Consider the following 57,254-nt stretch of genomic DNA (forward strand, 5'->3'; position numbering starts at 1 on the left):
ACGGACTCCAGGGCGGCGGCGCTGACCGTGAGGGCCTCGTCCAGGACGGCGGCGTCGTCCGTGCGCTCGTACAGCATCCGCAGCGAGTCGGCGTGCCCGGTGAGGGCGAGGTAGCGCTTGTCCCCGGCCACGGCCCGGTCCTGGTGGGCGACGACCTCCCGCCCGATGGTGACGGCCTCGCGGAGGTGGTCGATGCCGCCGGTCCGCCCGGACAGGACGCGCAGCGCGTCGGCCAGGTTGTGCAGGGCCATCGTCCGGTCCCCGCTCTCCGGGGGCGCGTGCGCCGCGGCACTGCGGGCGACCGAGACCGCCTGTTCCAGCGCGGCCGTCTCACCGGTCTGCTCGAACAGGCGCTGCCACGCGATGCCGAGGACGCGCAGGCGTCCGGACAGCCGGGCGGGGTCGCCGAGCGCGTCGGCCACCGCGTTGCGGCCGGCGGCGACCGCGAGCCGGGCGGTGTGCGCGTCCGTCCCCTCCTCCAGCCGCAGGCCCAGGGCCTCCAGAAGGTCCTCCCAGGCGGGTTCGCCGCCCCGGATCATCAGATGCGCCGGGAACACCGGCACCTGGTCGGGGAGCGGCAGACCGGTCCCGGCCCGGCTCACCAGGACCAGCAGCGCCATGGCGGTCCGGATCTCGGGCAGCGACCGCTCGTCGGCGAGGGCCGTCGCACGGTGCCAGTGCAGCATCCCCGCGAGGTGACAGGTCTCGACGATGTCGTACGTCTCCGTGGTCGCGGCGAAGAGTTCCACCGCCTCGGTCAGGGCGCCCGGGTCGAGGAGACCGTAGGGCCCTCCGGAACCGGCGATCCTGGACCGCAGTGCCCTCGTCCACCGCTCCCGCATGCACGGCTCCCCTCACCGATCACCCGGCCAACAACCCCTGCACACACCTAAGCTGATCTTATGTCAGCTACCGCTTTCCTCTTTGACAGCCTTCTCGATGTCAGCGACACGCTGCTGCGCGACCACGGGATGTGCCTCCCGCCGCAGGTACACATGGTGGCCGAGGACATGGACAAGCCGTACGTGGGTTTCGTCTCCTGCCGGCCCTTCTACCGGGGCGCCGACGCCGTCACGGCGATCACGGACCTCGGGCAGTTCCCGTCGGTGCTCATGGCGACACACCTCCTCGTCGCCTGGGAGGACTGCGACATGCGCACCGCGCTGGAGCTGCCGGGCGACCACTTCGCGACCGGCATCGCCCTGCTCGACGCGGACTTCGAGCAGCACACGCTGCGCTGGCACCCGTACGACATCGAATGGGGCCCCGCCGGCGAGTCCGGCGCGCCCACCGTCATCCCGCACTGGGGCACCCCGGCCCACTACGAGAACCCGCCGCTCCTCGCCCCGTTCCAGGCCCTGCTCGACACCTGGCGCGAACTGCGGAACGACGACATCCAGCAGACGGCCGTCCGGCTCCAGCAGGCGGGCTACGAGCTGAACATGATCAAGCACTGACCGGACCCGGCCACGCGCCGGCCGGCGGGACCTACGCGTCGGAGCCCTCCGGCGCCGGCGGGTCCGGCCGCGCGGACGGGCCCGCCGCGCCGGACGGCGGAGCGGCGGGCTCCCCGGACGCATCGCCCGCCGCCTTGGGCTGATAGCCGCGCGGATCCGAACCGCCTTCGAGGAAGTCCCGCTCCCACGGCGTCAGTTCGTCATCCGGTGCCGTCATGACCGCTCCCTTCGGGGGCATTGACCAGTTCCACCACGTCAACGTCCGCCATCCGCAGATAGATCCCGTCCGTGCCCTCGACCCGTGGCCCGAACGAGCCGTCCGCCCCCATCCGGTAGGACGACTGGAGGTAGAGGTCCGCCTCGCTCGGATAGCCGGAGGCATAGGACCTCTCCCCGAACCAGCCGCCGACCCAGGTCCCGTCCTTCAGCCGCGCACGCACATAGCGCGGCCCGCTGTCGGCCCGGACACCGAAGGCGTAGTCCCACGCGCTCGGCACCGGCCGGTACACGGAACGGGCCCGCCGCCGCTCCCCGCACGACACGGCCGCCGCCGCTGCCGCCGGTACGAGCAGGAAGAGCAGCAGGGCGAACAGCCCCGCCGTCCGGGGCCGTTCGGCCACCAGACCGCTCAGCCCCGCGCGCTCCACCCTCCGCCACGCGCCGACGAGCGCGGGCCCGGCGATCACGGCGTACACACCGTTCAGCGCCACGCCCGCCGTGACGGCCCGCAGGATCCGCGTCCCGAGTTCCGCCTCGCCGGGCACCGGGCCGCGCCATCGCTCGCGCAGGAACTGATACGTCATCCCCGGCACGAGGAACAGTACGAGCCCCAGCAGTTGGTTCACCGTGGACGGTGCCTGCACATCGTCTCCTCCCCCGCGCCCGGCCGGGCCGCCCGGTGCCGGGTCGGCGCGGACTCCACCGTGGGCGGCCGGAGTCGCCGGTCCATTCTGGCCGGACGCGCGGCCAGGTGCCCGCCGGGGTGGTCGAGCCGGTCCGTCTCAGGCGGCGGGGTCCAGGTCGAGGGTGGCGACCGCGCCCCCGTCCGGGGCGTTCGCGAAGGTGAGCCGGGCCCCGAGGACCCCCGCCTGCCCCTGCGCGACGGTCAGTCCGAGACCGTGGCCGTACCCGCGTTCGCTCGCGCCGGTACGGAAGCGCTGCGGGCCCCGGTCGAGCAGCGCGGCGGGGAAACCCGGTCCGTGGTCGCGCACGACGACGCTCGCGCCGGTGACGGTGACCTCGACGGGCGCGGCACCGTGCCGGTGGGCGTTGGTGACGAGGTTGACCACGACACGCTCCACCCGGCGCGGGTCGGTCTCCACCACCCGGGCCTCCCCGGCGGTGACCCGGGTGTCCGTCGCCGTGCGGCGCACCACGTCGGCGACCAGTTCGCCCAGTGGCACCGGGTCGAGCCGGGCGCGCTCGGCACCCGCGTCGAGGCGGGAGATCTCCAGCAGGTCCTCGATCAGCCCGTGCAGCGCCCGCACCCGGTCCCGTACCAGCTCGGTCGCCTCGTCGTCCTCCGGGAGCAGTCCGGCGGCGGTGACCAGGCCCATCAGCGGGGTGCGCAGCTCGTGCGCGACATCGGCGGTGAAGCGCTGCTCGTTCTCCAGCCTGCGTTGCAGGGCCCCGGCCATCCCGTCGACGGCCGCCGACATCTCGGTGATCTCGTCACGGGTCCGTCCGGTGCGGCCGATGCGGGCGTCGAGGTCGCCGTCGGCGATCAGCCGAGCGGTGCGTGCGCCGTGCCGCAGGCGCCGGTTGACCGGTTCGGCCGCCAGGGCGGCGAGCGGGACGACGACGGCGAGGGCGGCGAGTACGGACGTGAGGATGCTGCGGTCCAGGAGCTGGAGGCCGCGCACCTCGGCGCTCATGTCCGTCCGTACGACCAGCACCTCGTCCCCGACGGCCACGGCCCCCCACATCCAGTACCAGTCGGGGTCCTCGACGTCGTACCAGATGCCGTAGGTCCCGCCCTCCCGCGCCTGAGCGGCCAGGTCCCGCGCCAGCGGCGCGGGCAGCGCGTCCGGCGCCATGAGGTCGGCGCTGGGCGGTCGCTTCCCCGTCCGGGTGTACTCCCCCTCCGCGGCGGCCAGCGCGGCCGAGACCCGTTCCCGCCCCACCCGCAGCCCCCGCTCCCGGGTCTCGTCGTGGACGAGCAGGCCGATCACGGCGGCGACCGCGCAGCAGGCGGCGGCGGTCAGCGCGGCGATCTTCCAGCGCAGGGAGAGGGGGTTGACGAAGCGCACCGCGGTCAGCCGCGGACGAGTTTGTAGCCGAAGCCGCGGACGGTCTCGATCCGGGCGCCGCCGATCTTCTTGCGCAGGCGCAGCACACACAGGTCCACGACGCGGGTGTCGCCCTCCCAGCCGTAGTCCCACACTTCGCGCAGCAGATGACGGCGGTCCAGCACCGTGCCGGGGGCGGCGGCGAACTCCAGCAGCAGACGCAGTTCGGTGGGGGCCAGCGGTACGGTCTCGCCCGCCCGGCGCACCACCATGCCGAGGGTGTCCACGCTGAGGTCGCCGAAGACCAGCAGCCCGTCGGGGACCCGGGCGCCGCCGCCCCCGGGCCGGTCCGGGCCCCCGGCGGGCGGCTCGAAGGTGGCGCGGCGCAGCAGCGCGCGGATCCGGGCGACCAGGACGGCGGTGTCGACGGGCTTGATCACATAGTCGTCGGCGCCCGCCTCCAGACCGGCGACCACGTCGAGGGCGTCGCCGCGCGCCGACATCATCAGGACCGGGACGAGGCTCGCCTCCCGGATCCGGTAGCACAGGCCGATCCCGTCGAGCTCGGGCAGCATCACATCGAGGATCAGCAGATCGTGCCCGCCCGCGCGGAAGGCCTCCAGCCCGCTGAGCCCGTCGGCGGCCACCGTGACCCGGTAGCCGTAGCGTTCCAGGGCGAGCTGGACGGCCCGGCGGATGGTGGCGTCGTCCTCGACGAGGAGCACGCTGACTGGGTCCGGGACCCGGGCTTCCGACACCGCACCTACCTGGCCGTCATGGGTCATTTGTCGCTCGCATCGTAGTCAGTCGGAGGTCCGGGGCGCGGGGTCCGGGGCGCGGGGCACGGGGCGGTGTCCGCCGCCCCCGGCCGGTGCGGGGCGCGGGGCGTCACAGGCGCAGGGAGGCCGCCACGGGGAGGTGGTCGCTGCCGGTGGCGGGCAGGTTCCAGGAGGAGACCGGCTCCATCCCCCTCACCAGGATGTCGTCGATGCGGACCACCGGGAACGCGGCGGGCCAGCTGAAGCCGAACCCGTCACCGGCCTCCCGCTGCGCGGAGCGCAGCCGCGAGGTCACCGGGGCCAGCGCCCGGTCCTGGAACGTGCCGTTGAAGTCGCCCACCACCACGACACGGGGCGAGCGTTCCGCCCGCAGCGCCGCGGCCAGCTTCCGGGCCGCCTCGTCGCGCCTGCCCGCGGTGAACCCGGCCACCGGGTGGACCCGTACCGACGCGAGATGGGCGGCGTAGACGGCGACGGATCCCTTCGGCGTCAGGGCCGTGGCCCGGATCGCGCGGGTCCACGGCATGATCGGCACCGCCGCCACGTCCTTGAGCGGGTACTTGCTCCACAGGCCGACCCCGCCGATCACCGCGTGGTGCGGGTAGCCGGGGGCCAGCTCGCGCCGGTAGACGTCCGCGGCCTCCTGCGACAGCTCCTCCAGTGCCAGCAGGTCGGCGTCCGCGGCGGCGAGGCCGCGGGCGGTCCCCACCGGGTCCGTGTTGCCCTCGTCCACGTTGTGGCTGACCACGGTCAGGTCCCCGCCGGCGGAGCCCTTGTCGGTGAGCATGCCGCCGAAGAGCGTCACCCACACCGCCGCGGGCGCGAGCACCGCCGCGGCCGCGAGCCGGGAGCGGCGGAGGGCCGCCGCCACCAGCAGGACGAGAACGCTCAGCCCGGTCCAGGGCAGCAGCGTCTGGAAGAGGCTGCCGAGATGGCCGATGGTGTTCGGGATCTGCCCGTGCAGCGCCATCAGCGCCGCGCACAGCAGCGCGGTGGCGGCGAGCAGTACGCCGTCCCGCCGGATGCCGGTGGTGCGGCGGCCGGTGGTGCGGCGGCCGGTGGTCGCGGACCCGGCATCCGCGACGGGCGCGGCATCCGCGGCGGGCGCGGGTTCCGCGGCGGGCGCGGAAGCGTCCGGAGAACTCAGCACGGCATGTGCCTCCCAACCTCTCGTACTCCGGGGGTCGGGTACGTCCCCCAGCCTCCGTGAGGCGCGCTTCCGGCCGGTCAGGGGCAGGCTTCGGGCATCGCGCGGCTGTGTATCAGGTGGGTATCGGCGTACGTCCCGCGCGGGGCGGCCCGTCCGGAGCCGGGGCCCGTCCGGAGCCGGGCGGGCCGGGGACGCCCTCCGGACGCGCCCCCGGACCGCCGGTCCCTCACGCCGTCCGGTAGGCGTCGATGATCGTCTGGGTGAGCGTGTTCCCCCGGGTATCGGTCAGCTCGGCACGCAGCGAGACGCCCTTGCCCGCACGCGGATTGCGGATCGTGACCGCGCCGCGCTCGACCGGCACCCGGGTCCAGGTGGTGCCGCCGTCCACGGAGACCGATACCGCCGGAGTGCTGACGTACCCGCCGGCCCCGGCACCCTGCACGGCGACCGGAACACGCAGGGCCGCGTTGGCCGGCGCCGTGCCGGCCGGGTCGAGCGCGGGCGAGAACCGCACGGCGCTCACCGGGACCGGGACCGGTCCGGCCGTCGTGCGCGAGGTGAACGTCCACACGGCGGTCACCCGCGTGGCGGTGCCGGGCGCGCCCTCGCGGTCCACCGTGCTGGTGAGGCGGTACGCCGCGTTCCCCGGCGGCACGGTGAACGCGGCCCTTCCGGGTGCGTCCGTCCGGGAGCCGACACGCACGCCGTTGCGGTGGAGCGTGGTGCGGGCCGATCCGTACGACGGTGCCGAGGGCACATGGCCGTCGCCGTCGGCGAGCAGCGGGACATCGACGGTGAGGCGGTCGCCCTGGCGTACGACACCGGGGCGGCCGGTGAGGTCGGGGCCGAAGACGGCGTTGTCGAAGGTGTGGGTGGTCGTGCGCCCGGCGTGTACGGCGATGCCGTCGGCGGCGTAGCGGTTCGGCCGCGCGCCGGGCGCACCCGGGGCGGTGTAGGCGAGGTCCCAGGTGCCGCGTTCCGGTGTCACGTAGTACGTGGCCGTGCCGGGGGCCGCCACCCGCCGGGAGAGCCCGACGGTCGGACCGGCGCTCGGCTGCAGGTCGAGGGAGGCGGCTCCGTCCGTATCCGGCCGGGCCGCGCCGCGCGCCCGCAGAGTGGCCAGGTCCCCCCGCGCGGGGTGCCGGGTGAGCCCGGTCAGGGCACGGGCGCCGGTGAAGGTGTAGCCGAGCGCGTAGTCGGCGGTGCCGGCGCTCCAGTACGCGTCGAACCACTGCCGGACCGAGCCGGGTTCGCCGTCGGGACCCAGGTGCGCGACGCGCAGGTCCGGCGTGGAGTTGATCAGGTTGGCGTCCCGGGTGACACCGTCGTGGGTGACCCGGACGAACATCGCGCTGTGCAGGAAGCGCGCCGAGCGGTCGGGCGGCCGTACGTCGACGGGGGCGGTGGTCCGCGCGTCGACGGTGACCGCGGTGTCGCGGTCGAGGTCCAGGCGCGGCTGCACGATCCAGTCCGTACCGTCTCCCTCCTTCCCCGTGGTCAGGGAGCTGTCCAGCAGGTACCGGCCCCGGGGCAGCCGCACGGTGGTCGTGCCGGAGGCGTCGTAGGGATGGACCGTCTCCTCGGCACCCGGACCGGAGATTCCGGTGACGTTGGTGGCGTAGTCCGCCGTTCGGGCGCCGGTGCGGTCGAGGTGGGTGATCGTGAGGGTGTACGTCGCCGGCTCCGCGGCGGACGCGGCGGCGGAGGCGGTGGCTTCCCACAGCGGGGCGGCGCCGGCGGTCAGGGCGACCGCGACGGCCAGGGTCCGCAGGGCGCCCCGGCGGGATACGGATGAACTGTTCATGCTCTGCACTGCACCGCCGGGCCCCGGAGTTCCTGTGAGCCGCGCCACACCACCGGCCGGGTCCACGACGCCAGTTCCGGCCCCTGTGGTCCACGTCACGGGAACTCCCGCAACGCGGGTGGCAGTGCAGAGTGTGGAATCACTCATGAGGAACCGTTTCCGCCGCGGGGACCGCGACGCCCTGGCAGAGCTGTACGACGAGCACGCCCAGGTGCTGTACCGCTATGCCCTGCGGGTGACCGGCGACTGGGCGGAAGCCGAGGACGTCGTCTCGGCGACCTTCCTGGAGGCATGGCGCGGACGGGAGAAACTCCGCCCCGACGGGGACGGTCTGCGCCCCTGGCTGCTGGGAATCGCCACCAACATCATGCGCCGCGGCGCACGCACACGGCGGCGCCGCGAGATGGCGCTCGCCCGCGCCCCGGAGCGCGACGCGGTCCCGGACTTCGCCGACGATCTCGTCACGCAGCTCGCCGACACCGAGCAACTGCGCGCCGCGCACGCCGCGCTCGCCCGCCTGCGGCGCCGTGACCGGGAGGTCTTCACCCTCGTGGTGTGGGCCGGTCTGGACTACGCGGCAGCCGCCGACGCGCTCGGCGTACCGGTCGGCACCGTCCGCTCACGGCTGTCCCGCGCCCGGACCCGGCTGCGTGAACTCGCCGCCGAGGAGACCCGCGCCGCCAGGTCCGGGGCCCGCGCCGCCGGACCCGGAGCCGACCGGCCGCCCGCGGCAGGGGGCAGAGCCCCCTCCGCCGCCCCCGACAGGCCCGGACCGGGCCGCTTCCCGGCCGTCCCGCCGTTGACCCAGGAGAACCTCGGATGAACACCCCCTCGCGGCCCCGTCCGGACCACCGGACCGAGGAGGCCGAACGCCTCGGCCTCACCGCCCTGCTCCCCGCGCCGCCGGTCCCCGGCCTGCGCGCCGACCGTGAACTGATGCTGAAGGAAGCCATGCTGCGCGAGACCGCCCGTACCGAAGAGTCCTCCACCGTCGCCGCCGCCCGCGCCCCGCGCCCGCGCCGGCGTACGGTCCGGTTCCTGGTACCGGCCATCGCCTGCGCGCTGGCGGTCGGCGGCGTCGTGGCGGTGAACCTCACGGACACCCCCGGGCGCGGCACCCCCGACGTCGTGAGCGCCACCCCCGCCACCCCGGAGGCGGCCCGGCTCCTCGACCGCATCGCGCTCGCCGCCGGCGGGGAGAAGCGGCAGGCCGTCGCCGACGACCGGTTCGTGTACATCGAGAGCAAGGTCGCGTACGCCGGACAGAGCGCGGGCGGCGGCCCCGTGACCCTGCCTCCCGCGCACTCCCGGCAGGTGTGGCTGTCCGCCGACGGCAGCCGCCCCGGGCTGCTGCGCGAGGAGGGCGAGCCCGACAGCCGGCTCGGCGCCGAGGCCGGCACACCGGTCTACTCCCTCGAAGGCCCCGGAGCGAAGCCCCGGCCGAGCACACTGTCCGGGAGCGGGCCGTCGGTCGGCGACCCGACCCACGCGTACGTCGCGTCGCTGCCCACCGACCCCGACGCCCTGCTGAAGCTGATCCGCGAGGAGACCGGCGGATCGGGCCAGGACCCCGACCAGCGGGCGTTCACCGCGATCGGTGACCTGCTGGCCGAGACCTGGGCGCCGCCGCGGGTCGGCGCCGCGCTCTATACGGCCGCCGGGAAGATCCCCGGGGTCACGGTGGTCGGCAGGGCCACCGACGCCGCGGGCCGCGAGGGCGTCGCCGTCGCCCGTACCTCGCACGGGCAGCAGACACAGTGGATCTTCGACCGGACCACGTACGCGTTCCTCGGTGAGCGCACCGTCCTCACCGAGGCGGGCGATGCCGGACCGGCCGGGACCGTGGTCGGCTCCTCCGCCGTCCTGACCAGGGCCGCGGTCGACCGCGCCGGTGAGACCCCGGCGCCGACGACGGCGTAGGGGCCCAGCAGCGCGGGAGGCCGGGGGCCCCGGCGGTCATGGGGCGTTCCCGGCGTCCCCGCCCGGACAGTTCGGCCGGGCGGCCGGGCCGGGGTCCGACGCCCGCGCGTCCCCCGGGTTCAGCGGCCGGAAGTAGTGGGCCAGCGCCCAGCCGCCGATACGGTCGCCGACCCGGCATCCGGTGATGTCCGAGGTACGGAAGTGGATCCCGCCGAACACACGGGCGTCGATCATGTCCTCGTTGAACTGGTCGGCGTACTCGTAGTGCCGTGTGGTGCCGGTGATCTCGGAGGGGACGTCGAGGTCGACCCGTGAGGTGCCGAGGACTCCGGTGACCGCCCGCATCACCGCGCCCGCGACCGTCGCGTGGCCGCTGACGTACTCGGGGTGCGGGGGCGTGACGAGCAGCGGCTCCCACTGCGGGTCGGCCTCCGTCGCGGGGTTGCCGTCGGTCCCGGCGAGCTGGATCGCGGTGACCGGACGCCAGAAGCCGTACTGGAGCTTGGAGTCCCACGCGGTGATGGCGGCATCGGTCGCCGCGGTGTTCGCCGCGGCGAACAGCCGCGCCGTCTCCGCGATGCCGAGGCGGTGCCGGGCGGCATGGTCGCGCAGGGCCGACTGGACCTGGACCAGCAGATTGCCCCCGAAGAAGAGGGCGGTCCCGGTCTGGTGCGCCGTTCGGCCCGAGCCGGTCTTCGCTCCCATGCTCTTCGCCTCGTTCACGTCCCGCGCGTAGCGGGCCGAGGGCAGGGCGGGCGGCGGTCCGGGGCGGAACTGGTCGGGCGAGGTGAGCAGGAGCGGCCGGAGCCTGCCGAGCCAGGTGTCGATGAAGGGCAGGCGGGCGGGTGCGGTGGGGCGCCAGACGCCGGGGGCGGGCGGCATCGTGAAGGGCACGTCCGCGAACCGGCCGTCGTCCTCGCGCAGTTCCATGAGGTGGGCGGCGGCCCGTTCCCCGAAGGCCACGCCCCGGTCCTTCGCCGGACCTGCGGGAATCCTGTCCAGGGAGGCGGCGTACGCGGTGTCGAGGCTCGCCCGCGAGGCCGGGAAGCAGGTGAGCAGGACGTGGTGCGCGGCGGTCACGGCCGCCGCTTCGGGGGACGCCCAGGCAGGGCCGCGCTCCCTCCACTTGTACGGGGCGTAGCTGCCCTCGATGCCGACCACGGCGTTGTAGACGGCGGCGGAGACGAACCCGTGCCAGAGCGCCACCTGCCCGGAGGGGCGGGTGGCGCCGAGGTTGGCGCTGATCGTCTCGGTGGCGATGGCGTTCCAGTCACGGATCGCCGCGGGGTCCGCCGCGACGGGCGGACGGTGTCCTCCGGCGGCGGCCGGACCCGCCTGCACGGGGACGGCGAGGACCGCGAGGACCGCGAGGCCGCCGATGGCGGACCGTAGCCGCGCACGGACGGAACGCGGTGCACGGGGGAAAAGGCGGGACGAAAGGAGGTGAAGTTGGCGCACGGCGCTCTCCCTTGATTCGGTAGGGCCGAAGTAGCACCGCCGGGAGCGCGGGATCAAGATCAACCGCCGTGGTCCGGACTCCATGAGCCGAACGCCGCAGCGCGTCCCTCCCCTGTCCGCGCCCCTCCCGTTCGCGCCCCTGCGCGACCGTGTGCGGCCGTTCGCACCGGTAACGCGTCCACCGGCCTCGCCGCAGGGCACCGGAACGGGGAGGAACACGGCCATTCCGCCACGGGCACGATCCGGCATTAAGGACGCGTAAAGATTGCCGGACTCCGGCAATGCGAACAATCGTGCCCCTTTGCCAGGATGGTCGCGGGGAGCGCGAGGGACAGTCCCACTGCCGGAACGCGGAAGTGGTGACCTCCCGGAGCGGGGCCGTACCGGTGTCCCCGCCGACGGGAGTCACGGACGTAGGGGGCGGAACAGTGAGCGAATTCCTTGATGCCGCGTTCGGATTTCCCGCCTCACTCTTCAGCGCCGCGCTCGTCGTGGTCGTGGCCTTCTGGCTGCTGGTCCTGTTCGGTGCCGCCGAGCACGACAGCTTCGAGGGGGACCTGCCCGGCACCGCGCTGGGCATCGCCGACGGGGTGCCGGTCACGGTCGGGGCCTCCCTGATGACCGGCATCGCCTGGTTCACCGGTCTGGCCGGGACTCTGGCCCTGCATCGCGCCGGGCTCGCCGGACCGGTCCACGCCGCCCTCGCCGCCGGGGTCCTCCTCGGCTCGCTGCTCCTGTCCTGGTGGCTCACCCGGCAGCTCGTACGACCACTGGCCAGGCTCTTCCCCGATGAACCCGGGCCGTCCCGGGAAGACTTCATCGGGCGGACCTGCACCATCCGCACGGGACGGGTGGATGGTGCGTTCGGCCAGGCGGAGGTCGCCGCGACGGACGGCTCCACCGCCCTGGTCCAGGTCCGCCGCCTCGGCGAGGACCTCGCGGCCACGCTGACGCGGGGCAGTACGGGGCTGTTGTACGCCTACGACGACGACGGCGAGTTCTTCTGGGTCGCGCCCTACGACGCGGCGCTCGATCCACGTACCGCCGCCTGAGCCTTGGCCCGGACCGCACCGGAACACCGCGGACCGCACCGGAGCACCGCGGACCGCCCGGACCCCGGCGCCTTCTCCCACTTCCGGCGACCTTCGCCGCACCTCCACCGCTAGGACTTCACCATGGATGCCATCTCCTTGGGCGTCGGCGTGCTCATCGCCGTTGTCCTGCTCATCGCCGTCGCCCTGCTCCTCGTCGTCAGCCGGCTCTTCCGGAAGGTCGAGCAGGGCAAGGCGCTGATCGTCTCCAAGATGCGGAAGGTCGACGTCACCTTCACCGGGCAGGTCGTACTGCCCGTGCTGCACAAGGCCGAGACGATGGACATCGCGGTCAAGACCATCGACATCAGCCGGACCGGACGCGACGGGCTGATCTGCCGCGACAACATCCGTGCCGACATCCGGATCTCGTTCTTCGTCCGCGTCAACAAGACCGTCGAGGACGTCATCAAGGTCGCCCAGGCCATCGGCACGGCGCGGGCGAGCGACAAGGAGACGCTCCAGGAGCTGTTCAACGCCAAGTTCTCCGAGGCGCTCAAGACCGTGGGCAAGCAGCTCGACTTCACGGATCTGTACACCAAGCGCGACGAGTTCAGGGACCGGATCATCCAGGTCATCGGCACCGATCTGAACGGCTACAGCCTGGAGGACGCGGCCATCGACTACCTGGAGCAGACACCGCTCCAGCAGCTGGACGCCACCAACATCCTGGACGCCCAGGGCATCCGCAAGATCACCGAGCTGACGGCGATCGAGCATGTGCGCACCAACGAGTTCCAGCGCACCGAGGAGAAGGAGATCACCCGGCAGAACGTCGACGCCCGGGAGGCCATCCTGGAGCTGGAGCGGCGTCAGGCCGATGCCGAGATCAAGCAGCGCCGTGAGATCGAGACCGTCCGGGCCCGCGAGGAGGCCGAGACCTCGCAGGTGCAGGAGGAGCAGCGGCTGCGGGCGCAGGCCGCCTTCCTCAAGACCGAGGAGCAGCTCGGTATCCAGCGGGAGAACCAGGCCCGTGAGGTCGCGGTCGCCGAGAAGAACCGCGAGCGGGTCATCGCCATCGAGAGCGAGCGCATCGAGAAGGACCGGCTGCTGGAGGTCATCGCCCGGGAGCGGGAGACGCAGCTGAGCCGTATCTCCGCCGAGAAGGAGGTCGAGGCGGAGCGCCGGGACATCGCCGAGGTGATCCGGGAGCGGGTCGCCGTGGACCGTACGGTCGCCGAGCAGGAGGAGTCGATCAAGAAGCTGCGGGCCGTGGAGGAGGCCGAGCGCAACCGCCAGGCGATCGTCATCGCCGCCGAGGCCGAGGCGCAGGAACTGCTGGTCAAGGACATCAAGGCGGCGGAAGCGGCGGAGCAGGCGGCCGTGCACCGGGCCGCCGAGGAGCTCACCCTCGCCGAGGCCCGGGTGAAGTCGGCCGAACTCGACGCGCGGGCCAAGCTGCGGCTGGCCGAGGGCACCCAGGCCGAGGCGGCGGCCCCCGGACTCGCCGCCATACAGGTACGCGAGAAGGAGGCCGACGTCATCGAGAAGGCGGGCCTCGCGGAGGCCGAGGCCACGTCCGCCCGGCTGCGGGCCGAGGCCGAGGGGTCCAGGCTCAAGGCGCTGGCGGTCGCCGAGGGCACACTGGCGCAGGCGGCGGCCGACGCGGCGGTCATCGGCGAGAAGCTGAAGGCCGAGGCGGCGGGGCTCACCGAGAAGGCGGCAGCGATGGCGGCGCTGGACGAGGCCTCGCGCGGTCACGAGGAGTACCGGCTGCGGCTGGACGCGGAGAAGGAGATCCGGCTGGCCGGGCTCGACACCCAGCGCCAGGTCGCCGAGGCGCAGGCCACGGTGATCGCGACCGGCCTGGAGAGCGCCGACATCAGCATCGTCGGCGGCGAGTCCGTCTTCTTCGACCGGCTCGTCTCCTCCATCTCGCTCGGCAGGAGCGTCGACGCCTTCGTCCAGAACTCCGACACCGCGCAGGCACTGGGGAAGAACTGGCTGGACGGCACGTCCGACTTCACCGAGGACATGACCCGTGTGCTCGGCTCCGTGTCCACCGCCGACGTACGGAACCTGACGGTGTCGGCCCTGCTGATGAAGCTGATGAAGTCCGGTGGCGCCCAGTCCGGGCCGCTGCGTGAGCTGCTGGAGAAGGCCGGGCAACTGGGTCTCGCCGATGTACCGCTGGCGGAGCTGGGGGTCGGCCTCAACGGGGCCGGGACCGCGGCGGGGGCCAAGGGGATCTGAGGCCGGGGGGCCGGCCCGCCCGGCCACCGCGGCCGGGGGTCCGGCCCGCACGGCCACAGCGGCCGGGCGGCCACCGCGGCCCCTCACGCCCCGTCATGTCCGGTGCGGCCGAACCTCACGGGAACCGGCCGCCCCGCCCCGCCCCGCCCCGGTCCGACCGTCCGGGCACCGTACGTATCCGCAGGGAGCCATCACCATGAACAGCACGTCCGCCCTGGACGCGGGCACCTACGAGGTGCTGCGGGACCGGCTCGGCGCGCAGGCCGGCGAGCTGGCCCGCCGGGCCGAGGCGCTCAACGCCCGCCGCACCGAGGAGTTCGGCTCCACCGAGCTGACCCTGGCGGGCACCGAGAACCTGCGCACCGGGCAGCCGTCCGTGCCCCGGGACATCGTCGCCGTGGGGGACCGGCTGCTCCTCGGCCACAACGTGTCCCCGGGGCCGCGGCCGGGGACGGCGGTGGGCGATGTCTTCGCCCTGCACGACCGCGATCTGGAGCGGCTCCCCGAGGACGCCGTTCCCGGTCTGCTCGACGACCCCGCGTTCCGGCGGGAGTTCACCGCCCTGTACCGCTACTTCCGCGAGGCCCGGCTCCTTCGGCTCCGGCACATCGACGGGAAACTCCTCGCCGTCTTCCGGACCGGGGACAAGAGCGACGACATCCGCGTCCTGCGGTGGACCCTGGACGCGGACGGCAGGGCCGCGTTCCTGGACGCCCGCGGTGAGCGGGACCACGTCCTGCCCCCGTCGCACGACGTCGAGTGGACCGCCGCCACCCGTGAGGACCACGTCCTGGGCCGCCACCCGCATGTGTCCATCGGCGGCGAGGTGTTCGTCGCCACGGTCGGCGGCACGCTCACCGTGAAGGCCGTCGACGACACCGGGACGGGCGAGGGGATCCACTCGGAGCCGGTCGACGATCCCCTCCAGTCGCTCGCCGACGCCGAGATCGACTACGCGCGGGTGGGGCCGCTGGTCCTGCTGCGCGTGCGCCCGTACAAGGAGGAGCGGCGGCGCCACCTCGTCTTCAACGGCGTCACCGGGACCGTGACGCGGCTCGACGGCATCGGCCAGGCCTGCCGTCGTCTCCCCGAGGACCAGGGGGTCGTCTTCCCCGGCGGCTACTACCTCACCTCCGGCGAGGCGAAGACGTTCGACACCGGGGCCCACGCCGACGACGCGTCCGGCGACGAGGCCATGGAGTTCGAGCGGACGGTGCGCTCGCCGAACGGCGAGGACGTGCTGTACGAGTTCCGCGCCCGGCTCGCGGGCCGCAGCCTTCTCCTCCCGTACAACATCATCCGCAAGGCCGTCGCCACACCGGTGTCCTGCCAGGGCCACGCGCTCTTCGACGACGGCACGCTCCTGGTGCTGCGCGGCGGGGCCGACGAGCCGTCCCGGGTGCACCCCGTCCAGCGGTGGCGGACCCCGTACGTCTCCGACACCCACGCCGCCGCGCGGGCCCCCGGCACCGGCGCCCTGTCCCGCATCGGCAACGCGGACCTGGTGCGGGGCATCTCCGACTGCCTCTCGATCGCCCGCGGCGTGTCCGGGACGGAACCCACCACCGGGGTGTACAGGACGCTCGTCGCCGCCTGTGTCCGGGCCGGGGACCGCTACCACTGGCTCGGTGACCCGGAGGCCGGTGATCTGCGCACGCCGCTGGACCGGGTACGGGCCACGGCCGAGCAGGTGCTGTCCGAGTTCGAGACCGTGACGGCGCTGACCCGCCGGGCCGCCGAGGCGCTGGAGGAGTCCGCCGGGGCCCTCGCGTCGCTGGTGCGCCGCGTACGCGGGGAGGTGCCCGACGGCGCCGCCGGCTGGGTGGACCGGCTGACCGCGCTGCGGCGGGCGCAGGGACAGCTGCTCACGCTGAAGGAGATGCGGTACGCGGACACCGGGCGCATCGACGAACTGGCCGCCGCGGCCGACGCCGACATCGCGTCCTTCGCCCGGCGCGCCGTCGCGTTCCTGGAGCGCGAGGACGCCTTCGCCGACGTGCACGAGGACATCGGCCGGCTCGCCGAGGAGGCCGGGGCCATCGGCACCGTCGCCGGGGCGGAGCCGATCGCCGCCCAGCTGGACGAACGGGCCGAGGGACTGCGGACCGTCACCGAGGTGGTGGCCGGGCTCGACATCGGCGATGCCACCCTGCGCACCTCCATCCTGGAGCGGATCGCCGAAGTGCTCGGCGGGGTCAACCGGTCCCGCGCCCTGCTCGACGCCCGCCGCCGGGAACTCCGCGTCCATGAGGGACGGGCCGAATTCGCCGCGGAACGCGGCCTGTTCGCCCAGTCCGTGACCGGTGCGCTCGCCGCCGCGGACACCCCCGACGAATGCGAGCGGCAGCTCGCCGGGCTGCTGCTCCAGCTGGAGAACCTGGAGTCGCGGTTCGCGGACTCCGATGCCTTCCTCACCGAACTCGGTGCCCAGCGCACCGAGGTGTACGAGGCGTTCTCCTCGCGCGCGCAGACCCTTCGGGACGACCGCTCCCGCCGCGCCGAGCGGCTGGCGACCTCGGCGGTCCGGGTGCTGGAGACCGTCACCCGCCGGGCGGCGACACTGGCCGATGCCGACGCGGTCAGCACCTACTTCGCCTCCGACCCCATGACCGCGCGGATCCGCCGGATCGCCGAGGAACTGCGCGGGCTGGGCGAGGAGGTGCGGGCGGGGGAGCTCGAAGGCCGGCTCAAGGCGGCCCGGCAGGAGGCCGCCCGCGCGCTGCGCGACCGCACCGAGCTGTACACGGACGGCGGCCGTTCCGTGCGCCTGGGCCGGCACCGGTTCGCCGTCAACGCCCAGTCCCTGGAACTCACCCTGGTCCCGCAGGACGACGGGCTCGCCTTCGCCCTCACCGGCACCGACTACCGCTCCCCCGTCACCGACCCGGAGTTCGCGGCCACCCGCCCCTACTGGGGCCGGTCGCTGCCGTCCGAGAACGCCGATGTCTACCGCGCCGAATACCTCGCCGTACGCCTGCTCACCGAGCACGGGCCCGAGGCCCTGACCGGGGCCGACCTGCCCGCCCTCGTGCGGAGCGCCGCCGAGGCCGCCTACGACGAGGGCTACGAGCGGGGTGTCCACGACCACGACGCCACCGCGATCCTCGGCGCGCTGCTGCGCCTGCACGAGGGCGCCGGTCTGCTGCGCTACCCGCCCTCGGCGCGCGCCGAGGCCCAGCTGTTCTGGGCGCACGGCACGACGGAGCCGGCCCGCGCGGCCTGGCTGCGGCGCATGACCTCACTGGCCCGCGCCCGCGCCGCGTTCGGGCCCTCCCCCGCCATCGCCGGGCTGCGGGCCGAGCTGGCCGCCGCGATGGGCGGTCCCGCCATGGACCTCGCCGCCGAGTACCTCTTCGAGGAGCTGACCCGCGGGCCGGACGGCTTCGCCACGAGCACGGCCGCCCGCACCCTGCTCGACGCGTTCCGCCGTGCGGCGGGCGGCGCCTACGACGAGGACCTGGCGGCGCTGGACTCCCTGGCAGACCGGCGTCAGCTCGTCGAGGCGTGGCTGGCCTCGTTCACCGCCGCGGCCGGCGGGCCCGCCGCGCCCGAGGACCTCGCGGAGGCGGTGGCCCTCGAACTCTGCCCGGGGCTCGGCCGGTACGAGACCGGGGCGCCCCTGTCCGAGACGGTCGACGGGCTGCTCGGCACCCACCCGAACGTCATCGACCGCGGGCTCACCCTCCGTATCGACGAAGTGCTGGCCCGGACACGGGACTTCACCACCCGGGACGCGGCCGGATTCCGTGACTACCAGCGACGGCGCGCCGCGCTCGTCGCCGCCGAGCACGCCCGTCTGCGCCTGGACGAGTACCGCCCCCGGGTGATGTCCGCCTTCGTCCGCAACCGTCTCCTCGACGAGGTCTTCCTCCCCCTCATCGGCGACAACCTCGCCAAGCAGCTCGGCACCACCGGCGAGAGCAGGCGGACCGACAACCACGGACTGCTGCTGCTCATCTCACCGCCCGGCTACGGCAAGACGACGCTCATGGAGTACGTCGCCGACCGGCTCGGGCTGGTCCTGGTCACGGTCAACGGTCCGGCCCTCGGGCACACGGTGACCTCGCTGGACCCGGCCGAGGCCCCCAACGCCACCGCCCGCCGGGAGGTCGAGAAGATCAACTTCGCGCTGGAGACCGGCAACAACACCCTGCTCCACATCGACGACATCCAGCACACCTCGCCCGAACTCCTCCAGAAGTTCATCTCGTTGTGCGACACCACCCGCCGGATGGAAGGCGTCCGCGAGGGCCGAAGCCGCACCTACGACCTGCGGGGCAAGCGCTTCGCCGTCTGTATGGCGGGCAACCCCTACACCGAGGCCGGCCGGCGCTTCCGTATCCCCGACATGCTCGCCAACCGGGCCGACGTCTGGAATCTCGGCGACGTCCTCACCGGGAAGGAGGACGCCTTCGCGTTCAGCTTCATCGAGAACGCCCTGACCTCCAACGCCGTCCTCGCTCCGCTCGCCGGGCGGGACCGCGCCGACCTCGACCTGTTCGTACGCCTCGCGCAGGGCGATCCCACCGCACGCGCCGACCGGCTCGGCCACCCGGGCACCCCGGCCGAGCGGGAGCGGGTCCTCGCCGTGCTGCGGCACCTGCTCACCGCGCGGGCCACCGTCCTGGCGGTCAACGCGGCCTACATCGCCTCCGCCGCGCAGCCCGACGCCACCCGCGCCGAGCCCCCGTTCCAGCTCCAGGGCTCGTACCGCAACATGAACAGGATCGCCGCACGCATCGACCCCGTGATGAACGGCGCGGAACTCGCCGCGGTGATCGATGACCACTACACCGGCGAGGCTCAGACCCTCACCACCGGCGCCGAGGCCAACCTCCTCAAGCTCGCCGAACTGCGCTCCACGCTCACCCCCGCGCAGTCCGCCCGCTGGGCCGAGGTCAAGGCCGCCCATGTGCGCGCCAGGACGCTCGGTGGCCCGGAGGGCGATCCGCTCACGCGCGCCGTCGCGGCACTCGGCCTGCTGGCCGACCGGATCGCCGCCGTCGAGTCGGCGATCGACCGGGCCGGGGACCCCCGCCACGCGCTCGCCGGCCCCGTTGCCCGGCACGCGGCACGGCCGGTGGCGACGGGCCCGGGAGCCGGCCGGCGGGCCACCGCCGGGGGTGCCCCGGGCCCTGGATCCGGCTCCGGAGATGCCCCTGTTTCCCCGTGAGAAATCGGCTGTGTCCCCGTTGTCCGCCTTGTCGGGCGCCGTGTGAACATTCCGCATGGAAGGCAACTGGCGTGGCTGTCTTGACATTTAGTCATCACCCCAGTGGTAAGATCATCTTACTTCCAGTGGGCTGATGGTGTATGGGGGCATTCCGGGAGGGATGAATTCCTCGGCCCCACGTTCGGAGGGGCCTTCCCAAGAGGTGCACACCGCGACTCGGCGAGTCCGGACCCGTGCGCCGCCTGAGGGAGTGTCACACCGTCTTCCAGCCATGGCACTTGAAGTGAGTCTCATGACATTTCCGCAGGGCCCTGTCTTCTGGGCACTGGTTGTCGTAGCACTGGTCGCTGTGGGTGCCGTTCTGCGGGCTCGCACGACCAACATCAGACTGCGCAGACACAACTCCGAACTCCGCAAGGAACGCGACACGCTGCTCCGGCAGCGCGACGAGCTCCACGTCGCCCACAACAGCCTGCTCCACCGGCACGCCTCGGAGCTCTCCGAGGTCCGCAAGGACGCCGAGGAGGAGACCAAGGCCGTCCTCAAGGCCGCCGTGCGTACCCTCCAGGGCCTCGCGGACGAGCAGCAGGTGGTCCTGGAGAAGGCCCAGCACAAGTACGGCGACGACCCGGGGATGCTCGCCGACCTGATGGCCATCGACCACGCCAACAGCCAGTTCGGGCGGCGCGCCCAGGGCATCGCCGTGCTGTGCGGCGGCTGGCTCGGCCGCCGGGAGACCGTCGCCTCGGTCTTCGACGTGGCCCGCAGCGCCCAGGGACGGATCCGGCAGTTCGACCGGGTGCGGGTCAACGGGCAGGTGAACTTCTCGGTCGTCAGCAAGGCCGTCGAGCCGGTGGCCGTGGTCCTCGCCGAGCTGCTGGCCAACGCCACCAACTACTCCGCCCCCGGCACCCCGGTGGAGATCAACATCCAGGCCGTCCCCACCGGTGTCTGCCTCATCGTGGACGACGCGGGACTCGGCATGGGCCAGGAGGAGAAGGACCGCGCGGCGGACCTCCTCTCGCCCCGGGCGGCGATCAGCGTCTCCAGCCTGGGCATCCCGCCGCAGTTCGGGTTCGCCGTCTCCGGCATGCTGGCCGCCCGCTACGGGTTCAAGATCTCGGTGGACTCCGTTTCCCCCTATGGAGGCGTACGCGCGGTGGTTCTTCTGCCCGACGAGCTTCTCACCAGCGAGGTTCCCCCGGCCCCCGACGCCCCCGCGCACGACGCGTCGGAGTTCTCCCGGCACCGGACCCCCACGCCGCCGCCCACTCCGCTGTTCCCGCCGGCCGCCCCGCTGGCGGAGGCCGCCCCGCAGTACGCGGGACCGGTCACCACCGCCGGCGGTCTGCCCAAGCGCCGTCGCAAGAGCCCCGTGTCAGCGGTGCCGTCGGCCGACTCCGGGCCGGCGCGCAGCAACGAGGAGTCCGCTTCCCGGCTGGGTGCCTTCCAGCGCGGTACGCGGTCCGGGCGTGACACGACGACGATGGAAGGACCCGAGACCCAGTGAACCCCGATCTCTCGTGGGTACTGAACGACGTACTCCAGGTACCCGGCGCACGGCACGCGATCCTCGTGTCCGCCGACGGCCTGTTGCTGGCCAACTCCAGTGAGATCGGCCGGGACGACGCGGAGACCGTCGCGGCGGCCATGAGCTCCATGCAGTCGCTCAGCCGGGCCGTCGCCCCCTTCATCGGGACCCAGTCCCCCGGGCGCTGGCGGCAGACGCTCCTGGAGTACGAGGACGGCTGGATCTTCCTGATCGCGGCGGGCGCCGGCGCCTACCTCGCGGCGACCGCCGCGGCAGACGTGGACATGGAGGCCATGTCCTTCCGTATGCAGCAGCAGGTCACCGCGCTGGGGAAGGCGATGACCACTCCTCCCCGCCAGAACGCGGGAAGCGACGTATGACGGCGCCGGGCGAGGAGCAGCAGGTCAGCAGCGGGTTCGTCCGCTCCTATGTCATCACCGGCGGGCGCGGTCTGCCCGCCCCGGAGGACCTCTCCCTCGTCACCCTGGTCACGCTGGCCCCGGAGGCGGTACCGCCGCCGAACCAGAGCCCCGAGGTCCGGGCGATCTGGGAGCTGTGCTCGGGCGGCTATCTGTCGGTGGCCGAGGTGGCGGGGCATCTGGAGCTGCCCGTCGGAGTGGCTCGCCTGCTGCTGAAGGATTTAGCGGAACAGGGGTACCTGCTCCGCCGCAAGGCCCCGCCACCGGCCCAACTCGTTGACAGGAAGATCCTCGAAGAGGTGTTGCATGGACTCCAGGTCCGGTTCGGCTGAGAACATGTATGTGCCGGACGCGGTGCAGCGTGCGGCGAAGATCCTCGTCGTCGGACACTTCGCCGTGGGCAAGACGACGCTCATCGGCACTCTCTCCGAGATCACCCCGCTGCGCACCGAGGAACGGATGACGCAGGCCGGGGCGCACATCGACGATCTCCGGGGCGCGCCCGACAAGAAGACCACCACGGTCGCGCTGGACTTCGGCAGGCTGACCCTGAGCGACGAGCTGGTGCTGTACCTGTTCGGTACGCCCGGCCAGCAGCGCTTCGTGGAGCTGTGGGAGGACATGGCGCGGGGCTCGCTCGGCGCCCTGCTCCTGGTCGACCCGGCCCGCCTGGCGGACACCTTCCCGGTCATCGACCTGGTCGAGACGTACGGCCTGGAGTACGCGGTCGCGGTCAACAGCTTCGACCAGTCCCAGCACGCCGAGGCCGAACTGCGCGAGGCCCTCGACCTGCTGCCCGACACCCCGGTCGTGTACTGCGACGCCCGGGACCGGAACTCGTCAGCACAGGCACTGATCACCCTGGTCCGGCATCTTCTCGCGCACGCGGCCTGACCTCCCTTCCGCCCGGGGCTCCGCGGAGCCCCGCGATCACACCGAGGAATCACACATGGACTCTCAGCCGGGAGCCACCCCGTACAGCGCCCCCGCTGGGTGCCCCATGCACCAGGAGGGGCAGACCTCGCTCTACGGGCCGGAGTTCGCGTCCGACCCGCACCGGGTGTACGACGTGTTCCGCGCGAACGGGCCCGCCTCGCCGATCGAGCTGGCCCCCGGGGTGGAGGCCACGCTCGTCGTGCAGCACGAGGCCGCGCTCCGGGTTCTGCAGAACCCGGCGCTCTTCCCCCGCGACTCGCGCCGGTGGGCCGCGCTGCGCGAGGGCCGGGTGCCGCTCGACAGCCCGGTGCTGCCGATGATGGCGTACCGGCCCAACTGCCTGTTCACGGACGGCGCCGAGCATCTGCGGCTGCGCAAGGCGGTGACCGAGAGCCTCGGGCGCCTGAACTCCAGTCGCCTCAGCCGGGACGTCGAGCGCATCGGCGACTACCTCATCGACCAGTTCATCGAGCGCGGCAGCGCCGACCTGCTGGGCGAGTACGCCAAGCTCCTGCCGCTGCTGCTGTTCAACCAGCTGTTCGGCTGCCCCGGTGACATCGGTGACCGGCTGACCCGCGGCATGTCCGCCATCTTCGACGGCGAGGACGTCCTGCGGGCCAACGCGGAACTGACGGAGTGCCTGATGGAACTGGTCGCGCTCAAGCGCCGCCAGCCGGGCGAGGACATCACCTCCTGGCTCATCCAGCACCCGGCGGGCCTGCGCGACGAGGAACTCAAGGACCAGCTCGTCATGCTGATGGGCGCGGGCGTGGAGCCGGAGCGCAACCTCATCGCCAACGCGCTGCTGCTCCTGCTGGCCGGGGACGCCTCCGGCCCCGGGCCGGAGCGGCGCGGTACCGGGATGCTCGTCGAGGACGCGATCGACGACGTGCTGTGGAACAACCCGCCCATCGCCAACTACGCGACGCACTACCCGATCCAGGACATCGACCTGGACGGGGTGACCCTGCGGGCCGGCACCCCGGTCCTGATCAGTTTCGCCGCCGCGAACAGCGACCCCGCCCTCACCGGCGCCCGCCAGACCCTGAGCAAGGGCGCCCATCTGGCCTGGGGCGCGGGTCCGCATGTCTGCCCGGCCAAGTCGCCCGCGCAGCTCATCGCCCTCACCGCGATCGAGAAGATCCTCAACACGGTGCCGGACCTCACCCTGGCCGTGCAGGCCTCGGGCGTCGAGTGGCGGCCGGGCCCGTTCCACCGGGCCCTGGTCTCCCTGCCGGTGCGCTTCAGCCCGACCGCCGCACGCGGCACCGCGCCCGGCGCACGGACCGCCGCGCAGCCGGCCGCCCAGCCGGCGTCCAACCCCTCCGTTCCGCATCATCACGCTGCGGAGTCGCACAGGAAGTCCAAGGGCTGGTGGAGCTCGTTCCTCGACGTCTTCCGGGTGTGAGCGGACGCCCGACGCGCAATTGAGCGCACATATGAGTGCGCGTTTGAGTAAGGGCGTACGCGGATGAGTGCGTACGCCATCGATGAGTGAGTGCCCATATCGCTATTCGCATATGACAAAGGGCATTCACGACTTTTGCATGTGACGGGGGCAACAAAGATCGAGGCTTGGCGGAGATATGCGGAGGGGTAGGTTCAGGCGGTAACCCGGAGCCTAGGTCAAGGAACTCTGCGTGAGCGCTATCAGTGGCATAGGGACGCCCCCCGCCGACCGCCGTGCCCTCATCTCGCTCCTGCGACGCCTGCACTCCCCCCAGGGCCAGGCCGATCCGTACCCGCTCCTGGGTGAACTGCGCGCCATGGGGGACGTCGTACGCGCTCCGTGGAACGGCTATTTCGTCACCGGTTTCGACGCGTGCAGCCAGGTGCTGCGCGGCCGTCACTGGCTGGCGCCCGACTTCGCCTGGCAGGAACGCCAGGACGACACCGGGCGCTGGGACGCGATCGCCACCCAGGAGATGACCAAGACCCTCTCCCGCCTCAACGCCCCCGCGCACACCTGCCAGCGCCGCAGCCTCGGCAACCTCTTCGACCGCTCGACCATCGAGCGGCTGGCCCCGCAGGTCGAGGGGCATGTCGCCCGCCTCCTCGACGAGCTGGCCGACAAGCTCCGGTGGGGCGAGGCGGACCTCGTCAGCACCGTCAGCGAACAGCTCCCGATCAGCACCATCGGCTCCTGGCTGGGCATCCCGCCCGAGGACCATCCGCACATCCTGGAGATCACCCACAACCAGGTGCACGCCCAGGAGCTGCTGCCCACCAGGAGCCAGCTCGCCGTGTCCGCCGAGGCGACGGTGCAACTGCGCGCGTACTTCACCGACCTGGTCGCGCGGCGCCGTGCCGCTCCCGGCGAAGACGTCCTGACCGGCTGGATCCACACCTGGGACGGGCTCGAACCCGACCGGGAGACGGCGGACGAGATCCTCTACCGCCTCACCATGTTCGTCACCATCGCCTCGCTGGAGACCACCGCGACCCTGCTGTCGTCCATGGTGGCGCTGCTGCTGGAGGAGCCCGGCCGGTGGGCCTGGCTGCGGGAGCACCCCGAGCACATCGACGCGGCCATCGACGAGGTCCTGCGGTACGACCCGCCCATACACATCAACAGCCGGATCGCCGCCGAGGACACCGTCCTGGCCGGAGTCCCGATCGCGAAGGACAGCATGGTCCACGTCCTGTACGGGGCCGCCAACCACGACCCCCGGCGCAACGAGGACCCCGACACCTTCGACATCCTGCGCGGCGGCGGCCACCTCACCTTCGGCGGCGGTGTGCACTACTGCCTGGGCGCGGCGCTCGCCCGCCTGGAGGCCCGTACGCTGCTGACCGCGCTGCTGGACCGCTTCCCGGCCCTGCGCGCCGCCGCGCCACCCGACTACGCCTCCCGCATGGTCTTCCGGCGGGTGACCTCGATGAGCGTGACGGCATGAGGCTCTCCCTCCCCGACTTCCTGACCCCCTACGGCCGGCCGGGCACCGTACGCACCGTGCGCGAGGGCGCCGTCCTGCGCGTGGAGCTGAACTGCCCCGCCACCGGCAACGCGGTCACCGAGGCGATGCTGGACGACCTCCTGGAGGTCCTGGCCGCACCGGACCCCGACGTACGGGTGCTGGTGCTCAGCGGTGCCGGGGACGACTTCTGTCTGGGCGGGGACCGGACCGAGTTCGCCGACTGGCTGGAGGAGGACCCGACCGGGCGCGGCATCCGGCTCGCCGGGGACAAGGCCCGCCGCGTCTGCGAGGCGCTCTCCGGGAGCCGGGCCGTCACCATCGCCCGGGTCCAGGGCAAGGCCATCGGCGCCGGGCTGGCCCTGGCCCTCGCCTGCGACCTGCGGGTCGGCGCCGACACCGCGGGATTCCGGCTGCCGGAGCTGGCCCTGGGGCTGCCCACCGCCTGGGGCGGCGTGCTGCCCCGGCTGATCCACGAGGTCGGCGCCGCCCGCGCCCGCGAGCTGATCCTCACCGGACGGGCCTTCGACGCCACCGAGGCGTACAGCCTGTCGATCCTCCAGCGCGTCGTGCCCGAGGACGCCCTCGACGAGGCCGTCAGCGCCTGGGCCAAGCCCGTCGTCCGCCGCCCCGAGGCCGCCCTGCGCGTCACCAAGGCCCTGCTCAGCTCCTACGCCTCGGCGACCCGGCTGGCCGATCCGTCCTTCCTGGACGCCGAACTCATGGCCTCCGTCGCCGCCGCGACCCGGCGCCCCCGTGACACCGGCGGGGCCGGGGCCGGGGTCGTGCCGTTGCGCTGAGGGCTTCCGCGACTCCGGTCCGGGCACCGGACCGGACACCGGACCGGACACCGGACCGGACACCGGACCGGTCCGGAGTTGCGGAACGGCCGCGAACGGGGTTGCGTCGAGGTAGGCACGTACCGCGTGGTGTGTGCGTACGGCCTCCGTCCGCCCTCGCTGGGGGTGACCCATCGTGCTGTTCACCGATCGCACGGACGCCGGACTGCGGCTCGCCCGGGTTCTGGGGCGGTGGAGGGAGGAACGTCCCGTCGTCCTTGGCCTGCCCCGCGGCGGAGTCCCGGTGGCGTACGAGGTGGCCAGGGAGCTGGACGCGCCGCTCGATGTGATCGTCGTCCGCAAGCTCGGCGTCCCGTACCACCGGGAGCTGGGATTCGGCGCCATCGGCGAGGACGGGGTACGGGTCGTCGACGAGGGCATCGTCCGCCGCGCGGGCGTCACGGAGGAGGATCTCGCCGCGGTCGAGCGCACCGAGTCGGCGGAGCTCGTACGGCGGGCGCACCGGTTCCGTGACGGCCGTCCGCGCCGGGCGCTGGAGGGCCGCACGGTGATCGTGGTCGACGACGGGATCGCCACCGGCTCCACCGCCCGTGCCGCGTGCGCGGTCGTACGGGCGCAGGGCGCGTCACGCGTCGTCCTGGCCGTTCCGGTGGCCCCGCCGGACGCCGTCGCCCGGCTGCGCGAAGGGGTGGACGAGGTGGTGTGCCTGGCGGCGCCGCAGCCGTTCTCGTCCGTCGGCGAGTGGTACCGCGACTTCTCCCAGACCTCCGACGACGAGGTCGTCGCCCTGCTGGCACGGGCGGCGGCGGACCGGCCCGTACGCCCCCGGTCCGCACGCCCGCCGGCCCCCCGTACGGAGGAGGTGCGGCTGGCCGTGGGCGGCGCGCACAGCTCGGGCGGGCCGGCCGGGACCGGCGGCATCGAGCTGACCGGGGATCTCGTCCTGCCGGACGGCGCCGGCGCGGTCGTGATGTTCGCCCACGGCTCGGGAAGCAGCCGCCACAGCCCGCGCAACAGATCGGTCGCGGCGTCCCTCAACGAAGCGGGCCTGGGCACGCTCCTGTTCGATCTGCTCACCCCCGTGGAGGCGGCCGACCACGGGCATGTCTTCGACATCGGGACCCTGGCCGGACGCCTGGCGGAGGCCACCCGCCTGCTGCGCGGCCGGGTGGCGCTGCCGATCGGCTACTTCGGGGCGAGCACCGGAGCGGCGGCGGCGCTGCGGGCCGCCTCGGAGGCGGACGCGGATGTCGGCGCGGTGGTCTCGCGGGGCGGCCGGCCCGACCTCGCCGGGAGCCGGCTCGCTGACGTACGCGCCCCGACACTCCTTGTCGTGGGCGGCCTCGACACGACGGTGCTCGCGCTCAACCAGCAGGCCCGCGAGCGGCTGACCTGCGAGAACCGGCTGGAGATCGTCCCGGGGGCGAGCCATCTCTTCGAGGAGCCGGGTGCGCTGGACCGGGTCGCGGACCTGGCCCGGGACTGGTTCACCGGGCACCTTCTCCCGGCCGCCGGGGGACGCGGCTGAGGCCCGCGACCCGCGCGCCCGCCGGTCCGCCGCCGCGCCCGCCCGCCCGGTCCGCCGTCGCGCGGGACGCGGCCCCCCGGTGCACACTCGTAGGACAGGATCCCATCCACCTCTCGCGACCGATCCGGGGTCGCCCACATGCTCGACGTACCGCTGTGGCTGTGGGGGGCGTTCGCCACGACCGTGGTCGTGTCGCTGGTGATCGACCTCCTGGCGCACCGCGACACCCATGTCATCGGCTTCAGGGAAGCGGCCCTCTGGAGCGGGCTGTGGGTGAGCCTCGCGCTCCTGTTCGGCGGGGTGGTGTTCCTGGTCCTCGGGCCGACCGCCGGAACGGAATACACCACCGCGTGGCTGCTGGAGAAGAGCCTGTCGGTCGACAACCTGTTCGTCTTCGCGCTGATCTTCGCGTACTTCCGGGTGCCCCGCGCCTATCAGCACCGTGTCCTTTTCTTCGGCGTCTTCGGCGCACTCGTATTTCGCGGGATATTCCTCTCCCTCGGTGTCGCGGTGGTCGGCCGTTTCACCGCCGTGCTCTTCGTCTTCGCGGCCATCCTTTTCTACAGCACCTATAAAATCCTCAGGGGCGAAGAAGAAAGCTTCGACCCGGGCAAGAGCCTCGCCGTACGCCTGCTGCGCAAAGTGATTCCGGTCCGGGACGAATACGCAGGTGCGAAATTCACCGTCAAGGAGGCGGGCCGGCGGGTCGGCACGCCGCTGCTCGCCGTCGTCGCCGCGATCGAGGCCGCCGACCTGGTCTTCGCCGTCGACAGCGTGCCGGCGGTGCTCGCGGTCAGCGACGACATGTTCATCGTCTACACCAGCAACGCCTTCGCCATTCTGGGACTGCGGGCCCTGTACTTCATGCTCGCGGGCCTGCTCGACAGGTTCCACTACCTGAGCCACGGGCTCGGGATCATCCTCTCCTTCATCGGCGTCAAACTGATCCTCCAGGCGTCCCACAAGATGATCAGCGAGGACATCCCGGAGATTCCCTCGCCGATCAGCCTGGCCGTCATCGTCGTGGTCCTGACGGTGTCGGTGGTTATGAGCCTGCGCCGCCCACCCAAAGGGAACTCCCATGCGAATCCAGCGCCCTGAAGGCACCCACCCGGCGGGCGAAACACATGCACCGGCAAAGACGAGGGAAAAACTTTTCAAATAATCCAGCCAGGTTTATGGTGAGGTCATGGCCAGCAATGAGCGTGAGATGCAGCGGCAGGCCGCCTTCATGTGTCCGACCTGCAAGCAGCCCGTCGCGACCGAACTGAAACGGCACAAGACCCTCGGGATCTTCGTCCCCGTCTGGGGCCCCGGCCCCTGCCACAACCCGGACTGCGCCGACCACCTCGTGGACGAGGCGCACACCGGGCACCGGACCCACCGATGAGAGGCCGGCCGGGACGGATCATCCGCCCGGCGGCCAGCACACCCCTCGTCCCGACGCACCTTCCTCGCTAGGATTGAAACGAATCAATCCCCCCGACAGAGGTGCGAGAGATCCATGCGCAGGTACGACATCGTTGTCATAGGCGGTGGCCCCTCGGGGGTCCCGGCCGCCGTCCAGGCCGCCCGCCTCGGTGCCCGCACGCTGCTGGTCGAGAAGAACGCCGGACTCGGCGGCACCACCACCTACGCGAACATCGCGTTCCCCGGGCTCTTCCACGCATGGGGAAAGCAGGTGATCGCGGGTATCGGCTGGGACCTGGTGTGCAGGGCCGTCGAGCTGAGCGGCGAGGAGCTGCCGGACTTCTCCGACGACGACCGCCCCCACTGGCAGCGCCAGGTGCGGCTGAACGCACCGCTGTACGGCGCGCTCCTCATGGAGGAGGTCCAACGCCGCGGGATCGACCTGCGCCTCCACACGATGCCCGCCTCGGTGCGGTGGACCGGCGAGCTGTGGGAACTCCAGCTGTGCGGCAAGGACGGGCTCGAACCGGTCACGGCCCGGCGGCTGGTCGACTGCTCCGGCGACGCGGACGCGATCGGCCTCGCCGGACTGCCGCGCAGGCGCAATCCGGACCGCCAGCCCGGCACCATCGACATCCGGCTGTCCGGCTACGACGTCGCCTCCCTGGACCGGGACGAGCTCGACCGCCGCTGCGAAGAGGCGATCGGGTCGGGGGCGCTGCACCCGGCGGACCTGGGCTCGCGGGGGCGGCCCCTGCTGCCGTTCCTGGAGAAGCGGGGCGAGAACGCGATCCATCTCGTCGGGATCGACGGCGCGACCAGCGGGGGCCGTACGGCCGCGGAGCTCGCGGGCGGAGCCGCGATCCTGCGGATCTACCGGTTCCTGCGCACCCTGCCGGGCCTCGAAGCCGTCCGGCTCGACTTCCGCGCGGCGGAGGTCGGTGTCCGCGAGAGCCTCACGATCGAGGCCCGGACCGAGGTGACCGGCGAGGACTACCTCACCGGCCGCAACCGGCCCGACGCGGTGTGCCACAGCTTCTACCCGATCGACATCCACCGGCCGGACGGCGACGGGGTCGACAAGACCCATCTCCGCCGCGGCGTGGTCCCGACCGTGCCGCGCGACGCGATGGTCCCGGCCGCCAACCCGTACGCCGTGGTCGCGGGGCGCTGCGTCGGGTCCGACCAGGCGGCGAACTCCGCGCTCCGCGTCCAGGCCACGGCCATGGCGACCGGGCAGGCGGCCGGCGCGCTCGCCGCCCTGTCCGCGGACCGGGGCGGCGACATCGTCTCCGTACCGATGTCCGGGCTGCGCCGGACGCTCGTGCGCTACGGGGCGATCGTGCCGCCGCCCTCCGGGAGCCCGGCTCCGTAGAGACGCGCGGACAGGCGGGCTTTGGCGGCCGGCCACTCCTCGGCGAGCAGCGAGAAGTAGACGGTGTCCCGCCAGGTCCCGTCGTGGCGCAGCCGGTGGCGGCGCAGGACCCCTTCCCGGCGGGCACCGAGGCGGGCGATGGCGGCCTGCGAGCGCTCGTTGAGGTGGTCGGTCTTCAACTGCACACGGCCCATGCCCAGTTCCTCGAAGGCATGGGTCAACAGCAGCAGCTTCGCCTCGGTGTTGACCGGCGACCGCCAGTACGCGCGCCCGTACCAGGTCCAGCCGATCTCCAGACGCTCGTGCTGCTCCTCGACATCCAGGTACGTCGTCCAGCCGATCGCCCGGCCGCTCTCGCGGTGGATGACGGCGAACGGGACATACGTACCCCGGTCCGCGGCTTCGAGCAGGTCCGCGAGTTTGGCTCCGAGCTCGCCCGGCGTCAGCGGCGTCGGACCGCCCTGCCAGCGCCACACCTCTTCGTCCCGGCCACCGGCCGCGAAGAGGTCGTCGAGGTGGTCCATCGTCAACGGCACGAGGCCGACATGGCGCCCGGTCAGGGTCACGGGCCGGGGAGTTGTCGCAGGCATGGCGAGAGTGTAGACCACTTTGAACTAGCGCCATAATTTTACGCACTAGTGCAATATTGCCGGAGAGGCTTCTCGGCGCGCGGCGGGGCGGTGGGCTGGCTAGCGTGGCAGTGCGGGGCGGGACCACCCGACCGACGGAAAAGAGTCAGAACCATGGCTGTACAACCTGAGGGAACACCGTGCTGGGCGGACGCGATGTTCGCCGATATCGAAGGTGCGAAGAGCTTCTACGGAGACGTGCTGGGCTGGACGTTCGGCGAGTCCTCGTCGGAGTACGGCAACTACACGCAGGCGTACGCCGATGGCAAGGCGGTGGCCGCCGTCGTCCCCCCGATGCCCGGCGCGGAAGGCCACTCCGCCTGGTGTCTGTACCTCGCGTCGCCGGACGCGGCGGCGACCGCCGGAAAGATCCGCGCCCAGGGGGGCGAGGTGCTGATGGAGCCGATGACGGTCGGCGACTTCGGCACGATGGTGCTGGCCCGCGACCCGAGCGGGGTCGTCTTCGGCGTGTGGCAGGCCGGTACCCACGAGGGGTTCGAGGCGACCGCCGTGCCCGGCGCCTACTGCTGGGCCGAGGTCTTCACCCGGGAGCCCGAGAAGTCGGACGCGTTCCTCACCGGCGTCTTCCCCTACCGGATGCAGCAGATGAAGGACGCCGCGATCGACTACCGGGTGTTCGACCTCGGTGCCGAGCCGGTCCTGGGGCGGATGAAGATGGGCGACGAGTTCCCGGCCGAGGAACCGCCGTACGTCAGCGTGTACTTCACCGTCGAGAACTGCGACGCGGCGGTGGCCAAGGCGACCGAGCGCGGCGGAGTGCTGCGGTTCGGGCCGATGGACAGCCCCTTCGGCCGGTTCGCCGCGCTCAGCGACCCGCAGGGCGCGACCTTCGCCGTGATCGACATCGTGACGGTCCAGGGCGAGATGCCCGAGATCACGCCCGTGACCTGACGGACGCACGGGAGGACGGCGCACCGGTGCCGGGGATTCCGGGCGCCGATCCGGGGGTTTCGCGGGGGTTCCGGACGCCGTTCCGGGGGTTTCGCGGGGGTTCCGGAGGCCGATCCGGGGGGGGTTCCGGCGGCCTCCGGGGCGGTCGGAACATCCGAGCACACCGGCCAGGGATGACGTACGGCGAGGCCGTCGGCTCCGGCGTGTCCTCGCTGCCCGGCGTGCGCTCGGGGCCCGGCGCCTCGGACTTCGTCCGTTCCGCCGACCGAACCGCATCTGCCATGGACCATCGTCCAGACAATTGTGCATGCGAGCCATATCGCCCTAGCGTGTCGCACATGCAGTCCTACACAATCGGCCAGGCGGCACGTCTGCTCGGCGTCAGCCCCGACACCGCCCGACGCTGGGCGGACGCCGGACGGGTCGCGACCCATCGCGACGAAGCGGGCCGGCGTCTGATCGACGGCCGGGATCTGGCCGCCTTCTCGATCGAGGTCGGCCAGAGCGGCAACGGCGAGGAGGAGGCCCCGTACACCTCGGCCCGCAACGCCTTTCCCGGCATCGTCACCGCCGTCAAGCTCGGCGATGTGGCGGCCCAGGTCGAGATCCAGGCCGGACCGCACCGGCTCGTCTCGCTCCTCACCCGGGAAGCCGTCGAGGAGTTGGGCCTCGAAGTCGGCATGCGGGCCACCGCCCGCGTGAAGTCGACCAGCGTGCACATCGACCGGACCTGACACCGGTACGCACCGGCCACCCCCGCACACACGCACCGCGCGCCCCTCCGTACGCACCCAAGGAGCCCGACCTCATGTCTCCCCTGTTCACCGGCCGTCGCGCCACCGTCGCCGCCGCCGCGACGGCCGCCCTGCTGCTTCCGCTGACGGCCTGCGGCAGTGACGACAGGGCCGCGGACGACAGCGCCAAGGCCACCGGTTCCGCCTCGGGCGCCCCGAAGGCCGATCTGACGGTGCTGGCCGCGTCCTCACTGACCGATGTCTTCACGACGGCGGGCGCCGCGTACGAGAAGTCCCACCCGGGCACGAAGGTCACGTTCTCCTTCGCCGGTTCCCAGGAACTGGCCGCCCAGGTCAGGCAGGGCGCCCCCGCCGACGCGCTGGTCACCGCCGACACCAGGACGATGGACACGCTGGCCTCCGACACCGGTACCCCGACCGTCATCGCCAAGAACCGCCTGGTCATCGCCACCGGCGAGGGCAACCCGGAGAAGATCGAGAACCTCAAGGACCTCGCCGACCCCGGCCTGAAGGTCGTCCTCGCCGCCCCCGAGGTGCCCGTCGGCCGGTACGGCAAGCAGATCCTGGACGCGCAGAAGATCGACGTGAAGCCGGTCTCCCAGGAGCCCAACGTCCGCGCCGTCCTCAGCAAGGTCGAGCTGGGCGAGGCCGACGCGGGGCTCGTCTACAGGACGGACGCCGCCACGGCCACCGGCAAGGTCGACGCGATCGAGATCCCCGACGAGCAGAACGCCGTCGCCTCGTACCCGGCCGCCACCCTGAAGACCTCCGAGCACACGGAGGCGGCGGCGGCGTTCGTCGCCTGGCTGTCCACGCCGGAGGCCCAGAAGATCCTCCAGGGCGCGGGCTTCCAGCAGCCGTGACCGCCGTCGCGGACCGCCCGGCCGCCGCGAGGCCGTCCCGCCGGGGATGAGGGGACAGGCTTGGGCAACGGGCGGTCCGCACCACGCACTTCGAGGACGGGACCAGGGGTCAGCCAGTCATGAAACGTCTCCCCGGCCGCGCGCCGGGCTCCCGCGCGCCGCTCGTCCTGGCCGTGCCCGCGCTGCTTGCCGTGGCCTTCCTGATGATGCCGCTGATCGGCATCCTGGCCCGCACGTCCTGGGGCGACCTCGGCGCGCACCTGACCTCCGAGGGGACCACGCAGGCGCTCAGGCTGTCGCTCCTGGTGTCGCTGTGGGCGCTCGGACTCTCGCTCGTGCTCGGGGTGCCGCTGGCGTGGCTGCTGGCCCGGGTGCCCTTCCCCGGCAAGGCGTTCGTCCGCTCGCTGGTCCTGCTGCCGATGGTCCTGCCGCCCACGGTCGGCGGGGTGGCGCTGCTCCTGGCCTTCGGCCGGCGCGGGCTGCTCGGCCCCTGGCTGGAGGACACCTTCGGCATCACCCTGCCCTTCCACACCTCGGGGGCGGTACTCGCCGCCACGTTCGTCGCGATGCCGTTCCTCGTCATCAGCCTCGAAGGCGCCCTGGGCGGTCTGCGCCCGCGCTACGAGGAGACCGCGGCGTCCCTCGGCGCCTCGCCGGTACGGGTGTTCCTCACCGTCACGCTGCCCATGGTCGCCCCCGGACTGATCGCCGGGGCCGCGCTGACCTGGGCGCGGGCGCTCGGCGAGTTCGGCGCCACCATCACGTTCGCCGGGAATCTCCCCGGCACCACACAGACGCTGCCCCTCCAGGTGTACCTGCTGCTCCAGGACTCCCCCGAGGCCGCCACCTCCGTCTCCCTGCTGCTGCTCGTCATCGCCATGGCCGTCCTCGTCGCGCTGCGCGGCCGCTGGACCGGTACCCCGGGCGGCGGCGACCGCCCGCGTCCGCCGAAGGCCGTACCCGGCACACACGATCCCGCCGGTCCGCCGCCCCGTCCCGTGCCCGGCCGGCTCCCCGCTCCGGTCCCCGCACCGCCCCCCGGACCGCGGGAGCGCTGGCCGCTCCGGGCCGAGGTCACCGGCTTCACCGGGCTGACCCTGGACGCCGGCCCGGGTACCACCATCGCGGTCGTCGGCCCCAACGGCGCGGGCAAGACCACCCTCCTGCGGGCGCTCCTCGGACTCACCCCCCGGGCCCACGCCGAACTGCGCCTGGGGGACACCGATGTCACGGCCCTGCCCCCGCACCGCCGGGGCGTCGCCTGGGTACCCCAGGACGGGGCCCTCTTCCCGCACCTGAGCGCCCTGACGAACACGGCGTACGGGCTCCGCGCCCGCGGCGTCGCCCGGAGCGAGGCCCGGCGCGAGGCCCAGGCCTGGCTCGACCGGCTCGGCGTCGGCCACCTCGCCCACCGCAAGCCCTCCCAGCTCTCCGGCGGCCAGGCCCAACGTGTCGCCCTGGCAAGGGCGTTGGCGGCTCGCCCCCGGCTGCTGCTGCTGGACGAACCACTCGCCGCCCTCGACCAGACCACCCGCGCCCAGGTACGCCACACCCTGCGCGGCCACCTCGCGGACTTCGGCGGCGTCTGCCTGATCGTCACCCACGACCCGGTCGAGGCGGTCTCGCTGGCCGACCGCGTCCTCGTCCTCGAAGAGGGCCGCGCGCTCCAGGACGAGCCGCCCGGCGAGGTGGCCCGGCACCCCCGCTCCCCGTGGGTCGCGCGCATGCTCGGCCGCAACGCCTGGCCCGGCACCGCCACCGCCGACGGCCTCGCCCTGCCCGGCGGCGGGCTCCTCGTCGTCGCCGACCCGCTCCCCGCGGGCACCGAGACGCTCGCGATCATCGCGCCGGAAGCCGTCTCCGTACACCGGGACCGGCCCGGCGGCAGCCCCCGCAACGTCTGGCCCGGCACCGTCCGTGAGATCACCGGCAGCGGCAGCCGGCTGCGCCTGCTGATCACCTCGCCCGAAGCACCGGACCTGGTCGCGGAGATCACCCCGCAGGCCGCCGCCGAACTCGGGATCGCCGACGGCACGGAGGTCTGGACGAGCGTCAAGGCGACCGAGGTGACGACCGTGACGCTGTGACGGCGCCGGTACGGCAACGGGCGCGGACACGGGTACGGACACGGGTACGGCAACGGGTGCTCGTACCGGAGGGAACCAGGACCCCCGACAAGTGCGTAATAACGTAAGAAGATCGTCCGACTCGGACACCTGAGACATACGAAGACGGGGGCCTCCATGGCACTGTTCGGCAACGCGCACACGGTCAACCAGGGCAAGGCGCAGCAGGATTACGCGCGGCTCCTGGGCCAGGGCGAGCAGGTGCACGCCGCGTATCAGCTGGTACGCGACACCATCCTGTTCACCGACCGGCGGCTCCTCCTCGTCGACAAGCAGGGGATCACCGGCAAGAAGGTGGAGTACCACTCCGTCCCGTACCGCAGCATCACGCACTTCGCGGTGGAGACGGCCGGGACGTTCGACCTGGACGCGGAGCTGAAGATCTGGATCTCGGGAAGCGCCACGCCGATCCAGAAGACGTTCACCAAGGGGGTCGACATCTACGAGGTGCAGGCGATCCTGACCCAGTTCGTGGCCCGGTAGTCACGTGCCCGGCCCTCACGCACCCGCTCTTCACGTGCCCGGCCGGCACGCACCCGCTCTTTACGTGCCCGGCCGTCAGAGCGTGGGGCGCAGCCGGGCCGTGGCGGCCTGCCGCCCGGTCTTCGCGCGCAGCTCGGCCACCTTCTCCCGCAGCACGGGCAGCAGTTCGTACAGCACCTCACCGGGACAACTGGTCCCGTAGCTGTCCCGGTGCCCCGAGATGACCGCCAGCCGGGCCACCTCGCCCTTGTCGTACAGGCTCTCGTCGTTCGTCGACACGAGTTCCACCGTCCCGCGCGGATCGATGCCGGGCCGCAGCTTCCAGGCGGCGACCTTGGCGATCCCGTCGGCGAGCGCCTTGGGCACCGTCGTCCCGGAGCCGAAACTGCCGAGGGCGGCGATGCCCACGGTGTCGGCGTTGAAGCCCTTGGTGTGCGCCCCGCGCACCGGCCGCCCGACGCCGCCCGCGCGCCCCTCGTAGATGGTTCCGCACCGGTCGACGACGAAGTTGTAGCCGATGTCGTCCCAGCCCTCGCCCCGGATGTGTTCCGCCTGTACGGCCCGGATCAGCTCCGGGGCGTCGGCGCAGTCGTACCCGTTGGAGTTCCCGGTGTGGTGGACGAACACCGCCTTCGCCGCCCCCGTGTAGCGCGGCCGGTCCTTGACCATGGCCTCGTCCGCGTGCCAGGCCGCCCGGCTCACGATCGCGGGCTGCGGCAGCCCGCGCGGCGGCACCGGGCCGATCGCGCTCTGCGCGGGCGGCACGAGCCCCGCCGGGGCGTCCCGGAACACCAGGAAGGCCAGCGGCAGGAGCAGGACGCCCGGGGCGAGTCGGCGGGACCACATGGTTTCCAGCCTGCGCCCCGGCCTCGCGCTTCGCAGGGCGGTGTGCCAACCGGGTGAGGCGCACCGCACGCCCCCGCCCCGCACCACCCGCGCACCGCACGCCCGCGCACCACCCGCCACGCTCCCCACGCCGCGCGCCGCCTCACCAGGGGTCGGCCGCCTCCGCCGCGGGGGACGGGGCGCCGGGTCCCGCGCCGGGCCTGCCCCGGCGCAGCAGCCGGAAGGCCAGCAGGGGGAACGTCAGCACGGACAGCATGGCGGCACCGACCAGCGCGGCGCCCTCGCCCGGCCCGAGCACCTTCTCGTCCAGGCCGATGGTGGTGATCGCGACGACGAGCGGCAGACAGGTCGACGCGAACAGCGCCAGGGCCGGCCGCCGGGGTCCGCCCGCCAGGTCACGCGGCGCGAGCAGATACACCGGACCGCCCCTGACCACCAGGAAGAGCAGCAGGAAGACCGGCAGGAGCAGCAGCGGACGGCCGCCGTCCAGGAGCGCCGCGAGGTCGAAGTCGATGCCGGTGACGATGTAGAAGAACGGCACGAGGAAGCCGAAGCCCATGGCCTCGATCCGGCCGAGGATCTCCGTACTGCTCTCGGGCACCGCCCCCTGGAGCACCAGCCGGGTCAGCATCCCGGCGGCGAAGGCGCCGAGCAGGGTGTCCAGGCCGAAGACATGGGACAGGCCGAGCATCCCGGCGAGCACCAGCATCACGAAGCGGACGGCGAACTGACCACTGCTGTGCAGGGTGTGGGCGATGATCCGGGCGAACCACGGCGGCCGGGGCCGCATCGCCCAGAACACCGCCCCGGCGGTGACCACGGCGAACGCGGCCAGCACCGCACCGGCCGCCCCGGGGCTCCGGCCGCTGAACAGCAGGGCCATCGCGATGATCGGGCCGAACTCGCCGACCGCGCCGAACGCCATCACCACCGTGCCGAAGCGGCCCTCCAGACGCCCCGCGTCACGCAGGATCGGCAGGACGGCGCCGAGGGCGGTGCTGGTGAGCGCGGTGCCGATGACCAGGCTCTTCGCAAGGTCCGCCCCGGACAGCGCCAGGGCGATACCGAGTCCGGCCGCGAACGAGACCACCCACGCCCACCCCGAGCGCCGCAGGGTGTCACCGCGGACGGTGCCGAACTGGATCTCGTACCCGGCCAGGAAGATCAGCATGGACAGGCCCAGGTCGGAGAGCGCGTCGATGACCGCGTCGTGATGGGCCCAGCCGAGCACATCGGGTCCGATGACGATGCCCAGCGTGATCTCGAAGATGACCATGGGGACGGCGAGCCGGCGCCCGACCGCGTAGGAGAGCAGCGGCGCGAGGACCGCCATGGCCATGATCAGGATGAGAGTCCCGGGGTGCTCCATCGCTCGTGTATAGCAAGAAAACATCCCGAATCACCCGATTGCCACCCCACCTCGCCCCGCCAACGTCCAGTCCGGTCAGGTCCCGACGGCCCCGTCCGGCCCGGTCAGGTCCCGAAGACCCCGTCCGACCGGGTCCCGCCCCGTCCGGTTCAGTTCGCGCAGTGCGTGTCCTGGGCCGGGCGCCGCCCGGTGACGAGGAATGCGCTGACCGTACGGTCCCCGCACGCGTTCCCGCCGCCCAGGTACATGCCGTGCCCGCCCTGGCCGACCGTGACCATCCTGGCCCGTTCCCCGAGCGCGCCGCGCATCTTCAGGGCGCCGCTGTACGGGGTGGCGGGGTCGCGCAGGCTCTGGATCATCAGGATGTTGGACGGGCCCTCGTCGGTGATCCGGGTGGGGCGGTCGGCCGGATCGTCCTTCCAGAACGCGCACGGTGTGATGTTCGCGGGCATCCCGGCCGTCAGCGGGTAGCTCTGCCGGTCCTCGGCCACCGCCCGCCGGTACCCCGCGACGGACCCCGGCCAGCGCACGTCGTTGCAGATCACCGCGACCATCACCGCCGCGTCCTCGTCCGGGACCACCTGGACCAGGTCCGGCGTCAGGACCGGGCTCCCCTGCGGGTCGAGCGCCGCCCCGATCATCCCGGCCAGCGGAGCGAAGGCGCCGTCGCCGAACAGGGCGCTCTGAACCGCCTGCCGCAGCCGGTTGCCGGTCAGCGGGAGGCCGGGCACATCCGACTCCCTCGGCTCCCGGTCCAGCTGCCGGGCCAGCGAGAGGACCAACGGCTGTACGTCCTCGGCCCGTTCGGCCAGCCGCAGGCCCTGCTGCTCGCGGGCCGGGTCCGAGGCCCAGGCCGCGAAGTCCGGGAAGCGGTCGGCGGCGCCCACGGCCATGTTCCGCATCCAGCCGTGCTCGACCCGCGCCGGATCCGGGTCACCGTTGCTGTCCAGGACCCAACGGTCCGTGCGGCGCGGGTACTTCTGGGCGTAGACCGCGCCGACATAGGTCCCGTACGAGCTGCCCCAGGCCGACAGTTTCTCCTCGCCCAGCGCCTGCCGGAACCGGTCGATGTCGCGGACCTCGTTCCGCGTGGAGAAGGAGCGCAGGACCTCACCCCCGTTGCGGGCACAGGCCTCGGCGACGCGCCGGGACCGGTCGACGTTCGCCGTGATGTCGCCGTCCGCCCCCGGCCAGGCCCGCAGGGTCACCAACTGGCGGTCCGCGTCCGCGGTTCCGCAGCCGGCCCGGGTGCTGCCCCCGACACCGCGCGGATCCAGGCTCACCAGGTCGTACGCCCCTTCCGTGGCCGCCCGCAACGCCTCCCCCTTCCGCGCGAGACGCTCCACGCCCGACCCGCCCGGCCCGCCGGCGATCACGAGCAGTGTCCCGCGCCGCGCCTGCGGCCGGTCGCTGCGCAGCCGGGTCACGGCGACGGTGAGCGTACGGCCGTCCGGGTCCCGGTAGTCCAGCGGCACGGGCAGCTCCGCGCACTGCTGCCCCTCGGCTCCGGTCGTACCGTCGGGCAGCTCGCACCCGTGCCAGACGAGGGAGGGCGGGGAGGAGGACGGGGAGGACCGGGGCCCGGCGTGGGCCACCGGAGTGACGGAAGCGGTCAGCGCCGAGGCGACGGCGGTGGCGGAGAGAGCCAGCAGGAGCGTCTTTCGCGTACAAGTCGTCATGCGGCAAGGGTTGTTGACGATTCCTCCGTTTCCCATGCGGCAGGCCCGACACCCGGAGTGGTGCTAACCCGTCAGGGTTCCCGTCGGGGTTCGCGTCGAAGTACCCGTCGGAGCGGCGCGTCCCCGCGGCCCCGCCCGGCGCCCGTCACCCGTTCCCCCGCACCGGGGTGCCGGATCCCGGCAGCCCGCCTTGAATACGGAGTGTCCGAAGGCACCGCGCGAGGTGCCCCTCTCCGGGAGCGGGAGCCCCCTCCATGCCGTCGACACAGGCCCCCGGCCCCCGGGCGCCGGGCCCCTCCGCCCACCGCCGCACCGGCCTACTGCGGCGGACCGGCGAATGGTGCGCCCGGCACTTCGTGATCGTCCTCATGCTGTGGCTGGCCGCCCTCGCCGGGCTCCAGGTCCTCCAGCACGCGTACGGCGGTGACTACTCCGACGACTTCTCGCTCCCCGGAACCCAGTCGCAGGACGGCCTCGACGTGCTCAGGGCGCACGCGCCCAGCGCCGGCGGCTACAGCAGCCAGGTGGTGCTGCACGACGGGACCAAGGCGCTCAGCGAGGTCGGCGACCAGGTCTCCACGGCCGTCGCCGACCTCCAGAAGCTCCCCGACGTGCTCTCGGCCGAGAATCCGCTCCCGCCGTCCGGCTCGACGCCGCCCCCACCGCCCACCGGCACACCGAACACCGGGCCGCTCTCCACCGACGGAAGGACGGCGTACATCACCGTCCGGTTCAGCGTGCAGCCGTCCACCCTCGGCCCCTCGTACCTGGACGGGGTCGACGACGCCGTCCAGCCGCTGCGGGCCGCGGGCGTCGAGGTGGAGTACGGCGGGCCGCTCGGCGAACTGGCCCGGCCCGAGGCCGACGACCGCACCAGCGAGGCCATCGGCTTCGGCGTGGCGATCCTGGTGCTCCTGATCGGCTTCGGAAGTCTGCTCGCCGCCGTGCTCCCGCTGGTGACCGCGCTGGTCTGCGCCCTGTGCGGGCTGGCCCTGCTGGGGCTGCTGGCCGCCACGGCCACCTTCGCCACCGTCTCGCCGACGCTCGCCACGATGATCGGCATCGGCGTCGGCATCGACTACGCGCTGTTCCTCGTCACCCGGCACCGGCAGAACCTCATCGACGGCGAGGACCCGGTGACCGCCGCCGGGAACGCCGCCGCCACCAGTGGCCGGGCCGTCCTGCTCTCCGGCTGCACGGTGATCATCGCCCTGTCCGGGCTGTGGGTCTCCGGCATCGGCTTCATCGGCAAGCTCGGCGTCGCCGCGGCGGTCACCGTGGTCACCGCCGTGATCGGCGCGCTCACCCTGGTGCCGGCCATCCTGGGGCTGATCGGGCGGCACATCGACCGGCTGCGGGTGCGGACCCCCGTCGCGGAGACCGACGCGGCACCCGGCGAGGAGGCGCACGGCGGCTGGCACCGGTACGCGCAGCGGGTGGAGCGGCGCCCGTGGTGGTTCCTGGGCGGCGGCGTGGTCGTCCTGGCCGTCCTCGCCTTCCCGGTCTTCTTCATCCAGCTCGGCCACATCGGGGACGGCGCCGACCCGAAGTCCTTCACCGACCGGCGCGCCTTCGACCTGATGTCCACCGCCTTCGGCCCCGGTTCGAACGGTCCGCTGACGCTGGTGATCGACCAGAGCCAGGTCCCGCAGTCCGACCGCTCCGCGCTGGCGGACCAGGCCCAGAAGGCGCTCACCGGGGTACCGGACGCCGCCGTGATCACCCCGCTCACCGCCACCTCGGACGGCGACGTGCTGACCGGCACCGCGTACTCGGTCGCCGCCCCGCAGGACGCGCGCACCACCGGCCTGGTGAACCGGCTGACCGACGACGTCCTCCCGCAGGCCGTCTCCGGCACCGGCGCGAGCACCTATGTGACCGGCACGACCGCCGCCCAGGTCGACTTCCTGGACATCGTCTCCAGCAGGCTGCCCCTGATCATCGCGGTCGTCGTCGCCCTCGCCTTCCTCGTCATCCTCGTCGTGTTCCGCGGACTGCTCGTCGCCGTCAAGGCCGCCGTGCTGAACGTCCTGTCGATCGCGGCCTCGTACGGGGTCGTGGTGGCCGTCTTCCAGTGGGGCTGGGGCGGCCCGGCGCTGGGGGTCTCGGGGGACGTCCCGATCGAGAGCTACGTACCGATGATGATGTTCGCCATCGTCTTCGGGCTCAGCATGGACTACGAGATCTTCCTGCTCTCCCGCATCCACGAGGCGTGGCTGCGCACCGGGGACCCCAGGGCGAGCGTGGCGCACGCGCTGGAGATCACCGCCCGCGTCATCACCTGCGCGGCGCTCATCATGGTCAGCGTCTTCGCGGCGTTCGTCATCAGCGACAACATCGTGGTGAAGATGCTCGGCCTCGGCCTGGCCGCCAGCGTGCTGATCGACGCCACCGTCGTCCGGCTGCTGCTGGTGCCCGCCGTGATGACCCTGCTGGGCCGGGCCGCCTGGTGGACCCCGCGCCCGCTGGACCGGATCCTGCCGCACCTGGAGGCGGAGGGGAAAGGGGAAGGGGCCCGGGACGGCCCCTGAAGGCTCTCCCGCACCCGCCGGGGATCACGGGCCGCCCCTTAGGGTGTCGGCGTGCCCTCCCTGACCTCGCAGACCTCACCGGCCCCCGAGCCGCCGCGCTCCGCCGCTCCCGGTACGGGGGCCGCGGGCGGACGTACGGACGGGCGCGACCACTTCTTCGACAACGCGAAGTACCTGGCCATCGTGCTGGTGGCGATGGGCCATGCCTGGGAGCCGCTGCCGGACAGCGGCCGGCTGGTGGAGACGGCGTACACCTTCGTCTACACCTTCCACATGCCGGTGTTCATCATGATCGCGGGCTACTTCTCCCGCGGCTTCGAGCTGCGGCCCGAGCGGGTGTGGAAGCTGGTCACCGGGATCCTCGTCCCGTACGCCGTCTTCGACATCGTCTTCGCGTACTTCCACCGCGCCGTGGGCGACCCCGCCGTGTCGGTGTTCCCGTCGCTGTTCGCCCCCTACTGGCTGCTGTGGTTCCTGCCCGCCCTGTTCTTCTGGCGCCTGTCCACACCGCTCTGGCAGGCCGTCCGCGCTCCGGTGGCCGTGGCCCTGGGGGTAGCGGCTCTGGCCTCGATGTCCGTGGGCATCGACCAGGGGATGCAGGTGCAGCGCATGCTCCAGTTCCTGCCTTTCTACGTGCTCGGCCTGCGGCTGCGGCCCCACCACTTCGACCTCGTGCGCGGCACCCGGGTGCGCGTCCTGTCCGTCCCGGTGTTCGCGCTCGCCCTGCTCGCGGCGTACTGGGCGGTGCCGCGGGTGTCGACGCTCTGGTTCTACCGGCAGTACAGCGCGCAGGAACTCGGATCGCCCGCGTGGGCGGGGCCGCTGGCGACGCTGATCCTGTTCGGCTGTGCCGTGGTGCTCGGCGCGTGCTTCCTCGCCTGGGTGCCGAACCGCCGGACCTGGATGAGCGCGCTCGGGGCATGCACCCTCTACGGCTATCTGCTGCACGGCTTCGTCATCCGCACCGCGCTCTACCGGGGCCTCTACGACGAACCGTTTCTCTCGACCCCCCTGGGTACGGTCGCGGTGACCGTCGGCGGCGCTGCGGCGGTGACCCTCCTGTGCACCCCGCCCGTCCGCCGGGTGCTGCGGCCCGTGGTGGAGCCGAGGATGAACTGGGCGCGGCAGAGGCGCGCCAGGACGGCCGGCTGACGTCCGCCCCGCGGTCTCAGTCGACGACGCTCGTGGTGCCGAGCACCGCCGCGTGCTCCAGGACGTCCTCCAGCGGATCGTCGATCTGGCCGGTGGAGATCAACGCCACCTGAGGACCATTGTGCGCGTTCGTGTGGGTCTCGTCGGCGTACGCGGTCCCGGCGGCGGGCAGCACGGCGGCGAGAACGGTCACGCCGAGCGCGGTGAGCTTGGTCTTCATGCCGCCGATCCTCCCCCGTCCGGCGGAGGCGACACCCGCGGCCCCACCCGTTCGGCGGTGCACTTGTTACACGACGTCCCTCGCCGGTGTGAGCCCCCTCCGCCGTCGCCGCCGCGTCCGGCTGTCGGCGGGCCCCGGCAGCCGGACGGGCCCCGCCGGCCGGTGGCCCGATGGCCGGTCCGGCCCGCGGGGCCCGTACGTACAGCGGCCGGGAGGACCCGGCCGGACTCACATCTGGCCGAGTCCCGGCGCGGGCTGCGGCTCCGGGAGGGGAAGCAGCGGCTCCGGTGCGGGCGCCGGCGTCCCGAGCATCGCGGACGCCGCTTCCAGCGGGGTGAGCGCGGGTGCGGGCACGGCCGCCTGGGCCGTACGGCAGGTGAATCCGAGGCGGGTCAGCGCCCTGGTCACCTCGGCGGCGGTGAAGTCACGGCGGTCCTGCCGGGTGATCACTTCCCCGACCTGCTTGACGGGGTAGACGCGGCGGCTGATGACGACGGCGTCTCCGGTGACGGGTTCGGGCTTGATGCCCTTCATCGAATCCTCCACTTCGTTCTTGAACAGATCGAAGGGGAAGCGGGCGATGACACAGCGCATGGTGCCTCAACAGGGTCGGGTCGAGAGAAACCGGACGGGGGAACTGCCAGGGGAACTGCCAGAGGGAACTGCCGGCGGGGCTGCCAACGGCGGGGAACCGCCGGTACGGGACTGCCGGTACGGGACCGCCGGTACGAGACTGCCGGTACGAGACTGCCGGTACGAGACTGCCGGTACGAGACTGCCAGGAGAAGGCAGCGGTACGAAACCCATCGCACCCGATGGCAGGAAGCCATCGGCGGGAACGGCCGGGTCCCGCCCGTCCCCGCCGGCCCGGTCCCGTACCGGCCGCGCCCTCGCCCGGCCGCCCGCGCGGCCCCGCCCGCTACGCGGCGCGGTTGTTCCGGCGCTGCGCGGCGGCGGCCCGCGCCTCCGGGGTGGGCTGGCCCGGACGGCGTCCCCGCGAGGGGGCGCCGCCGCCGCGCTTGGTGCCGCGGCCCATGAACGCGCCGCCGCCGCTCCTGGAGCGCTCCTTCGGCGGTGCGGTGATGACGACGGGGACACCCGAGGGCGCCTGCGCACCCGTGATCCGGCTCAGCTCGGCCTCACCGGAGCGGACCTGGGCCACCTGCGGGGTGATCCCGGCATCGGCCATCAGGCGCGTCATGTCGCGGCGCTGGTTCGGCAGGACGAGCGTGACGACGCTGCCCGACTCCCCGGCGCGGGCGGTACGGCCGCCGCGGTGCAGGTAGTCCTTGTGGTCGCTGGGCGGGTCGACGTTCACGACGAGGTCGAGGTTGTCGACGTGGATTCCGCGGGCGGCGACGTTCGTGGCGACCAGGACCGTGACGTGCCCGGTCTTGAACCGCTCCAGGGTGCGGGTGCGCTGCGGCTGCGACTTGCCGCCGTGCAGCGCGGCCGCCCGGACACCGCTGTGCAGCAGGTGGTCGGTCAGCTTGTCCACGGCGTGCTTGGTGTCCAGGAACATGATGACGCGGCCGTCGCGGGCCGCGATCTCCGTGGTCGTGGCGTACTTGTCGGAGCCCTGGACGTAGAGCACGTGGTGCTCCATCGTCGTCACGGCCCCGGCCGCGGGGTCCACGGAGTGGACGACCGGGTCGTGCAGGTAGCGGCGGACCAGGAGGTCGACGTTGCGGTCGAGCGTGGCCGAGAAGAGCATCCGCTGCCCCTCCGGATTCACCTGGTCGAGCAGCTCGGTGACCTGGGGCATGAAGCCCATGTCGGCCATCTGGTCGGCCTCGTCGAGAACGGTGATCGTGACCCGGTCCAGCCGGCAGTCACCGCGCTCGATGAGGTCCTTGAGCCGCCCCGGGGTGGCGACCACGACTTCCGCGCCGCCGCGCAGCGCGCTGGCCTGCCGGCCGATCGACATGCCGCCGACGACGGTGGCGAGGCGCAGCTTGAGCGAGCGGGCGTACGGGGTCAGCGCGTCGGTGACCTGCTGGGCCAGTTCCCGGGTGGGGACGAGGACCAGCGCCAGCGGGCGGCGGGCGTCGGCACGCCGGCCCTCGGTACGGGCCAGCAGGGCCAGGCCGAAGGCGAGCGTCTTGCCCGATCCGGTCCGGCCGCGGCCCAGGACGTCCCGGCCGGCCAGCGAGTTCGGCAGGGTGGCCGCCTGGATGGGGAACGGGACCGTCATGCCCTCGGCGACGAGCGCCGCCTTGAGCGCGGCCGGCATGTCCAGCTCGTCGAAGGCTGCCGCGGCGGGCAGCGCCGGGGTGATGGTGACCGGCAGGGCGAATTCCCCCTGCTTCGCGGCGGGCCGGCGGCCATAACCACCGGAACGCTTCGGTCCGCCGCCGGAACGCTGCGGCGCGCCGCCGGAGTACCTGGGCGCACCTCCCGTGCGGCTGCCGGTGGATCCGCCCGAGCGGGTCCGGGAATATCGGTCGTTCGTGCGGGGTGCACGTTCGCGGTTCATGCAGAACCTTTCCTCGATGTGGGGCACGTATCGAGGGATTCTTTTTGTGCGGGAGCCCGAAAAGAGCACCCAGAATCGCAAGAACGAGCCGATGAAATGACAAAAGAAAACGAAGCCCTGCCGCCGGGAATCACCGCACCGGACATGGCTTCGGCCGGGGACGCGCCAGGCGTACCCCGGAAACGACAACGAGCCGGGGCCCGCACCCCAAGGTGCGGGCCCCAGCTGCGCAGTACAACCTGAGTGATCAGGCGGGGGTGATGTTCTCGGCCTGCGGGCCCTTCTGGCCCTGCGTGACGTCGAAGTTCACCTTCTGGCCTTCCTGGAGCTCACGGAAGCCCTGGGCGGCGATGTTCGAGTAGTGGGCGAAGACGTCGGCGCCGCCGCCGTCCTGCTCGATGAATCCGAAGCCCTTTTCCGCGTTGAACCACTTCACGGTGCCAGTAGCCATGTCATATCTCCTTCGGGGCAGTGCCCGTGGGCCCACACTGTGCGAGCCCCACGTCGCCGCGATGATTACCCCGTCCGGAAAGCACCGGAAATACAAAAGCGCACCCACCGGTACAGAACCGGCGAGAGCACTTGAAGTTTTTGGGAACCACAACTGCAACTGAGATCAACCGTAGCACGATGCGAGGGGAAGAGGGCTGTACGTAATATCACTCCGCCGCGCGGAACATAAACCCTCCCCGCGCATTGCACAAAATCCTGTGCTCGCGAATGCAGATATGTTCAGGAGCCGGCCGGCCGCCGCAGCTCCGCGTTGAGGCGCAGCGCCTCTTCGAGCTGGTCCTCCAGGATGACGATGCGGCAGGCGGCCTCGATCGGCGTCCCGGCGTCGACCAGCTCACGGGCGCGGGCGGCGATGCGCAGCTGGTAGCGGGAGTAGCGGCGGTGGCCGCCCTCGGAACGCAGCGGGGTGATCAGGCGGGCCTCGCCGATCGCCCGCAGGAAACCCGGTGTCGCACCGATCATCTCCGCGGCGCGCCCCATGGTGTACGCGGGGTAGTCGTCGTCATCGAGCCGATCGGTGGCGTGCGAGGGGGTTTCCGGGGGCATCTGCACCTCTTCTGTCACACATGTTCTGCCGCACATGACAGGGGCCCCGGCGTCGTACGCCTCCAGGGTGTCCCACTGCCGCGTACCACTGTTTTAGCTTGACCGCACAAGAAACCCTAATCGTACGAGAACGCCATGTCTATCGCGGCCGGAACAGATTTCCCGCGCCGGGGGCGGGACGGGCGGAGGCCGGTTCAACACAGCTGACCGACCGGTCAGTTGTCGCCAGGTGAAGTAAGGGTCATAATGCACGCGTAGCCCTTCACGCATCCCCCGTCGTGAAGGGCTACACCCATGTCCGGCCGGAACAAACGGAGTTCAAGAATCCGGATATCCCGCGCCGACGCGCTTCCCGGAGAGGGAGCGCGCGTCACCGGGGCGCCGCGCCGCACTCGCCGCGCATGTGCGCCGACACCCCCGAAGAATCATGGGCAAGGGACTCCCCTCGTGGTCCCCTGCCCATGTTTTTTCGAGTTAACAGTGACGTAGAGTGTTTGCGCAAGCTCACTTCCGGCTCCGGAGTGGATTGGTCCGCTTCGTCACCCACGCTGCGGGATCCCTGTCGGGGTTGGTTACAGTACGAGCCCGTTGACCGAATCGAACACCGCGCGGCGCACGACCGAGCGCCCTGCGGCGGACGTGATCGTGGGGGCCCGGATGGCAATGGACAACGGTGAAGAGCGCACGCCGGAACTGAAGTCATTGCGCCAGAAGGTCGAATACATGATCGAGAAGACCTTCCCCGGCCAGAAGATCTCGGGCCGGGTCTTCGCGGAGCTGGTCAAGGAGCGCGGCGGGTCGCTCTCGCACAGCTACTTCTCCAACATCCTCGCCGGCAAGGTCACCCAGCCCTCCGAGGAGATCCTCAAGGCGCTCGGCCTGGGGTTCGGCGTGGACTGGCACTTCTTCAAGGAGGAGTCCGACGTCGTCGACGACGTCGTGGCCGGGCTGCAGTTCCTCGCCAAGCGGCGTACGGGGGAGATCAGCGGGCTGGCGGGACGGGGGATCGGCGACGACGGGCTCTCCCCGGAGCTGCTGCAGTTCGCGCTGTCCCTGCTGGAGGACGCCACCAGGAGCCGGGACACGGCCCCCGGCCACGGGGATACCGGTGCCGGCACCGGCGGTCCCGGTCCCGGCCCCGCAGCGTAGGCGGCGGGAGCGCCATGTCTCTGCGCGAGCTGCGCAAGGAGTGCGAGTCGGGGCTGGCCGACCTGCCCATCCCGGTCCCCTTCTCCCTGCCGCAGCTGGTGGCGAACATGGAGGCGGCGCGCGGCCGAAGCATCCGTCTGCACGAGATGCCGGACCGTCTGGCACGTGTCAACGCCGCCTGCGGACTGCGCCTGAAGGCGGGCGACACCAGCTTCGTGCTCTACCGGCGGCGGCCGTCCGCGTACCAGACCCAGCACGTCATCCTGCACGAGCTGTGCCACGAGTGGTTCGACCACGGAACCACGCTCTCCGCGGACCAGCTCCGCACGCTTCTCCCGGTCTTCGACACCTCGCTGATCGCCCGGATGGTCTCGCCCGCGGTCGCCGACGCGTTCGGGGCGGACGGCAGCACGGTCCAGGCCCGTGCCCAGTACGACACCCATGACGAGCGCATGGCCGAATTCGGTGCCTCGCTGATCCCCCGGATGGCCAGGGACATGACCACCGATGACATGGTGGGGCGGCTGGCCAACTCCCTGTCCCGCCCCGTGGCGCACCGCCGCCGCGGCCTGTTCCGACGCCCGGACGGCACATGACACCGCATCCCTGACACCAGTGACACGTGCCATCGCCGCCTGACGTCCGTGATCCCCGCGCGAGACCCCCCACGCCCGGCCCCTCGTGCCCGGCCCTCGTGCCCTGGGCACCGCCCCGAAACCCACCCCCGACCCCGAGGAACGAAGACCGCCGTGACCCCCCTCGATCTCGCCGGCTACCTGATAGCCGGCCTGATGACGGCCGTTGCCCTGTGGCGCATGCCCGCGGCCCTGTGGGGCGACGAGGAAGACAAACGCCGACGGGCCCTGTGGGGCTGCTACGCCGGATTCGCCGTCGCCCTGTGGACCAAGACCCGGGCCGTCCGCATCGGCCTCAACAACAGCGCCGTGACCGACCTCGCCGTACTCATCAAGCACTACACGGCGACCATCGCGATTCTGGCCATCCTCAGCTACATCGTCGCCATCTACGGCCGCTACCCCGACGCGGACGGCGTCCCCCGGCACGTCCGGTTCGCCCGCCTCGTCCAGCAGATCGCGGCCAAGGCGTCCGTGGCGACACTGATCCTGCTGACCGTGCTCTTCTTCACCGTCGTCGACCGCTCCGTACCCTCGGACCGCTTCGTCTCCGACCACGCGGGACAGTGGGGAGCCACGCTCTACATGAGCGTCTTCTACCTCTACCTGGGTGCCGCCTCCGCCGTGTGCGCGTACCAGTGGGCCCTGGCCACCGCCGACGCGCGGCTGCGCCATCTCCGTGTGGGCCTGGGGATGATGACCTTCGCGATGTTCATCGGCGTCGGCTACACCGTCAGCCGGACCCTGTTCCTGTGGGTCAGCGTGGTGGACCGGCCGGGCGAGGACTTCGCCCTGCGGTTCGACCAGATCACCGAGGCGGCGCAGCTGGTGCTGTTCGCGTTCTTCGCGGTCGGCGCCTCGATCCCGGCCTTCAGCAAGGGCGCGCACCGGGCGAAGCTGTGGCGGGCCCAGGTGAAACTGCACGCGCTCTGGTACGAGTTGATGGCCGCCTTCCCCGACCAGCCCTTCGACCCGCCCCGGTCGCTGGCCCGTGAGCTGACCCGGTTCGACACCCCCGCGGACCTCCGGATCGACCGGTGGGCCGCCGATATCGCGGACGCGGTAGAGAAGTTGCGGCACTACGTGCCCGACGGTCTGCTCCCGGCCGCCGCGCGGGCGGCGGCCGAGGACACCCGGGACCCGCGCCGGACGGGCCCGCTGACCGACGCCTACTGGATCAGGGCCGCGCTCGCCGCCAAGGCGTCCGGGGCGCCCGCCGGGCCCGCCGCGGCGGTGGCGGCCCAGCACACCGCCGGGCAGGACGGGGAGACGGCCACCGACCAGGACGGCGAGGTGGCCCGGCTGGTGCGGGTCGCCGACGCCTGCCGGACGGTCACCGAAGCACGTGTCCGCAGGCTCCTGCCGTCCGCGGGAGTATCGGCGAAATCCGCACCGGAGCAGGGAAAGGCAGCGAGGACAGCATGAACAGCACCACCGGGAACAGTGCCGGAACGCGGGCGACGGCCCCCTCGGACCCCACCGGCACCCCGCCGGACCCCGTCGCCCCGCCGCCCCCGGCGACCGCCTCGGCCTCCGCGGCCCGCGCCGTCACCGACGCGCTCCAGCCCCGCAACACCCTGCTGGCCGGCATGCTCGGCGTCGGGCTGGCCGCCGCGGGCGACTGGACCGGACTGCTCTGGGGCTTCCTCGGCGCGCTCTGCGCCGGGATCGTCCCCGCGGGCTACATCGAATGGGAGCGCAAGCGGGGCACCTGGGGCGACCGCCATGTCGTCGACCGCACCAAACGCGCCCCGATCTTCTTCGTCATCCTCGGCTCCATCGGCGCCGGCTCCCTGGTGATGGTGCTGGGGCACGCGCCCACGGGGATCCTCCTCGCGATGCTCGCCCTGTGGGTGATGACGGTCGTCCTGCTGACCGTCAACACCGTCTGGAAGATCTCGGTGGACGCCGCGGTCGCCTCGGCGGTGGTCGCCCTGCTCGCCGCGGTGCACTCCCCGTGGTGGCTGGCGGCCGGCCCGCTGACCGCGGCCGTGTGCTGGTCCCGGGTGGCCCTGCGGTACCACTCGGTCGCGCAGGTCGTGGCGGGCGCGGCACTGGGCGCGGCCACCGCCGCGGCCTACGCCTTCGGCTGACCGGGCCCCCTGTCCGTACCCCCTCCGGACGGGCCGTCGGCACGAGCGCTGAACGGCTCCCGGACGGGGTACGTCTGGTCCGTGCCGACTTTCGAGATCACCACCGCGAGCGCCGACGACATGACGACCCTGGCCGCGTGGGCCCATGACGAGGGCTGGAACCCGGGGCTCACCGACAGCGGGACCTTCTTCGCCGCGGACCCCTGCGGCTTCCTGACCGGACGCCTCGACGGCGCGCCCGTCTCCTCCGTCTCGGTCGTGCGCTACGGCGACGGCTTCGGCTTCCTGGGCATGTATCTGACCCGTCCCCCGCTGCGGGGACAGGGCTACGGGATCCAGGTCTGGCGGGCCGGGATGGCCCGTCTCTCCGGGCGCACGGTCGGGCTGGACGGCGTACCGGCCCAGCAGGACAACTACCGCAGGTCCGGCTTCCGTTCCTGCTGGAGCAACGCGCGCTACGAGGGCGTGCCGCCCACGGACATCCCCGCGCCGCCGGGTGTCACCCTGACCGATGCCCGCACCCTGCCCTTCGGACAACTCGCCGCGTACGACCGGCGGTTCTTCCCGGCCGCCCGGGACAGCTTCCTGGCGCCCTGGATCGCGACCGCCGGGCACGCCGCGCTGGCCGCCGTACGCGACGGGGAACTCCAGGGCCTGGCCGTCCGCCGCCCCTGCCGGGCCGCCTCCCGCATCGGCCCGCTGTACGCCGCGTCGCCGGAGGTGGCCGCCGCGCTCGTGAGCGCGCTCGCGGCCACCGCGCCGGGCACCCCCGTGGCGATCGACGTCCCCGACATCAACCCCGTGGCGATGCGGCTGGCGGAACAGCTGGGCCTGACGCCGTCGTTCGACACCGCCCGTATGTACACCGGACCGGAGCCGGTCATCGACCGGTCGGGGTTGTACGGCATCACCAGCCTGGAACTGGGCTGACCCCGGCTGCCCCTCAGTCCAGTCCGAGGCGCTCCCGCACCCGGCGGGCGAGCAGTTCGTACTCCTCGCGGAGCCGGACGAACTCGGCGGGCCTCGGGATCACCGTGCCGCCGGAGACGGTCTCGTGCGGGCCGAACTGCTCGCGGGTGAGGTCGATATCGACCCCCGCCCCGAACCGGTTCCACCAGTGGAAGTCCGTCTGCCGGCCGTCCACGTGCACCTCGCCGCGGATCAGCTCACCGCCGAGGAGGTCGTTGACCACCATGGCGGTCACCCCGCACTGGTCGCGGGCCGGGTTGTCCGGGCTCCAGGCGTCCCGGTGCGCCGGCGTCGTGGTGCCGGCGTCCCAACTGGCGCGGATGGCGGCCTCGATGTCGGCCAGGAGCAGGGGGGCGGTAGCGGCTTCCGCCGGGGGCTCCGCACGGGACTCCGCGAGGGAGTCGGTGCGCGCCCCGGCCCGGGCTTCGGTGCGTTCCTCGGTGCGGGTTTCCATGTCCCGCATCCTCGCACCGGGCACTGACAACGCCCCTTCACCGGCCCGGCAGCGCACCCTCCCGAATGCGCGAGGCGAGGACCGCGATGTCGTCCTCCGCGCCCTCCCCGAAGCGGTCCAGGACATCGTCCAGCAGGTCTTCGAGCCGCCCGCTCACCGGCAGCGTCAGCCCGGCCAGGCGCCCCACGGACACATCGATGTCCTCGCCCCGGCGCTCCACCAGACCGTCGGTGTACATGAACAGCACCGTGCCCGGCCCGCACGGCACCGATGCGGTCCGGTACCCCCCGAACCCGGTGCCGAGCGGCGGCCCCACCGGCACCCGGACCACCCGCGCCCCGGCCGCCCCCGGCTCGATGAACACCGGCGGCAGATGGCCCGCGCTGGCCACCTCGCAGTTCCCGCCCATCCGGTCGACGACCGCGAGCAGACACGTCGCCGCCCGGTCGAGGCCGGACCGTTCGACCATCACGTCGAGCTGCTCCAGAATGAGGTGCGGCGGCAGATCGTCATCGGCCAGCAGCCGCAGCAGCGAGCGGTACTGGCTCATGGCGACGGCCGCCTCCACCCCGTGGCCCATGACATCGCCCATCGCCTTCAGATGGCGCCCGTCCCGCAGCGGTACGACGTCGAACCAGTCGCCCCCCACCAGGACCCCGCGCTCGGCGGGCCGGTACCGGGTGGCGACCTCGACATGGGAGTGCGGGCCGCGGGGCTCGGAGAGCAGGGAACGCTGGAGCTCCCGGGCGACGCTGTGCTCATGGGCGTAACGGCGGGCGTGGTCGAGGTCGACGGCGGCGCGGTCCGCCAGTTCCCGCGCGACGACGAGGTCGTCGTCGCTGAAGGCGGGCGAGTCCCCGGCCCGCACCAGATTCAGGACACCCAGCGGACGGCCGCGCGCCGTGAGCGGCACGGCTGCCGCCCCGCGCAGGCCGAGCGCACGGTAGGCGGCGCGGAAGTCGTCCACCAGCAGCGCGCCGAGGAACTCGCCGGTGTCGTCCCGGTTCTCGGCCACCGGCTGACCGGTCGCCAGGCAACGGGCCACGCCCGTCTCCTCCTTGTAGTCGATGTACTCCCCCAGGTGCCCGAACCGCTCCATCTGTTCCGCGAGTTCGCCCGCCGCCGCCAGCCCGGCCCGCCGCAGCCGCAGCACCCCGGGGGCCGCGCGCCGCACCTCGTGCCCGATGTCCGGCGGGAAGACCTCCACGGCGGCGATGTCGGCCAGTGCGGGGACGACGAAGCCGGCGAGTTCGCGGCAGGTGGTGTCCATGTCCAGCGTGGTGCCGATGCTGACGGCGGCGGTGTCCAGGAGGGCCAGCCGGCGCCGGGCGTGTTCCAGCTCCTCCTGCTGCCGCATGTAGTCGGTGATCTCCAGGATGATCGCGACCAGCCCCTGGACCCGGCCGCCGTTCTCCAGCCGGTGGAACGCGGAGTGCCAGTACCGCCGCTCCAGCGGCGAGGCCGCCCAGGTGTGCCCGCTGAGGGTGGTCTCGCGGGGCCTCCCGTCGTCGAGCACGCGGTGCATCAGGTCCCCGTGCACGCCCAGCTCCGGCAGCAGTTCGGCGGGGGTCCGGCCGAGATGGGCGGCGGCGGGGAGGCCGTTGATCCGTTCGAGTGCCGGATTGACGTAGAGGTAGCGCAGTCCGGGGTCGAGAACGCCCACCCCGGCCGCACTGCCACCGAACAGGGCGGCGAGCGGCGTGGGGTCCAAGGGCACCGGCACGTCGTCGTCGTACGGTTCGGCCTGCAAGAGGGCCTCCTGCCGTCGTCGGCCACCGGTCTTTCATCGTCGGCCGCCGCCTCCCGTCCCGCATCCCCAGCCCCAGCCGCAGCCGCAATCACTGCCGCAGCCGCAGTCACTGCCGCAGACACGGCCACGGCCACGGCCCTCAGTGCACGTGCGGCCCGCCGGCCGACTGCGGCTTCCCGCGCGGTACGAGCACCAGCGCCACCAGCGCGCTCGCAGCCGCCGCCACGGCGCAGACGGTGAACGCGTCACCGAACGAGGCCGCCGCACCCCCGTCGACACGTGCCGCCCCGATGCCGGCCGCCGCGACCGTCGAGACGACCGCCACCCCGATCGAACCGCCCATCTCGTGGAAGGTGTTCACGACCCCGGAAGCGAGCCCCGCCTCGTGATGCCCGACCATCGCCAGCGCGGTGGTGGTGGCGGTGACGAACACCGCCCCGATCCCGAGCGAGGCCACGACGAGCCCCGGCAGCAGTGCCCCGTACACGCTGCCGCCCTGGCCGAGCCCCGTCAGCGGTACGGAACCGGCTGCGGCGATCACCATGCCGCCCACGGCCGTCGCCCGGCTGCCGATCCGCCCCACGAGCCGGGAGCCCAGATGGGCGCCGATGCCCACGGCGACGGCCACCGGCAGAAAGACCAGCCCGGTCCGCATCGGGCCCAGACCCCGCACATGCTGGAGGTACACCGAGCCCAGGAAGAAGTACGAGATCAGCAGCCCCGTGGCGATCAGCATCAGGAACGCCCCCGCCAGGACCGGCCGCCGGGTGAACATCCGCAGGTCCATCAGGGGAGCCTTCGCCACCCGCTCGACCAGCGCGAACCCCGCGTACAGCGACACCGCGCCGAGCAACGGCAGCAGCGCGGCGGCCGAACCCCACCCCGTGTCCCCCGCCTTGACCAGACCGTAGATCAGCGAACCCGTACCGGCGGTGACCAGCAGCGCCCCGGGCACATCGAGCCGGGCACCGGCCCGCGGCACACCCGGCGGCACGATCAGGGGCACGGCGACCAGCAGGACCAGTCCGACCGGGACATTGACGAAGAACACCCAGCTCCACCCCGGACCGGCGGTCAGCGCCCCGCCGAGCAGGACGCCCAGCGCCGAACCGGTCCCGCCGATCGCCGCCCACACCCCCAGCGCCCTGTTCCGCTCCTCGCCGCGGAAGGTGGTGGTGACCAGGGACAGCGCGGCGGGGGACAGCAGCGCCGCCCCCACCCCCTGGGCGATCCGCCCGCCGATCAGCACGGAGGCGTTCTGGGCGAGACCGGCGGCGAGCGACGCCGCGGTGAAGACGGCCAGCCCGGCGAGCAGGGTGCGCCGGGCACCGAGCGCGTCGGTGAGCCGGCCGCCGAGCAGCATCAGCCCGCCGAGGCAGAGCGTGTACGCGGTGACCACCCAGGTCAGTGTGGTGCGGCCGAGGTGCAGGTCGGCGGCCATGTCGGGCAGCGCGACGTTCACCACGGTGACATCGAGCACCAGCATGAACTGACCGGCGCAGACGAGCGCGAGCAGCACCCAGCGGCGCGGATCGAGGCGGTCGGGCGGACGGTCCTCCCGGGAACCGGCAGGGGCACGGTCCGGTACGGGGGCGTGGACGGGTACGGGTGGATCGGCTCCGTGGGGACTCATGAACTGAACTGTACAGTTCGGTACACATGAACTCAACTGTTCAGTTCACTCCGCTGTTAGCCTGACCCCATGAACGCGAAGCAGCCCCCCGGCGGCCCCCGCGCCGAGGCCAAGCGGCAGGCCATCGTGAGCGCGGCCCGCACCGCCTTCCTCCGCGAGGGGTTCGGCGTCGGCATGGACACCATCGCCGCCGAGGCGGGTGTGTCGAAGGTGACGGTCTACAACCACTTCGGCAGCAAGGAAGCGCTGTTCACGGCCGTCATCGCGGGCGCCCTGGACGAGCCGCTCGGCGGTACGTCCACGGCGGCGCTCGCCGGACTGGCCGACGCCGATGACCTCCGCCCGGCCCTCGTCGACGTGGCCCGCACCTGGGTCGCCGCCGTCCGCGGCGACTCCGACGTCACCGCCCTGCGCAACCTCGTCGCCGCCGAGCTGCACCGCTTCCCCGAGCTGGCCGGCGCCTGGCAGGGCCACGGCCCCGCGGGGCACCACCCGGCCGTCGCCGAGTCCCTGCGCACCCTGGCGGACCGGGGCCGCCTGGACATCCCCGACCTGGAGACGGCGGTCATCCAGCTCTACGCGCTCCTGGTCTTCCCGCACCTGGTCTTCGGCTCGTACGGCACGGAGATCGACGACGCCGCGACGGACCGGCTGATCACGAGCGGCGTCGACATGTTCCTGGGCCACTACACCCGCAGGCCGTGATCCGGAGGGCCGGGGAGCCAGGGGTCCGGGGGGCCGCTGGTCCCGGGTCCGGGGGTGCGGCAGGTCTCAGCGCCGGGGCCTCGCGGCGGCCGGGCGCGCACGGCCCGCCCGGAGCGTGTCGAGGTCGAGGGTCCCCTCGGTGGCCTCGGCGTGCAGCGGCAGCCCCAGCGCCGTCGTGACCGGGCCCGGGAGCGGCGCCAGGCCCAGCAGGCCGGTGACCAGCGCCGTCGTCAGGTGGTGCCAGGCCGGGGCCCGGCGGATCATCGCGTGATCGCCGCCCCGGACGGTGATCATGCACGTACGGGCGCCCGCGCGGCGGGCGCGGGCCGTGAGCGACTGGGTGGCCTGGGGGCTCGTGACACGGTCCCGGGTGCTGTGCAGCAGGACGACGTCACGGCCCGCGAGCTGGGTGACCGGATCGCCCGGCGGGCACCACGGCGCGAGGCCGACCACGGCCCGGACCAGGGAGTGATCGGCGGCGCGGAGGGCCGCGCGGGCCCCCATGGAGTGGCCGAGGAGAACCACCGGGAGGTCACCGGCCTCCCGCCGCAGCGCGTCCAGGGCGCTCACGGCGTCATGGAGCGGGTCCTCGCGGTTGC

General features: G+C 72.8%; 51 protein-coding genes (2 of these 51 running past the window's edge). 30 read left to right on the forward strand and 21 right to left on the reverse strand.

The window, feature by feature from the left end:
• Positions 1 to 842, reverse strand: partial view of a CHAT domain-containing protein gene (locus tag ABT170_RS05235; RefSeq protein WP_351864207.1) — the beginning only. The gene continues 2,455 nt to the left of window position 1, outside the view; 842 of the gene's 3,297 nt are visible here — the first part of the coding sequence; it begins with the start codon at positions 840 to 842; the stop codon falls past the left edge of the window.
• Positions 843 to 902: 60 nt separating this feature from the next.
• Here ABT170_RS05235 and ABT170_RS05240 point away from each other — a divergent pair, with 60 nt between their 5' ends.
• Positions 903 to 1,457, forward strand: coding sequence for a hypothetical protein (locus ABT170_RS05240; protein WP_329944557.1), 555 nt, complete (start codon positions 903 to 905; stop codon positions 1,455 to 1,457).
• A 31-nt stretch (positions 1,458 to 1,488) separates the two neighbouring features.
• Here ABT170_RS05240 and ABT170_RS05245 read toward each other — a convergent pair whose 3' ends face one another.
• From ABT170_RS05245 to ABT170_RS05270, 6 genes are all read right to left on the reverse strand, one after another.
• Positions 1,489 to 1,674, reverse strand: coding sequence for a hypothetical protein (locus ABT170_RS05245; RefSeq protein ID WP_329944558.1), 186 nt, complete (start codon positions 1,672 to 1,674; stop codon positions 1,489 to 1,491).
• Complete coding sequence (locus ABT170_RS05250; RefSeq protein ID WP_329944559.1) at positions 1,658 to 2,320, reverse strand: DUF6338 family protein; 663 nt, start codon at positions 2,318 to 2,320, stop codon at positions 1,658 to 1,660. Before ABT170_RS05250 ends, ABT170_RS05245 begins: the two co-directional genes overlap by 17 nt.
• A 138-nt stretch (positions 2,321 to 2,458) precedes the next feature.
• Complete coding sequence (locus tag ABT170_RS05255) at positions 2,459 to 3,706, reverse strand: sensor histidine kinase (protein ID WP_329944560.1); 1,248 nt, start codon at positions 3,704 to 3,706, stop codon at positions 2,459 to 2,461.
• A gap of 5 nt (positions 3,707 to 3,711) precedes the next feature.
• Positions 3,712 to 4,470 (reverse strand): two-component system response regulator CseB, encoded by a 759-nt coding sequence (gene cseB, locus ABT170_RS05260; RefSeq protein WP_329944561.1) that lies wholly within the window; start codon positions 4,468 to 4,470, stop codon positions 3,712 to 3,714.
• 103 nt (positions 4,471 to 4,573) lie between these two features.
• The gene (locus ABT170_RS05265; RefSeq protein ID WP_351864654.1) at positions 4,574 to 5,488 is read right to left on the reverse strand and encodes an endonuclease/exonuclease/phosphatase family protein; all 915 of its coding nucleotides are present in this window, start codon (positions 5,486 to 5,488) and stop codon (positions 4,574 to 4,576) included.
• A 352-nt stretch (positions 5,489 to 5,840) separates the two neighbouring features.
• Positions 5,841 to 7,418 (reverse strand): serine protease, encoded by a 1,578-nt coding sequence (locus tag ABT170_RS05270; protein ID WP_351864213.1) that lies wholly within the window; start codon positions 7,416 to 7,418, stop codon positions 5,841 to 5,843.
• Positions 7,419 to 7,563: 145 nt separating this feature from the next.
• Between ABT170_RS05270 and ABT170_RS05275 the strand changes: the two genes are divergently transcribed.
• The gene (locus tag ABT170_RS05275; protein ID WP_329944564.1) at positions 7,564 to 8,241 is read left to right on the forward strand and encodes an RNA polymerase sigma factor; all 678 of its coding nucleotides are present in this window, start codon (positions 7,564 to 7,566) and stop codon (positions 8,239 to 8,241) included.
• Complete coding sequence (locus ABT170_RS05280) at positions 8,238 to 9,338, forward strand: CU044_5270 family protein (RefSeq protein WP_329944565.1); 1,101 nt, start codon at positions 8,238 to 8,240, stop codon at positions 9,336 to 9,338. The genes ABT170_RS05275 and ABT170_RS05280 overlap by 4 nt, the downstream gene beginning before the upstream one ends.
• A gap of 36 nt (positions 9,339 to 9,374) precedes the next feature.
• Here ABT170_RS05280 and ABT170_RS05285 read toward each other — a convergent pair whose 3' ends face one another.
• The gene (locus tag ABT170_RS05285) at positions 9,375 to 10,796 is read right to left on the reverse strand and encodes a vanadium-dependent haloperoxidase (RefSeq protein ID WP_351864218.1); all 1,422 of its coding nucleotides are present in this window, start codon (positions 10,794 to 10,796) and stop codon (positions 9,375 to 9,377) included.
• Positions 10,797 to 11,224: 428 nt separating this feature from the next.
• Between ABT170_RS05285 and ABT170_RS05290 the strand changes: the two genes are divergently transcribed.
• The 14 genes from ABT170_RS05290 (at position 11,225) to ABT170_RS05355 (ending at position 30,167) form a co-directional block, all read left to right on the forward strand.
• Positions 11,225 to 11,848, forward strand: coding sequence for a hypothetical protein (locus ABT170_RS05290; protein WP_329944567.1), 624 nt, complete (start codon positions 11,225 to 11,227; stop codon positions 11,846 to 11,848).
• A gap of 123 nt (positions 11,849 to 11,971) precedes the next feature.
• The gene (locus ABT170_RS05295) at positions 11,972 to 14,080 is read left to right on the forward strand and encodes a flotillin family protein (protein WP_329944568.1); all 2,109 of its coding nucleotides are present in this window, start codon (positions 11,972 to 11,974) and stop codon (positions 14,078 to 14,080) included.
• A 196-nt stretch (positions 14,081 to 14,276) separates the two neighbouring features.
• Positions 14,277 to 19,253 carry a DNA repair ATPase gene (locus ABT170_RS05300; RefSeq protein WP_351864222.1) on the forward strand — a complete coding sequence of 1,659 codons (4,977 nt, stop codon included), beginning with the start codon at positions 14,277 to 14,279 and terminating at the stop codon, positions 19,251 to 19,253.
• A gap of 292 nt (positions 19,254 to 19,545) precedes the next feature.
• A complete protein-coding gene (locus ABT170_RS05305; protein WP_329944570.1) occupies positions 19,546 to 20,763 on the forward strand; it encodes an ATP-binding protein in 1,218 nt (405 codons plus the stop codon).
• On the forward strand, positions 20,760 to 21,164 hold the full coding sequence (locus tag ABT170_RS05310; protein WP_329944571.1) for a roadblock/LC7 domain-containing protein: 405 nt from the start codon (positions 20,760 to 20,762) through the stop codon (positions 21,162 to 21,164). Before ABT170_RS05305 ends, ABT170_RS05310 begins: the two co-directional genes overlap by 4 nt.
• The gene (locus ABT170_RS05315) at positions 21,161 to 21,535 is read left to right on the forward strand and encodes a DUF742 domain-containing protein (protein ID WP_329944572.1); all 375 of its coding nucleotides are present in this window, start codon (positions 21,161 to 21,163) and stop codon (positions 21,533 to 21,535) included. Before ABT170_RS05310 ends, ABT170_RS05315 begins: the two co-directional genes overlap by 4 nt.
• Entirely contained in the window at positions 21,510 to 22,097 is a 588-nt protein-coding gene (locus tag ABT170_RS05320) for a GTP-binding protein (RefSeq protein WP_329944573.1), read from the forward strand. The genes ABT170_RS05315 and ABT170_RS05320 overlap by 26 nt, the downstream gene beginning before the upstream one ends.
• Positions 22,098 to 22,152: 55 nt before the next feature.
• A complete protein-coding gene (locus ABT170_RS05325) occupies positions 22,153 to 23,547 on the forward strand; it encodes a cytochrome P450 family protein (protein ID WP_351864227.1) in 1,395 nt (464 codons plus the stop codon).
• A gap of 358 nt (positions 23,548 to 23,905) precedes the next feature.
• The gene (locus ABT170_RS05330; protein ID WP_329944932.1) at positions 23,906 to 25,036 is read left to right on the forward strand and encodes a cytochrome P450; all 1,131 of its coding nucleotides are present in this window, start codon (positions 23,906 to 23,908) and stop codon (positions 25,034 to 25,036) included.
• Positions 25,033 to 25,854: an enoyl-CoA hydratase/isomerase family protein gene (locus ABT170_RS05335; protein ID WP_329944575.1), complete on the forward strand. Its 822-nt coding sequence runs from the start codon at positions 25,033 to 25,035 to the stop codon at positions 25,852 to 25,854. Before ABT170_RS05330 ends, ABT170_RS05335 begins: the two co-directional genes overlap by 4 nt.
• A 175-nt stretch (positions 25,855 to 26,029) precedes the next feature.
• Complete coding sequence (locus ABT170_RS05340; protein WP_351864230.1) at positions 26,030 to 27,382, forward strand: phosphoribosyltransferase family protein; 1,353 nt, start codon at positions 26,030 to 26,032, stop codon at positions 27,380 to 27,382.
• Positions 27,383 to 27,520: 138 nt separating this feature from the next.
• Entirely contained in the window at positions 27,521 to 28,483 is a 963-nt protein-coding gene (locus ABT170_RS05345) for a TerC family protein (RefSeq protein ID WP_329944577.1), read from the forward strand.
• Between the two features lie 88 nt (positions 28,484 to 28,571).
• Positions 28,572 to 28,772: a hypothetical protein gene (locus tag ABT170_RS05350; protein WP_351864233.1), complete on the forward strand. Its 201-nt coding sequence runs from the start codon at positions 28,572 to 28,574 to the stop codon at positions 28,770 to 28,772.
• Between the two features lie 114 nt (positions 28,773 to 28,886).
• A complete protein-coding gene (locus ABT170_RS05355; protein WP_351864236.1) occupies positions 28,887 to 30,167 on the forward strand; it encodes an FAD-dependent oxidoreductase in 1,281 nt (426 codons plus the stop codon).
• On the opposite strand, the gene ABT170_RS05360 is transcribed toward ABT170_RS05355, so the two are convergent.
• Positions 30,122 to 30,757 (reverse strand): GNAT family N-acetyltransferase, encoded by a 636-nt coding sequence (locus tag ABT170_RS05360; protein ID WP_329944580.1) that lies wholly within the window; start codon positions 30,755 to 30,757, stop codon positions 30,122 to 30,124. The two genes, ABT170_RS05355 and ABT170_RS05360, sit on opposite strands and share 46 nt — an antisense overlap.
• A 153-nt stretch (positions 30,758 to 30,910) precedes the next feature.
• Here ABT170_RS05360 and ABT170_RS05365 point away from each other — a divergent pair, with 153 nt between their 5' ends.
• The 5 genes from ABT170_RS05365 (at position 30,911) to ABT170_RS05385 (ending at position 35,935) form a co-directional block, all read left to right on the forward strand.
• Complete coding sequence (locus ABT170_RS05365) at positions 30,911 to 31,708, forward strand: VOC family protein (RefSeq protein WP_351864239.1); 798 nt, start codon at positions 30,911 to 30,913, stop codon at positions 31,706 to 31,708.
• A gap of 338 nt (positions 31,709 to 32,046) precedes the next feature.
• Entirely contained in the window at positions 32,047 to 32,442 is a 396-nt protein-coding gene (locus ABT170_RS05370) for a TOBE domain-containing protein (RefSeq protein ID WP_266922321.1), read from the forward strand.
• A gap of 74 nt (positions 32,443 to 32,516) precedes the next feature.
• Positions 32,517 to 33,326: a molybdate ABC transporter substrate-binding protein gene (modA, locus tag ABT170_RS05375; protein ID WP_329944582.1), complete on the forward strand. Its 810-nt coding sequence runs from the start codon at positions 32,517 to 32,519 to the stop codon at positions 33,324 to 33,326.
• 119 nt (positions 33,327 to 33,445) lie between these two features.
• Positions 33,446 to 35,413, forward strand: coding sequence for an ABC transporter permease (locus ABT170_RS05380; RefSeq protein WP_329944583.1), 1,968 nt, complete (start codon positions 33,446 to 33,448; stop codon positions 35,411 to 35,413).
• 156 nt (positions 35,414 to 35,569) lie between these two features.
• Entirely contained in the window at positions 35,570 to 35,935 is a 366-nt protein-coding gene (locus ABT170_RS05385) for a PH domain-containing protein (protein WP_329944584.1), read from the forward strand.
• A 75-nt stretch (positions 35,936 to 36,010) separates the two neighbouring features.
• Here the strand turns inward: ABT170_RS05385 and ABT170_RS05390 are convergent, their stop codons facing one another.
• From ABT170_RS05390 to ABT170_RS05400, 3 genes are all read right to left on the reverse strand, one after another.
• Entirely contained in the window at positions 36,011 to 36,781 is a 771-nt protein-coding gene (locus ABT170_RS05390; RefSeq protein WP_329944585.1) for a peptidoglycan recognition protein family protein, read from the reverse strand.
• A gap of 142 nt (positions 36,782 to 36,923) precedes the next feature.
• Positions 36,924 to 38,150, reverse strand: a complete 1,227-nt coding sequence (locus tag ABT170_RS05395) for a cation:proton antiporter (protein WP_351864245.1) — start codon at positions 38,148 to 38,150, stop codon at positions 36,924 to 36,926.
• A gap of 149 nt (positions 38,151 to 38,299) precedes the next feature.
• Complete coding sequence (locus tag ABT170_RS05400) at positions 38,300 to 39,829, reverse strand: alpha/beta hydrolase (RefSeq protein ID WP_329944587.1); 1,530 nt, start codon at positions 39,827 to 39,829, stop codon at positions 38,300 to 38,302.
• A gap of 254 nt (positions 39,830 to 40,083) precedes the next feature.
• Here ABT170_RS05400 and ABT170_RS05405 point away from each other — a divergent pair, with 254 nt between their 5' ends.
• Positions 40,084 to 42,360, forward strand: coding sequence for an MMPL family transporter (locus ABT170_RS05405; RefSeq protein ID WP_351864248.1), 2,277 nt, complete (start codon positions 40,084 to 40,086; stop codon positions 42,358 to 42,360).
• Between the two features lie 51 nt (positions 42,361 to 42,411).
• Positions 42,412 to 43,512: an acyltransferase family protein gene (locus ABT170_RS05410; RefSeq protein WP_329944589.1), complete on the forward strand. Its 1,101-nt coding sequence runs from the start codon at positions 42,412 to 42,414 to the stop codon at positions 43,510 to 43,512.
• Positions 43,513 to 43,528: 16 nt separating this feature from the next.
• Here the strand turns inward: ABT170_RS05410 and ABT170_RS05415 are convergent, their stop codons facing one another.
• From ABT170_RS05415 to ABT170_RS05435, 5 genes are all read right to left on the reverse strand, one after another.
• A complete protein-coding gene (locus ABT170_RS05415) occupies positions 43,529 to 43,732 on the reverse strand; it encodes a hypothetical protein (RefSeq protein WP_329944590.1) in 204 nt (67 codons plus the stop codon).
• 228 nt (positions 43,733 to 43,960) lie between these two features.
• A complete protein-coding gene (locus tag ABT170_RS05420; protein ID WP_329944591.1) occupies positions 43,961 to 44,326 on the reverse strand; it encodes an SCO5918 family protein in 366 nt (121 codons plus the stop codon).
• Between the two features lie 325 nt (positions 44,327 to 44,651).
• A complete protein-coding gene (locus tag ABT170_RS05425; RefSeq protein WP_329944592.1) occupies positions 44,652 to 46,208 on the reverse strand; it encodes a DEAD/DEAH box helicase in 1,557 nt (518 codons plus the stop codon).
• 247 nt (positions 46,209 to 46,455) lie between these two features.
• Positions 46,456 to 46,659: a cold-shock protein gene (locus tag ABT170_RS05430; protein ID WP_069572018.1), complete on the reverse strand. Its 204-nt coding sequence runs from the start codon at positions 46,657 to 46,659 to the stop codon at positions 46,456 to 46,458.
• A gap of 281 nt (positions 46,660 to 46,940) precedes the next feature.
• On the reverse strand, positions 46,941 to 47,267 hold the full coding sequence (locus tag ABT170_RS05435) for a MerR family transcriptional regulator (protein WP_329944593.1): 327 nt from the start codon (positions 47,265 to 47,267) through the stop codon (positions 46,941 to 46,943).
• Positions 47,268 to 47,930: 663 nt separating this feature from the next.
• On the opposite strand from ABT170_RS05435, the gene ABT170_RS05440 reads away from it, so the two are divergent.
• From ABT170_RS05440 to ABT170_RS05460, 5 genes are all read left to right on the forward strand, one after another.
• Entirely contained in the window at positions 47,931 to 48,416 is a 486-nt protein-coding gene (locus ABT170_RS05440) for a hypothetical protein (RefSeq protein WP_329944933.1), read from the forward strand.
• A gap of 14 nt (positions 48,417 to 48,430) precedes the next feature.
• Entirely contained in the window at positions 48,431 to 49,012 is a 582-nt protein-coding gene (locus ABT170_RS05445) for a toxin (protein WP_329944594.1), read from the forward strand.
• A 153-nt stretch (positions 49,013 to 49,165) separates the two neighbouring features.
• Positions 49,166 to 50,476 carry an MAB_1171c family putative transporter gene (locus tag ABT170_RS05450; RefSeq protein ID WP_329944595.1) on the forward strand — a complete coding sequence of 437 codons (1,311 nt, stop codon included), beginning with the start codon at positions 49,166 to 49,168 and terminating at the stop codon, positions 50,474 to 50,476.
• A complete protein-coding gene (locus tag ABT170_RS05455; RefSeq protein WP_502970476.1) occupies positions 50,473 to 51,144 on the forward strand; it encodes a hypothetical protein in 672 nt (223 codons plus the stop codon). The genes ABT170_RS05450 and ABT170_RS05455 overlap by 4 nt, the downstream gene beginning before the upstream one ends.
• An 81-nt stretch (positions 51,145 to 51,225) precedes the next feature.
• Positions 51,226 to 52,074, forward strand: a complete 849-nt coding sequence (locus ABT170_RS05460; RefSeq protein WP_351864255.1) for a GNAT family N-acetyltransferase — start codon at positions 51,226 to 51,228, stop codon at positions 52,072 to 52,074.
• A 13-nt stretch (positions 52,075 to 52,087) separates the two neighbouring features.
• Here the strand turns inward: ABT170_RS05460 and ABT170_RS05465 are convergent, their stop codons facing one another.
• The 3 genes from ABT170_RS05465 to ABT170_RS05475 all read right to left on the reverse strand — a co-directional run bounded on the left by ABT170_RS05465 (position 52,088) and on the right by ABT170_RS05475 (position 55,950).
• Positions 52,088 to 52,567: a YunG family protein gene (locus tag ABT170_RS05465; protein WP_329944597.1), complete on the reverse strand. Its 480-nt coding sequence runs from the start codon at positions 52,565 to 52,567 to the stop codon at positions 52,088 to 52,090.
• Between the two features lie 37 nt (positions 52,568 to 52,604).
• Entirely contained in the window at positions 52,605 to 54,317 is a 1,713-nt protein-coding gene (locus ABT170_RS05470; RefSeq protein WP_329944598.1) for a SpoIIE family protein phosphatase, read from the reverse strand.
• Between the two features lie 139 nt (positions 54,318 to 54,456).
• Positions 54,457 to 55,950, reverse strand: a complete 1,494-nt coding sequence (locus ABT170_RS05475; protein ID WP_351864259.1) for an MFS transporter — start codon at positions 55,948 to 55,950, stop codon at positions 54,457 to 54,459.
• Between the two features lie 69 nt (positions 55,951 to 56,019).
• Between ABT170_RS05475 and ABT170_RS05480 the strand changes: the two genes are divergently transcribed.
• Positions 56,020 to 56,655 carry a TetR/AcrR family transcriptional regulator gene (locus tag ABT170_RS05480; protein WP_351864262.1) on the forward strand — a complete coding sequence of 212 codons (636 nt, stop codon included), beginning with the start codon at positions 56,020 to 56,022 and terminating at the stop codon, positions 56,653 to 56,655.
• A gap of 66 nt (positions 56,656 to 56,721) precedes the next feature.
• Here the strand turns inward: ABT170_RS05480 and ABT170_RS05485 are convergent, their stop codons facing one another.
• Positions 56,722 to 57,254 carry the 3' portion of an alpha/beta hydrolase gene (locus tag ABT170_RS05485; protein ID WP_329944601.1) on the reverse strand. 259 nt of this gene lie beyond the right edge of the window, so only the last 533 of its 792 coding nucleotides appear in the window; its start codon lies beyond the right edge, outside the window; the stop codon is at positions 56,722 to 56,724.

Source organism: Streptomyces sp. NPDC001787, from assembly GCF_040297465.1.
Classification (GTDB): Bacteria; Actinomycetota; Actinomycetes; order Streptomycetales; family Streptomycetaceae; genus Streptomyces.

Bases quoted from the DNA above. Each gene is read 5' to 3' on its own strand.
- ABT170_RS05240 (WP_329944557.1), top strand. From the start codon at position 903: ATGTCAGCTACCGCTTTCCTCTTTGACAGCCTTCTCGATGTCAGCGAC.
- ABT170_RS05245 (WP_329944558.1), bottom strand. From the start codon at position 1,674: ATGACGGCACCGGATGACGAACTGACGCCGTGGGAGCGGGACTTCCTC.
- cseB (WP_329944561.1), bottom strand. From the start codon at position 4,470: ATGACCCATGACGGCCAGGTAGGTGCGGTGTCGGAAGCCCGGGTCCCG.
- ABT170_RS05270 (WP_351864213.1), bottom strand. From the start codon at position 7,418: ATGAACAGTTCATCCGTATCCCGCCGGGGCGCCCTGCGGACCCTGGCC.
- ABT170_RS05275 (WP_329944564.1), top strand. From the start codon at position 7,564: ATGAGGAACCGTTTCCGCCGCGGGGACCGCGACGCCCTGGCAGAGCTG.
- ABT170_RS05280 (WP_329944565.1), top strand. From the start codon at position 8,238: ATGAACACCCCCTCGCGGCCCCGTCCGGACCACCGGACCGAGGAGGCC.
- ABT170_RS05295 (WP_329944568.1), top strand. From the start codon at position 11,972: ATGGATGCCATCTCCTTGGGCGTCGGCGTGCTCATCGCCGTTGTCCTG.
- ABT170_RS05300 (WP_351864222.1), top strand. From the start codon at position 14,277: ATGAACAGCACGTCCGCCCTGGACGCGGGCACCTACGAGGTGCTGCGG.
- ABT170_RS05305 (WP_329944570.1), top strand. From the start codon at position 19,546: ATGACATTTCCGCAGGGCCCTGTCTTCTGGGCACTGGTTGTCGTAGCA.
- ABT170_RS05315 (WP_329944572.1), top strand. From the start codon at position 21,161: ATGACGGCGCCGGGCGAGGAGCAGCAGGTCAGCAGCGGGTTCGTCCGC.
- ABT170_RS05320 (WP_329944573.1), top strand. From the start codon at position 21,510: ATGGACTCCAGGTCCGGTTCGGCTGAGAACATGTATGTGCCGGACGCG.
- ABT170_RS05325 (WP_351864227.1), top strand. From the start codon at position 22,153: ATGGACTCTCAGCCGGGAGCCACCCCGTACAGCGCCCCCGCTGGGTGC.
- ABT170_RS05330 (WP_329944932.1), top strand. From the start codon at position 23,906: ATGGGGGACGTCGTACGCGCTCCGTGGAACGGCTATTTCGTCACCGGT.
- ABT170_RS05335 (WP_329944575.1), top strand. From the start codon at position 25,033: ATGAGGCTCTCCCTCCCCGACTTCCTGACCCCCTACGGCCGGCCGGGC.
- ABT170_RS05345 (WP_329944577.1), top strand. From the start codon at position 27,521: ATGCTCGACGTACCGCTGTGGCTGTGGGGGGCGTTCGCCACGACCGTG.
- ABT170_RS05350 (WP_351864233.1), top strand. From the start codon at position 28,572: ATGGCCAGCAATGAGCGTGAGATGCAGCGGCAGGCCGCCTTCATGTGT.
- ABT170_RS05355 (WP_351864236.1), top strand. From the start codon at position 28,887: ATGCGCAGGTACGACATCGTTGTCATAGGCGGTGGCCCCTCGGGGGTC.
- ABT170_RS05360 (WP_329944580.1), bottom strand. From the start codon at position 30,757: ATGCCTGCGACAACTCCCCGGCCCGTGACCCTGACCGGGCGCCATGTC.
- ABT170_RS05365 (WP_351864239.1), top strand. From the start codon at position 30,911: ATGGCTGTACAACCTGAGGGAACACCGTGCTGGGCGGACGCGATGTTC.
- ABT170_RS05370 (WP_266922321.1), top strand. From the start codon at position 32,047: ATGCAGTCCTACACAATCGGCCAGGCGGCACGTCTGCTCGGCGTCAGC.
- modA (WP_329944582.1), top strand. From the start codon at position 32,517: ATGTCTCCCCTGTTCACCGGCCGTCGCGCCACCGTCGCCGCCGCCGCG.
- ABT170_RS05380 (WP_329944583.1), top strand. From the start codon at position 33,446: ATGAAACGTCTCCCCGGCCGCGCGCCGGGCTCCCGCGCGCCGCTCGTC.
- ABT170_RS05385 (WP_329944584.1), top strand. From the start codon at position 35,570: ATGGCACTGTTCGGCAACGCGCACACGGTCAACCAGGGCAAGGCGCAG.
- ABT170_RS05390 (WP_329944585.1), bottom strand. From the start codon at position 36,781: ATGTGGTCCCGCCGACTCGCCCCGGGCGTCCTGCTCCTGCCGCTGGCC.
- ABT170_RS05395 (WP_351864245.1), bottom strand. From the start codon at position 38,150: ATGGAGCACCCCGGGACTCTCATCCTGATCATGGCCATGGCGGTCCTC.
- ABT170_RS05400 (WP_329944587.1), bottom strand. From the start codon at position 39,829: ATGACGACTTGTACGCGAAAGACGCTCCTGCTGGCTCTCTCCGCCACC.
- ABT170_RS05405 (WP_351864248.1), top strand. From the start codon at position 40,084: ATGCCGTCGACACAGGCCCCCGGCCCCCGGGCGCCGGGCCCCTCCGCC.
- ABT170_RS05415 (WP_329944590.1), bottom strand. From the start codon at position 43,732: ATGAAGACCAAGCTCACCGCGCTCGGCGTGACCGTTCTCGCCGCCGTG.
- ABT170_RS05420 (WP_329944591.1), bottom strand. From the start codon at position 44,326: ATGCGCTGTGTCATCGCCCGCTTCCCCTTCGATCTGTTCAAGAACGAA.
- ABT170_RS05425 (WP_329944592.1), bottom strand. From the start codon at position 46,208: ATGAACCGCGAACGTGCACCCCGCACGAACGACCGATATTCCCGGACC.
- ABT170_RS05430 (WP_069572018.1), bottom strand. From the start codon at position 46,659: ATGGCTACTGGCACCGTGAAGTGGTTCAACGCGGAAAAGGGCTTCGGA.
- ABT170_RS05435 (WP_329944593.1), bottom strand. From the start codon at position 47,267: ATGCCCCCGGAAACCCCCTCGCACGCCACCGATCGGCTCGATGACGAC.
- ABT170_RS05440 (WP_329944933.1), top strand. From the start codon at position 47,931: ATGGACAACGGTGAAGAGCGCACGCCGGAACTGAAGTCATTGCGCCAG.
- ABT170_RS05445 (WP_329944594.1), top strand. From the start codon at position 48,431: ATGTCTCTGCGCGAGCTGCGCAAGGAGTGCGAGTCGGGGCTGGCCGAC.
- ABT170_RS05455 (WP_502970476.1), top strand. From the start codon at position 50,473: ATGAACAGCACCACCGGGAACAGTGCCGGAACGCGGGCGACGGCCCCC.
- ABT170_RS05465 (WP_329944597.1), bottom strand. From the start codon at position 52,567: ATGGAAACCCGCACCGAGGAACGCACCGAAGCCCGGGCCGGGGCGCGC.
- ABT170_RS05475 (WP_351864259.1), bottom strand. From the start codon at position 55,950: ATGAGTCCCCACGGAGCCGATCCACCCGTACCCGTCCACGCCCCCGTA.
- ABT170_RS05480 (WP_351864262.1), top strand. From the start codon at position 56,020: ATGAACGCGAAGCAGCCCCCCGGCGGCCCCCGCGCCGAGGCCAAGCGG.